Origin of the sequence: Rahnella ecdela, assembly GCF_019049625.1 — a bacterium.
GTDB lineage: Bacteria > Pseudomonadota > Gammaproteobacteria > Enterobacterales > Enterobacteriaceae > Rahnella > Rahnella ecdela.
This window is the reverse complement of sequence record NZ_JAFMOY010000133.1, coordinates 115,344-171,599: the sequence shown is the minus strand read 5'-3', so window position 1 is coordinate 171,599 and position 56,256 is coordinate 115,344. Positions and strand designations below refer to the sequence as shown.

Below are 56,256 nucleotides of genomic sequence, written 5' to 3'. Positions count from 1 at the left end.
GCTTCTCGTCCTCCACGGCTTCTTCGATGCTCTGATCTTCAATGGTTTCCGTTTTCGCCAGATACTTTTCAAGCAACGTGAACAACAACGGGTTAAACATAATCGACAGAATGGCTCCCGCCAGCACCAGATTACGGCCATGCTCCGACAATAATCCCAGCGAAATCCCGAGGCCTGCAAGGATAAAGGCGAACTCACCAATTTGCGCCAGACTGACGGAAATCGTCAGCGCGGTGCGTTTGGAATGCCCGAACATTTTCACCAGCGCGAACGCGGCAATGGATTTTCCGAATACGATAATCGCCAGCGTCGCAATCACGGTCAGCGGTTCGCGCACCAGGATCATCGGGTCGAACAACATACCGACGGAGACGAAGAACAACACCGCGAACGCATCGCGCAGCGGTAACGTATCGTGCGCCGCACGCTGGCTGAGCTCAGATTCGTTGAGCACCATCCCCGCGAAGAATGCGCCCAGCGCAAATGACACATCAAAGAATTCTACTGCGCCGTAAGCGATGCCCAGCGCTAATGCCAGAACAGACAGCGTAAACAGTTCGCGTGAACCGGTGCTTGCGGTTTTGGCAAGGATCCACGGCACCACGCGGCGACCGACCACCATCATCAGCACCATGAACGCAATCACTTTACCGATGGTCACCGCCAGTCCGGTCAGCAGTTCAACCGGGCTGGAGTGATGACTTTCCAGCATGCCGCTGAACGCGGGCAGCAGAACCAATGTCAGCACCATCACCAGATCTTCCACAATCAGCCAGCCGATGGCGATTTGCCCGCGCTGGCTTTCAATCAGCTGTCTTTCTTCCAGCGCACGCAACAGCACCACGGTACTGGCGGTGGACAGACACAGCCCGAACACCAGTCCGGTCGCCAGATCCCAGCCCATCAGACTTGATAAACCCATCCCAAGCAGCGTCGCTACCGCGATTTGCGCTACAGCGCCGGGAATGGCTATCGACTTTACGGCGAGTAAATCTTTCAGAGAAAAATGCAGACCGACACCAAACATCAGCAGAATGACGCCGATTTCAGCCAGTTCCGGTGCCAGCGACGTGTCAGCCACGAAGCCGGGTGTAAAAGGGCCGGCCAGCACGCCAGCGGCGAGATAGCCCACCAGAGGAGATATTCGCAGGCGGTTGGCAAGCATCCCTAGCAGGAAAGCCAGTACCAGACCGCCAACGATGGTAGTGATGAGAGGCGTAGAATGATGCATTCAGACTCCTTCTGGTTATGCATGAAGCAAATATGTTGCTGATTGTTTCTAAGTCTATGGTAAAAATCGTTTCGGCGTTGGGGAATTTTGGCCTTTTTTATCAAAATCATCAGCAGACGATAAAAAGAATTCCAACGCAGGATTTAAATGGGTTTTATCAGGCAGATATCAAGAGAATAAGGGTTCAGACGCTGCCGATATTTAACTATCGGCAGCGGGAAGGAAAGGTTATAGGCTATTTGCGTTCAATATTTGGCAGGAATGCGGTCAGGATCCCAAGTAACGGCAGGAAGGCACAAATCTGATACACCAGTTCGATGCTGGTTTTATCCGCCACATAGCCGAGAACCGCTGCACCGAGCCCGCCCATACCAAAGGCCAGACCGAAGAACAGGCCGGAAACCATACCGACTTTGCCCGGCATCAGTTCCTGAGCAAACACCAGAATCGCTGAAAATGCTGAGGCCAGGATCACGCCGATAATCACGCTCAGCACGCTGGTCCACATCAGATTGGCATGCGGTAAAAGTAGGGTAAACGGCGCGACGCCCAGAATTGAGGCCCAGATGACGTATTTGCGCCCAATCCTATCGCCCACCGGCCCGCCGATAATGGTGCCCGCCGCGACGGCAAACAGGAATATGAACAGATGGATTTGCGCGTTTTGTACCGACACACCAAATTTATGAATCAGGTAAAAGGTGTAATAGCTGCTCAGGCTGGTCAGGTAGAAATACTTCGAGAACACCAGCACCAGCAGAATACCCAGCGACATCGCCACCGTTTTACGCGGCAGGACAGTGATATTGCTGTTCACCGGGCCCCGCTTTTTGGCGATCTGATTTTGCTGGCGATACCATTTGCTGATTTGCAGAAGCACCACAATGCCAAGCAAGGCCGCCAGCGAGAACCATGCGACGTTACCTTTTCCGTAAGGCGCGATGATCAGGGCGGCGAGCAACGGACCGAGTGAAGAACCAAAGTTGCCACCGACCTGGAACAGTGACTGCGCCAGCCCGTGACGTCCGCCGGAAGCCATGCGCGCCACGCGCGAAGACTCGGGATGGAACACCGAAGAACCTGTCCCGACCAGCGCCGCCGCCAGTAACACTACCGGGAAACTCTGCGCCACCGCCAGCAACAGCAAGCCGGAAAGCGTAAAGCCCATGCCAATCGGCAATGAATAAGGCTGCGGATGTTTGTCGGTGTAATAGCCGATCAGCGGCTGCAACAGCGATGCGGTTATCTGATACGTCAGGGTAATCAGCCCGATCTGCGTAAAGCTCAGGGAAAACTCGCTTTGCAGCAGCGGATAAATCGCCAGGATCAGCGACTGGATCATGTCATTGAGCAGGTGAGAAACGCTGATCGCCGCCAGAATAGAAAACGCAGTCTTTTTGACTGCGTCTTTCTGCGGGCTTTCAGGTTTTGCGGTTGTGTCGGTCATCGCAGGTAAACCTTTATTATTTTAGAAGTACAGGGTTCCGGTCTGTCAGTCGATTTTAGCGATATCAGCAAACTGGCCTTTGAGTAAACGGCAAAGATCACCCGCCGCCAGTTCAATATCAAGCCCGCGTTTACCGCCTGAAACATAAATCGTGGAAAATGTCTGTGCCGTACTGTCGATCACCGTCGGCAGCAGTTTTTTCTGACCCAGCGGACTGATGCCGCCGACCAGATATCCGGTGACGCGCTGTGCAATCGTCGGGTCTGCCATATCGGCTTTTTTGGCATTCAGGGCTTTAGCGATTTTTTTCAGATCCAGCTTCGAGGCCACCGGTGTGACGGCGACGGCCAGGTTTTTGGCATCACCGTTAAGCGATACGAGCAGCGTTTTATAAACCTGGCGCGCATCCAGCCCGAGTTTTTTTACGGCTTCATCGCCAAAATTCGTTTCATCGCTGCTGTGTTCGTAAGGGTGAAGGGTAAAGCTGACTTTGTTTTTTTCCAGGAGGATGACCGCGGGTGTCATGATTACCGCCTATTTTATTTTACTTTTTTGTTGGGAAAATCGTCATCAGCTCAATCTGATGAAAACAAACAATAAAGTATGATTACTGAGCGAGGATGAAATAGTAGAGCAATGAATGGTTATTGCCAAGACCCGCCGCAGATTGATACCCTGTGCCCGCCGGTGCTGTGCCTGTAAAGGCTGGTACTGAAGCTATAACTAATAAAATGAAATTCCTCTTTGACTGGCCGGCCTTAAAAACCGGCCATTTTTTTATCCTTTCAGCAGCTCAGGCAGATTCCCTTCTCCGTACAAATGCAGCGCACCGACTGCCACGACGTAGTTTCCCGCAGGCAAATCCAGCAGCTGTTTTTTCCAGCGCACATTTCGCTGATTCATCAGCACATCGTACAAATCACTGCTGAAGGTATTCGGCAACTGCTCAACCGCCAGTCCCGGTTTGGTGTCCAGCCACCAGCTGATCATGGTTTGCAGCAGGCGTGCGTTGGTGTGCCAGTGCGTCAGGGTATCCTCCAGCAGCCCCAGTCCGTCATCGGGAAGTTGCTGCAATAACGCAAACTGCTCCTCCGGCCCTTCAAGCTCAATGACCGGTGTTGCCTGCTCTTTGGCGGTGTGCAGCAGCTGATAATCAATGCCGTAATTTCCGCGCAGTCCGAGACGCTGCGCCTGTGTGGCCTGCAACATCAGCGCGACCTGCCAGGACGGCAGGGGATTGAGCGTCCACATCGACACACCCAGTTCTTCGCATAAACGTTCGACGTGCAGATATTGCGATTCAGGAAGGCGTTCGGCCAGCGGAGGAAATTCTCCGGTCATACTGAAAGGGGAATCGGTGCCGCTGATATCCGCCTCCACAATCAGCGCATCGGCTTTTTTCAGGCGGCGCAACAATTGCGCGGGCAGCGGTTGCATATCCTGCGTGCCCATATGAATGCTGCCGACCAGATGCAGATAGCGGTTGCCGGGAAGCCGGATATCAATGGCGGGATAGGAATACTCGACGGGGAACAGCCGGTGAAGCCAGCTGAATGCCCGGTTTAAGAAAGGCGCCATAATGCAGGGTCTCCCGAAAAATGAGAGACCATGCTAACGCGCCTGCGGTTTAGCGAACAGAGGAAACGTCTTGTTTTTTCGGCGTGTTTTTCATGGCTGTCCTTTTTCAGGTGAAAAGCGCAACAGACGGTTTGCGTTGGCCACCACCGTGATGGAAGACAGTGCCATCGCCGCACCCGCCACTATCGGGCTGAGCAGGGTTCCGGTCAGCGGATAAAGCACACCGGCGGCGATCGGGATACCAATCACGTTATACACAAAGGCACCCAGCAGGTTCTGCTTCATATTACGCAGCGTCGCCTGAGACATCGCCAGCGCATCGGCGACACCGTGAAGACTCGGGCGCATCAGCGTAATGGCGGCGGTTTCAATCGCCACATCGCTGCCGCCACCCATCGCAATGCCGACATCTGCCTGAGCCAGCGCCGGAGCATCATTAATGCCGTCGCCAATCATGGCGACCTGCTGCCCTTTGGCCTGCAAAGCTTTGATGGCGTCGGCTTTACCTTCCGGACGCACACCGGCAATCACCGTATCAATCCCCGCCTGTGCCGCAATAGCCTCTGCGGTACGCGGATTGTCACCGGTCAGCATCACCAGCTGATAACCCAGCTGATGCAGACGCTGCAATGCGCTGACGCTGTCTTCACGCAGCGGGTCACGCAGGGCAAACAGCGCCGCGATTTTCCCGCTGGCAGCCAGCAATACCGGCGTTGCACCTTCTCCGGCTAGTTTGTCCAGCAGGGCATCGGCTGCCTGAGTATCGACGCCGTTTTCCTGCATCAGCGCCTGATTACCCAGCAGCAGGGAATGTTCTTCTGCATCGCCACGCAAACCCAGCCCGCCAAGAGTGCGGAAATTCACAATGTCCGGGATATCCATTCCTTCTGCTTTTTCGACAATCGCCTGAGCCAGAGGATGATGCGAACCTTTTTCCAGCGCGGCGGCAAACCGTAAAGCCTGCTGTTCACTGAAACCGCTGAAGGTGTGAATGTCTGTCACTTTCGGCAGGCCTTCGGTCAGCGTCCCGGTTTTATCAAATACCAGCGTTGAAAGCGTACTGGCTTTTTGTAACGCATCGGCATCACGGACCAGAACCCCAAACTCCGCGGCACGTCCGACGCCGGCGGTAATCGACATTGGTGTCGCCAGACCAAGCGCACATGGACAGGCGATGATAAGCACCGTGGTGACGATCACCAGCGTATACATCAGCTGCGGTTGCGGGCCGAAGAAGTACCAGATGGCTCCGCTGAACAAAGCAATCAGCACCACCACCGGTACAAAGACGGCAGAGATTTTATCCGCCAGCTTGCCTATTTCAGGTTTACTGCTTTGGGCTTCACGCACCAGATTAATAATGCGCGAAAGGGTGGTCTGGCTGCCGATGGCATCCGCGCGGAACAGCACGCTGCCGTCTTTGACCAGCGTACCGGCATGCACTTTTTCACCTTGCGATTTCTGCCGGGGGATCGGTTCGCCGGTCAGCATCGCCTCATCCATCCAGGCTTCGCCACTTTGAATTTCGCCGTCAACGGGGACGCGGTCACCGGTCGTCAGGCGCAACGTCATACCTTGCTTAACGTCAGCCAGCGGCAGGGTTTTCTCTCCCTGTTCCGTAACTACACGTGCGGTTGGTGGGGTGAGATCCAGCAGGCGTTCGAGCGCCTGAGATGAACGCTGACGTCCGCGTTGTTCCAGCGCATGACCGAGGTTAATCAGACCAATAATCATCACGCTGGCTTCATAATAAAGATGCCGCGCCTGCATCGGGAACGCTTCCGGCCACAGACTGACCGCGAAGGAAAATATCCAGGCCGCGCCGGTACCGAGCGACACCAGCGTGTCCATATTGGCGCTGCCGTGCATCAGGCTTTTCCAGGCACTGCGGTAAAAATGGCCGCCCGCCACCACCATAATCAGCAAGGTCAGCAGGCCGACAATCAGCCAGCCAGTCTGGTTGCCAGCGGTCACCATCATTTCACCGCCGAGTAATCCCCATAACATCATCGGGATACCGGCGGCTAAGCCGAGAGCTGCCTGCCAGCTGAAGCGGATCATGCTTTTACGTGAGGTTTGTTGCTGGCGCTCACGACGTTTGGTTTCGTCGATAATAATTTCGGCGCCGTAACCGGCATGTTCAACGGCGGCGATCAGCGCATTCTGGTCGGCTTTACCGCTGACCAGCGCACTGCGTTCCGCCAGATTGACCCGCGCCCGTTCTACGCCGTTCACGCCTTCCAGCGCCTTTTGCACTTTACTGACGCAACTGGCGCAGCTCATCCCGCTGAGCAACAGCTGCACGCTGTCGTCTGTGGTATGTGGTGCCTGAGTTTCTGCCGGAACAGGTGACGCCGCCGCTGACAGGGGTTCCGGCAAAACTTTCGCCTTATCGGTCAGCGGCTCAGATTTTGGGGATGCGTCTTCCACCACCTGTGCTTCATAACCAGCGTTAACAACGGCATCGACCAGGCTCTGGCTGCTGACATCGCCTTTGACGATGGCTTTATCCAGAGAAACTTCAACGGCAGTGGTGCCTTCCACAGCTTCCAGCGCTTTACGCGTTGAAGCCACGCAGTGCCCGCAGGACAAGCCTTGCAGAGATAATACGGTCGTCGTCATGATGAATTTCCTCAGGGTTAACTTCACTAAGGACAGAGGATAAACCTTCCAGCAAGGGGAAGGTCAATACAATATTATGTTGATGCAAAAGGATTTTTATCAACGCTGTCCACAACGCGACCACACTTCGACTAAGGCCCGCATTTTGCGGGCTTTTCTTTGGGCAATAAAAAACCAGCCCGGAGGCTGGTTTTTTTAGTGCTCTACTCGCTATCTAAACCTAACTTGCTAGCAAGCCGATGTAATGCAGCTGTTGTCATGAACTCCTGAGCTCCTTCTGTGAATGCTGCCCAGTGGTTGCTAAGAAACCACGCAACGGCTTCCCTTTCTTCTTGTGACAGCTCCATGAATCTCCCTTTAGTTTCTGAGAGTTATGATTATCGAGGTACTTATTTAATGCAAATAGTTTCTGCTTTTCGTTTTAGTTAGGTTGATTTACATCCCTATGGAAAAAATCGACACAAAATCCATTCCGCCGCCAACGGGCAGGGGAGTATTCAGCACGCGAGCGCGGGGATCCGTAGGGGATCCTATGCGCAACATTTTGCAAAAATAAAATCAGCGGTCATTTCCTGCAATCCCTTGCGCCGCAAGGCTTCCCGAAGTTTCCCCAGTTTGCCAGGGGGCTAACCGCTCGGCGTTTTGATCCAGACGGAAAGCAAAGAGATCCAAATAAAAACAACCAGTTAAACAAAAGGTTAGTTGCGGGCTACCCGACGTTTTTTGCAAAACTTCGCAAAAGCTTGCGCCGTGTGCAAAACCAATGAAAGCGGAAAACCTCAGACGCCGCGCGGGCTGGCGGTAGGGTTTGCACAAAATTTCTTTTGCAAAATTTTTACGATCCAAATCGTGCAGGCGGGTGCGGTGTAGCGCCGTTTCCGTCTGGTATGCGCTTCCGCGTGCGGGTTTCTGCTGCGGCTGTGGGGCGTGGCTGGACGAACGAAAAGAAGGCCGAACAGTGTCGGCCTTTTGTTGCTGCGCTCAATGGTGGGCTTTACAGATCGTTTTACACGATGAGGATGAAATCAAGCTATCAGTGGGGCGTACTTCTTGCTAAGCGTATCGGTTTTACCGGCGATCGTAGTGAACTGACCAGCCTGCTGGCTTGCGCCGGTGCTGGGGTGGGTATGGCTGGCGACAAGCGTCGCCAGTTCGTTGACGACCGTCAGGGTATCGGTTAGCAAGGTGAGGACGTTGATTTCGTCAGTACCCAGTTTCACCACGGGCGCAATCAGCTGTTGTACTTGGGCGACGCTTCGGCGTATGCCGGTGATTTTCTCGGTAAGGGTTCCGCCGACCGAGATCGAAGCATTGCCGGTGATGTTGTCGTCCAGGTTAGCCCCGACCGCGCGATTGGCATTTTTACCGCATGACAGGGTCATATTGCCCGATGTGCCGATGCTGTAATCCCCCTCGCTGACATGAACAACGGCACCGGCCAGAAGTGTGGCCGTACCCAGTACGGTGGTTTTATCCGTGGCCTGGACGATGGTTTCGCGGGCTACCAGCGTGCGGGTTTCATCGTCGGCTGTGATTAACCGACTCATGGAGTTTTCCCGGATGGTCTGGTCTGTCTGGCGTTCCCAGTCACCGGCGACGGTTACGCGCTGTGATACGCCGTCACGCTGTTGTTGCAGCTGTTCACCAGGCTTAACTGATGGCAGGTTTTGCCCCTGCGGCATACTTTGGCGCACGAACGGCTTGTCCGGGCGGCCATCGGTAAAGCCCACTTCCACCAGCGTGCCGGGCGGCGGAAACTGAAACATCCCTGATTCGCTTCCGGCCATCGGTACCGGTAATGGCACGGCGGGATAAACCGCCGTATCGGCTGCGGGATTACCGTCTGCGTCAAGCAGCTGCAAATCGACGGCGTAGCGCGGTCGGAATGGGTCGGCAATATTTCCACTGCTGACGTTTTCACTCGGCGCCTCTACCCTGGCGAATTTTGGCAGATGCAGCCCTGAGGCGAGTTCCGGGAACGCGCCTTCCATCTGGCGTTGTACCGGTGTTTTTTGCAACGCCTGGCCGGTTGCTTTGTTGCGCGGTTGCCAAAATATCGCCATATCGTCGTTATCAAGACGCACCTGATTCAGCCGCTGGCCGTTCACCTCGGCGCCGGGGCGTAAACTTTGGATCATGGGAAGGGTCATGGAGTTGCCGCCCGCCGTTGCCTGGCTAAATTCGCCGGGAATTTTTACCGGCTTACCGGCAAACATACTGTGCTGGGCTGCGCCAACAAAGACGGCGCCGTCCGGCAGCTGGTACCAGAGGTAATCCGTGACAGAGAACGCACGGCCCAGATTCGCAAAAAGCTGGTATCCGGTACCGCTGTGGGTGAAATGGGGGATCGGTTTATCGGCATAATCGGCGCCTGTCGGCGGTGCAACCGTTAACCCGCTCTGTTCGCTAATCCAATCAGTAATCTGTCGAAGAGTCGGATGCTGGAATGAGCACGGCCACGGCTTATCAAAAATACCGATGAGTTCACGAACAAAAAGTCTTTGCGTGCCGTTCTCTGCGGGCTGCGACCTGACGACATAACCGGTAAACCAGCGCAGGACAAGCCCGTCGTAGCCAATGTCTAAGCGCACCATTTTGCCGGTGTAATCAATATCAGTTTGGGCCGTGATAAATCCCCGACCGCACGCATTTATCTCGAGCATCAGAGTGATGTCGACCAGGTGCACGGAATCGCTGGAAAGGTACAGGCGTTTTATTGGTTTCATGGCTCAGTTATCCCAGGGCATCATTCACAGGTTTTAAAACTTTCTGTTCAAACCAGCTCATTTTGTCTTTGTCTTCATCGGCGGATGCCGAACCGTTCGCCCCTGCTGCGCCGGTTTGCTTTGTGCTGGCCGTGGCGTTCGCCTTTCGTGCCTGGCGTTTTTCCGGGACGCTGCCTTTTTCGCGCAGGGTGAAACTGACCTGCCAGGCGAGAATGTCTTCCTGCGGTGTGGCATCAATTTGGCCGGTGAATGTGCCTTCGCGAAAGTTGATGGCCGTCGCCGTTTCGTTGGCGATTCGGTACGTTTTGAGGGCGCCGCTGGATTCGGTCGCCGAGGCAATTTGAAAAAGCCGCTGTAACACGGTCTGGTTATCGAAGGTGATCAGACCGGAGACGCGCAGCTCTTTGGCTTTAATACCTTGTTCGGCATTGGCTGTGCTGGACGTCTGCCCCGACTGGTCTTTTTCCTGAAACTGCATCGACGGCGAAACCAGCATGTTTTGCATCGCAATGCCTTCCCCATCAAGGGCGAGTAGCGTGGTCTGGCTCATGTAACATTTTCTCCAAATCGGCCAGGGAATCCCCGGTGAACATCATGGCGGCGGTATGCACGGCGGTAGTGAGTGGAATGTTTTTTAATATCTCGACGGCGCCGGTGTTGTGATTTCCGCTATGGGTAAAGGCCCACACTTTCGCGCTGGCTCCTTTGAGTTCTTCCAGTCCCTGACTCACGGCGGATAACAATCCGGCGCGGGCCTGGACAAAACCGGCCAGCTGTTGTTTCAATCCTGCTGTACTGGTGGTAACAGCGGCGGCCAGCTGCGCGGCGGCGATGCGCTGGGCATTTACGGCGGCTCTGTTCGTCGGTACAGAAAGAGGCGCAGCGGCGGGCAGGGCGTTGACTACTTTGGCAGGCAGCTGCATCTTTACGGCGCTTAACTCGGCAGCGGCTTTCGCCATTCTGCTGACCTGGGTAAATGCGGGCGCAGGAAAAACGGTGGCGAGACTGCTTAGTCCTTGCATAAATGCGTCATGCGTATTCTCGGCAATCATCAGGACGATCACATCACCATTGCCCCCGCTGGATGCCAGTTTTTTTGCGAGATAGCCCAGCGCATTGGCTGGGCTGAGATAACCGCCTGAGTCTGCCGATTGCCCCAGTCCATAAACCCACGGGTGCGCGGGAACCACGGCGCAGGACAGCGCAGCCATATCATCGGCTATCTGGATAATCGACTCTCGCCACATTACTGAGGTGCCTCAGGCCAGGTAATATCCGGTGCGGTCGATAAATCCAGGCGATTAAGGGCGACACGGTATTTTTTCCAGGCTTTTAGCGTCGCCAGTTCTTCGTCTGTGACATCGTCAACGTCGACGGCATCTTGTAGCGGTGCAATAGCGATAGCGGCTTGTGCCAGCAATGCACTTTTATGCTGCTCCGCTACATCAGTTGCCACCGGCTCAAACTTAATAAATTTACCGTCCTGATAGCTGTAGGTCTGCTCTGCGATATCAGACGGCAATTTTTTTGCCGAAATCTCATAAATGCTGACGCCTTCGGATAACGTCATAAAGTTTGGATCCGCCGCCCAGGTGTTAATAAACCCGTCTGTACCAACGGCAATAAAGTAATTTTTCCCTTTCCACTCCTGATCGCGCACCGTGTACCAGTCCAGGCCAGTTTCATCTTCAAAATAGAGAACGGGCAAAGGAATGCCTTCTTCTAATACCTGCTTAGAAATTTTAATATTTCTGAATGTAATCATCTTAGTTTCCTACCTGACGCCAGCCGCCGCTGGCCGTTCTGACCATTAATGCGCGGTAATATTTGCCCATCGTGCGGGCATCCCCTAAATCAACCCGGTTCTTAATGCCCGTCATAAAACAGCCGGTCGGCGCTTCCCAATCGGCCTGTGCAGTAAAAGAGGCATTCTCAAGTGCCTGACTCCCGCGCTGTACGTCGTAGACATAGCGGTTATTACCGTAGGCATAAATATCATTACGTAAATCGCTATTCGCCCAATTGCGAGTCGCTGCAATTTCGTTGTTTAACTGCTCTTTGGTGGGCAGGGCAATAACGGCATTGCTGGACAGGTGACGCATATAGGGGCTAGCAGCATCGCCAGAAGCAAATCCAGCCCAGCTGGCACCATCTCGCATTAAAAATCTGTCATCGGATTCATATTTTGTATACGAGTCGCGCTGCGGTGGCGGAAATTTAGTGGTGTAAACCTCCCCCATGTCGGAGGCATCTACCTGAATTTTGACCTTCGCCCCCGTCCAGCCGATATAGACTTTATTAGTCTGCATACCTACACCGCCGCCTTGCTGAACGGCGGCAAAATTCCCAACATTCCCCAGCCCGACATTCGAGTTGGTGAGATTAATGTCTTTTGTGCCATCAAAGGCCACACCTGCAATTTTTCGCGCCGTGGCTAGTTTGGTTGCCGCCACAGCTGTGCCATTACTCGGCAATCCACCCAGATTTTTTAATGCTTCGGTTGCAGTTTTTGCACCGGTGCCACCGCTGGAAATAGGCAATGCGGTGGTTAGTGTCAGGCCATACGCCCCGGTAACTTCCAGACCGCCGTCCATCACCCAGTTATCCGCCGTGCCATTCGTCACGTTTGACGCTCTTTTTCGCAGGATCCACCTGCCGTTAGTGGTATCCCAAAAACCGAAATTGCCCGCGCCTGAATAGTTCACAGAGATCAACGGATGCGCAGCATCTGACGAGCTGAATTCACACGCACCATCATGGCGGCTGAATCTCACTAATCCTTTAAATTCGGTGTCACCAGCAAATGTCGCATTGCCGCTATCACCATCTAAGGTGATAGCGGATTTAACCACTCCAGCATCATTTCTGGCATTGAGAAATAACCTTCCGCCACCGGTGGTGTTGTACTGAAAACTCACCCCTGCGAGAATGCGACCGTATGGATCACCCGCCGCTGTTGTCAGGCGGGCGGCAATATCGCCAACTCCGATCACTGAGCCAGGTCGCACCCCCTCCACCTGATCAAGCCGGTTATAAGTGGTGTATGCTGAAAACGAATCTGCTCTGGAGATCAGTTGTCGATAACTTGCGATGTTTTCCCGTTGTGTTAGTGAGCCGGAAAATACCGCAGAGGTACCTTTGATTTCGCCAGTAAGCACGCCGCCAGTTGAAGCAAGTGCGCCCACGTCCGCCGGTGTTAGGATAAGGTCTGCTGTCAGCGGCTTTTTATTCACCGTGCGCGTTTTCGGCACGCCGTTTAAGTTATTCAGCGCTATGGCTGGATCAGCGATATCGGTGAGGTTTTTATCCCTGCGCAGATATTGGCTGCTGCCCTTTGGACGTAAGTCTGTGATAACGCCGTTCGCGTCGATACTCGCCAGGGCAAAGACATAGTGCGCAATGCCGTTGGTGGTGTAGTCGGCAAGCGTGGCCGCAACGGTGAATTTAATGTCCGTTTTAAACGCGCTGGTCAGCGTGCCCTGGTAGCTGACGTCTGCCCAGACTTTGGTCGGCTTGGTCGACACGGCAACGTTTTGATTTGCCGCCAGCGACGCACGAAGCCCGCCCACATAGCCTAAACCCTTGGTCACAAAATACTGGGTGCCGGTTTTTGCCACTAAAAAGCCGTTATCGAAAAACGCACCGGCGCCGTAAATATCCAGCGCGTTCAGGCGATCGGCTTCATCCATCCCGGCCAGGCGGGCGGTAAAATCAATCTGCCACGTCTCTGCCGGGGTGGTGATGCTCGTCGCTGTCTGTGCGCCGCTGTATTCCATCAGCATTGAGCGCACCAGGACGTTGCCCTGTTGACCGCTGGCATTTTTGACTTTGCGCTGCGTCGGGGCGTGAATGATCATGGCGAGCGTGCCGCTGGCCTTATTAACCAGCCCAATCCAATTGAAGTCAAAATCCCCCACGTCGGCGCCCAGCGTGACCGAATACACCACGGCGTTGGTATTCACTACACCGGTTTTGCCCACGGCCTGACGATACACAATCTTATCGGCGGCGGGGATGCCTTCGGTGTTGCTGATAGGTTTTGTAACGTCCAGACCCGGCACGTTCGCAAAAATAAATTCGTCGAGCGTGACGGCTTTATTATCGACCGCTTGCTGCGCTTTCCACTGGGTAAACGCTTTGGTAATGACAGCTTGTGACATGTTGTTCCCCTACAAACTCGCGCTATACGTTGCGCTTAATTCGGTGTTGATGTCGCCCAGGCTGGCCGGGTAACAAATATATTCACCCTGATACCAACCGATGTTGATATGCAGGGGCAGCGAGGTGATCACCTCAAACTGATAGCGTCGGCAGGTGCGGCCATATTTGCGGATAATCTCTAAAAGGAGATCGCTGTTATCCGCAACCTGGCTATCAGTCACCCGCACGACGATGACGTCCCAGTCAAGCCCGTCCTGACGCTCCAGCAATTCGACATAGCCAATGCCCAGGCGGCTGAATATGGCGATAAACCCGGCAACCTCCCCGGCGTCTTGAGCATTGATGAAGGCGAAATTCACACGCTTGCGGTAGAGGCTCAACGGCTCCCCGTTAAACCGGGTGATGTCGCGTTCCCAGGCAAGCAGGTTTAACAGCGGTTCGGCACAGGTGAGCGGGTCAAACTGTTTGAGCGGCCAGGTTACCCACTCGTAAACCTGTGACCAAAAGCGGACGCTTGCCCGGAGTAATTTCGCGGGTTCGCCTGCATCCATCCATGACGGCAGTTTCAGGCTTTTAAGCTGGGTCAGGAAATCAGTCATTGCGGATCTCCACGGTCAGCCCGGCCAGACGCGGGACGGAAAGTTCGCTGATAATGTCGGCCAATGAAAAACTCAGCGAGTCGATAACCGGAAACGTTTTATGTAATTCGCGGCCCAGATTGGAAAAAGAGAAGCGAGCGTAAGGCCAGGTCTTTTTGACCTCATAGTTGGCATTTTCCCGAAAGGCGCAGCGGATCAAGTTGGTCACACCGGATTGCAGTTCGGCCAGTTCTTCCGCCGTCATGTTCTCTTTACTCAGCACATACACCGTCACGGCCAGCGTGTGCGTAGTGTCAGGCATGGCGAAACACTGCAAATCATCGCCGTGGCCGTGGTGGCCCTGGCTGTTGATGTAGTCATTCACCGCGTCGATAAAGGGCTGCGACGTCTCGCCGCTGTCGAGCAGCAAATAGGCGTTGGCGGTACCGGGGCCGCGCGGGGCATCGTGCAAAAAGAAAATGCGATCCACGCTCAGGCCCACCACGCTGGCAATCATGCTGCGGTAAATGGCGTCCGTGTGGTAGTTGCCCACCAGGTTAAACTGGTTGCGGGTTCGGTCGCGCAGCTCGTCGTCGGTTTCTTCATCGGCGCCCGGCGTGGTCAGCCAGTCATCTTCATTGACCACGCTGGCGATACCGGCCACGGCGATCGGCAAAATGCGGTAATAGCCCGGTGCGAGGTTGTAACCCGTTCCGTTACCCGTGGCGGTGACGTCGATTAAGCCGCTTTCAACACCGGCTGGCAGGGTAACGTCGCGGTTCACACTCAACCCATACACCACGCCGTTGATGCGCTCCGTCTGGATAAGTGTTCCCGCGTTAATGGTCACGGCATTGGCGGCGGTGGTTTTGTAAAAACGGATGACGCCCGCCGCCGCGCTGGCCGGTTTGGCTTCGATGTTCACCGCCCAGGCGAGAAGGCGCAGCATCGGGCCGGTGGCCGTCGCGACAAACATATTGGTTAACACGACCTGGACTAACACGTCTTTCAGCCACAGCACCGGCGTGCTGACGATTTTTTGAATAAGCCGCCAGAACGGGGACATGCGCGACGTATTGGTCACATAATTTTCATCTTTTACGATGGCTTTAAATTCCGTGTCGATTTCGGCTTCGGTGGTCGGCATCCCGCTGTCGCGCAATACCTGCTCAAAATCAACGGTCGGTTTCTCAGTCATAGTTCATTCCCTGGCTAACCTGGCCGAAATCGTAGGTTTCGGCAGTGATGTAAAGGCGCGACAAGCTTTCTTCGGTGATCACAATCGTGCCGGGTATCAGGCGGGTGTCACTTTCTACCAGCAAGGTCAGCTGCGTGAGGACGTCGCCGCGCATGGTCGGGCTGCGTTCGCCTATCAGTTTGGCGGTGATGCCGCTTTCTAAGATGCTGTGAATAATGTCCTGGCCGATGCTGACGCGGTTGTTGCACAGCTGCGGCTCGTTGCCGCTGTCGAGCGTGAAATCCCGGCCAGTAATCAGCAAATCAATGTAAATCGGGGTGTCGCTCATCCTGCGTTCATCTCCTGCCATTCGGCCAGCTGGCCGGGGGTAATGCCGTTCGGCGCGTTGATGTAGGTATCACCCCACGTTTTGCGGCTGTCGACGACGGTTTTGCTGTCGGATTTAACCTGGCTCATCAGCCCTTCGCGCGGGACGACCGAACCGACTTTGTTCCCGGATAATAGGTTTTCACCCCCGGCCAGCTTGGGCGGCTTGGCTCTGTCAGCTGTGGCCGCCGCCAGCGCAGGGGCGGGCAGTTCTGTGGGAAGCGGGGCCGACATCAGCGACGGTGCACGGACTGCCGGGACATTCACCTGCGGCAGCGTTGACACTGGCGGCGGCAAATTTACTGCGGCAGACGGGACGGCCACCGGCTGCGGCGGCAGGCTGATACCCGGTGAGGGGACGGCGCCCGCTTGTGTGGGTACCTTCGCGTTCGTCGCCGGTGTCTCGACGGTTTTCAGGTCGATATTGACGCCGGGGATTTTGTTTAGCTTTTCGACTATCCAGTTATAAGTCGATGCAAAGGTATTTTTCAGCACGTCAAACAGCTTGTTGAAGACGCTGCCGATGGCCTCGGAAAACCCTTCGAACGCGGCGACCGGGGACAGGCCGGTAAAGAATTGCACTACGGCGTCCCAGCCCTGGGCGATGGCATCCCACACGACGGCAAAGACCTGGCCGACTTTTTCGGCTGTCTCCATCACCCAGGCAAATGCGGCGGTTTCCATCACGGCGGCTTTCAGCTCATCCCAGTGCGTGACCACGTACCAGATACCCACGGCCAGCGCGGCCAGTGCGGCAATGATTAAGGTGATCGGGCTGGTCAAAATCTGCATCGCCACCCCGGCGAACATCGTCGCGGCGCCGTAAATGCGCATAGCAATGGCCCCGGCTTTCAGGACGGCATTCCAGGCAAACAGGGCCATGCGGCAGACGCCCGTCCAGACCGCCAGTAATTTGGACTGGATCCACAGACCGGCCAGACCGATACGGGTAGTAATCAGGGAGGGGCGCAGTAAATTCAGCGTCCAGGTGAGCGCCTTCCAGGCGAGGCCCAGCACTTTGGCGATACCGGTCAGCCCCATCATGGTGAAGCCAAACACGCCCATCACGATGTTTGCAGCGGCGCCGACCAGGCCAAAGGACAACACGGCAAGCGTGATGTAACCCAGCCAGCGGGCGATGTTCGGGAACATATCCAGCCAGCGGGCAAACTTCGCGCCCACGTCGGCCACGCGGTTAATCAGCGGGGTGAGGATAGGGAGTAAGGTGTTACCAATGGCGACGCGAATCGCATAAAAAGACGCGGTGATCCGCTCCCAGGGTTTCGCCATTTTGGCGGCCATTTCCTCGGCCCGCTTCATGCCGTCATTGCGGCCCAGTGCGCTGATGCTCTTATTGAGAATGTTTTGCTGGCCGTACAGTTTTTTAATCACGTCGGCCCCGCCGCCGAACGCGGCGTCTAACGCCTGCTGGGCCTTGACGTTGCCTTCAATGCTCTGGCCGTATTTGTCTTGCAGCTTTTGCAGAATATCGCCCATTGGCAGCATCTTGCCGGTGGCGTCGACAAAGCTCATGCCCAGCTTTTCGGCAGCGGCGGGCGCACTGCGGAGGAACTGCTCATAAATGCCGCTGGATTCGGTGCCCAGCGTGCGCGACAAGGTGCCCAGCACGGCGAACTGTTCGTCCATGCTGACGCCAAAGTCAGCCCCGGCATTTTTGGTGCCTTCGATAAGCTCCTGCATGGTCTGCATTTTCACGCCAAAGTTTTGCACCATGTACGCCGTTTTCCCCGCCAGTTCTTCGGCAAAACGCACGTGTCCCAGGCTGGACAGGTCACTGTTAAAACGCGCGGCCATCGCGCTGATGTATTCCCCGGCTTCCTCGCCGCTGGCTTTAACCCCTGCGGCCAGCGTGTTGGCGGCCAGCGTCACGCGCGGCAAGTCCTGGTCAGCAAGCCCGGCCATTGCGCCTTTGATCGCATAGCTTGAATTGACCACGTCGACCGCGCTTTTGCCGTAGCGGATACTGAATTTAAGCGCCGAGCTTGACAGCTTATCGAGCGTGTCTTGTGCCACGCCTTTGGTACCAATCTCCGAAAGCGCCGCATTCATTTCATACGCCGGGCCGACTACGCCCTGGATAGACTGGGCGACCGCCCAGACGGCGGCGGCCCCGATACCGATTTTTTGAAATGACGCCTGCGATTTTTCGGCGAAGCCGGTCAGCGACGCCTGCGCGGTTTTTAACGGTCGCGTCAGTTTGTCGATTAGGCTCAATGTAAAATCTAAATGGCTCATCTCAATTTCCGTTTAAGGCTATCGCGATCCCCTCCGCCGTTTTATAGGCTTTGGTCTGCGCGAAATACTCGTCAAGCCACAACGCGCGGGCGAGACTTTCTTCGGTATCGTCTTCGTGGGGGAGGTAATAGCGGCGCAGCGTCAGGTACTGTTCCAGCGCATTGGCGCGGATGGCCGCTACCCGCGCCTTTAGTTTTTTATTTCAATCTCAACCTGCGGCGAGTAAATCGAATTCACCTTATCGGCGATTTGCAGCTCAACGCCCGGATAGTCGTCAAGCAGCTGCGTGAGCGCGGCCTTTGAGTCCGGCGACACTATGCGGCCCAGATAGGTGACCATGGGCGCCATTTTGTTGGTCTGGGTGACTTCATTCATCAAGCCATTAAACGCGGTCTTGTTTGGCTCAAAGGTCAGCGGGACACCGGCCACGGTCATGGTGATGGTTTTATTTTTTGGGATGCTCATTGTTCTAATTCCTTACGTTCTCGGATGATGCCCACCAGGGCGTTATGTCGTGCGGCGCAGTCGGTATACAGCTGAAAATACCGTGTCAGCGCCGCGTTAAAGTCAGTGCCGGTTTTGCCCGCCAGTCGAGGCAGGTTGACCGGGCACAGGGTCAGCTGGTTTTCCTGATAGGGTTCGCTCGGCGCGTTCAACGCCCTGGTTGAACACCCGGACAGACTCATCAGTAGCGCAGACGTTGCTAAACACCGGCTTAATAATTTCCGTGCGGATTTCCCGCTCGGTGTGAATTTCATTGGCTTTCAGCTCCGACAATTTGTTTTCTAACGCCTGGCCGGATTGCCGGGTTGTCTCGGTAACAATCAGGCGGGTTTTTTCTGCTGACTGGTTAGCGGCCAGTTCGTTTTTTGCATCGTGCCAGCCGTGCGCTATCCAACCGCAAAAGGCCCCGCCTAACATGAGATATAAATAAAACAACATATCGCGCCACATCAGCGCATGCCGTTATGTTCAAGGCTGAAATGGTTGCCATCCGGGTTGGTCTTGAAGCGACCGCCCCAGCTCCCGCCCAGGCTTTCCCAATACTCGCCCAGCGGCGTGAATGCGCGGCTGTCGGTCTGCCAGACGCCGCCGATAAACAGATTAAAATCCACGGCCAGACGCTGGGTGTGCAGGCTGTTGGCGATACCGGCGCCGCTTTTCGCGTTCAGCTTTGCCTGTTCCGGCGTGCGATAGGCTTCGCCGAACGTCAGGGCGTAGCCGTTGGCATCGGCCCAGGCGATCAACTTGCCCACCATGCGGGTGAACTGCTGTTGTTTTTGGCTCAGTGTCATGGGTTCTCGCCCCTCTTTTTAGCCAGCCGGTGGTCTAGCCAGCGTTTGAAATACTCTTCGATGATCGCGCTGCCCAAAATGCCCAGCCCGCACGCGATGCCGATCACCGCCAGTTCAGGCATGTTTTCGAATTGCAGCAGGGCAATCCCGGCGATCGGTGCGACCGCCGACCCTAAAATTATCCGGCCCAGCAAGGTGCGCACCGTAATGCGCTCGTTGCTGACCATGAGTTGCCCCAGCCCAATGACCGCGCCAATTAACAGCAGCTTGGTCAGGAGTGAGGTTTCACCGTTTGGCATTGCGTTATCCTTTCAAGTCGCGCGTGTCGCGGGCTGACAGATAAGGCACGCCGTCGATCGCGACAAAGTCCGGGCTGGTGACCATGAATTTGATTTTCTTCGTGGTCTTGCTGGCCTCAGACGGGGCGATGTTGACCAGGTCGGACAGCGTCGGGACGCAGCCAAACACCTCGATTTTTTCCTCTTCGTCGCCCACGTTGGCGTAGAACAAGAAGTCTTTTTCCGCGATGTCACGCCACGAACCCGCCGCACGTGCCACGGCGGTGAATTTCTTGAAGTTCAGGGAGTCGACTTCGATTTCGACGTCTGCCGTGACTGAACCTTTGACGTGGCCGTTGGGTACGCCGCGCGTTTGCACGGCGGTGCTGTTGTCGGTGATGGTCACCGTGGCGTTTTCGACGTGGATCATGACGCTGTCATAGTTCACGTCGAACGAACCGCCGCTAATGCGTTCTGTCATGGGTTAGCTCTCCAGTGAGGTGTCGAGTTCGATACTCACGCCGATTTCTTTCGCGCTTTCGTACGGTCGCACTACGATAAAAATTTGCACCTTGACGCTGCTCGACCAGGTGATGCTGATGTCTCCGTCTTTCGGCGGTTTGACTTCGCCCGGAAACTCCACCCCGTTGATTTGGGTGGTGATCGCCATATCGCGCAGCGGCTTGCCGAAGTACGTCACGTGGGCGGCGATGCTGCCCGGCGTGCTGTTGAGCGAACGGTCGGCGATTTTCGGGATAGCCCGCAAACGCACCTTGCGAGACGCTTTATCGACGATGCGCACGTTTTCAATGGTCTGGTAGTCACCGCCTTCCACGTCCAGCGTGCGACCGTCCGACCAGTAAATGCCGTCGAAATCGTGGTACCACATCGGCACGCTGAACCGGTTGGCTTCCAGCGCTTGCAGCACGGCCAAATCAATCTCTACGCCGGTGCCGTCTTTGGGCAGGCTGTCGCTGCCGAGCGCGGTCACCGCACCCGTCGCCACGCGGGCGGGGCTGTCGGCGATGGTCACCGAACGGTTGCACAGGCGACCAGCAAGAACGCCGGGTTCACTCCCCCACAAGCGCGGTACCAGCTGGACGCCGGGAGAGGCGATCCCTTCTTGCAGCAAGGCCATGCGGGTGAGGTAGTCGGCCCACGTTTCAGCAGACTGCGGCCCGCCCACGGACAGCGCGAACCACACGAAACGCCCGTATTTGGCTTGCAGGGTGGATCGCATTTCCGTAGCCCGGTTGATGGTGGCCGGTGTTTCGGTATCGAATGCCAGGACAACGCCTTCGACCGATGCCACGTTCTGCCCGGCCTGAATGGCGGCCATCCAGTCGGCATCCGGCGTGTAGTCTTCTGCCTCGGTATCGGGTGCCGCCAGTACGTGAACGAAGGCGAACCAGTTTTGACCGGCGTTGTTCGCAGCGGCGGCAACCAGGGATTTCAGCAGGCTGGCGTTATCGCCCAGGGCTTTATCCAGATCGCTGCCGGTGTTTAACGCCTGGGTTTTCCCGACGTTGGTTGTGCCGTAGCCGACATACAGGACGACGCGCTCGACGTCGGTCGTGGTGCCGTTGAAGCGGTTAATCTGACTGACGTTGACATTAGGCCAGGTCATGATGGTTACTCCGTGATGTCCTGCGCGTTGACGTCCCAGCCGAAGCCGATCGCCTGCAATTGCCGCGCAAGTATTTTGTTGAATTCATCGTTGCTTACGCCTAAAAACACGCGGCCAGGTAAATCAATCGTCCAGGTGCGTTTTGACGGTGTGCCCCGTAATTTTTTAATCAGCAGCCCCGCCTGGGCCATGCTCATGGTTTCCATGATTTTCTTGCTGGATGGCTTCACCCAGCGTTTTCCCTGGCGAACTTTGTAGCCCAGCGCGCGCAGCTTTTTAGCCTGTCGCGGCAGCGCGGGCCGGTTGGCCTGCGGCTTTCGCGGGGCCTTATCGGCGCTCATGGTGGTACGGGTGCCGTTTTGCTGCGCCGCACCGACCACGCCTGCCGCAATGGGCTTCGTCCCGTTGCGGTAATTCCCGCCCTTGAGGTAAATCCTGACGCCCTGAATTTCGGGCATTTCACGCACGGCCAGCAGTTTAGGCAGGCCGCGCAGCATCTTGCCCTTGCCGCGTTTTCGCGGTGACCAGGGCGTACCGTCCGGGTTCGCCTGATTCCGCTGGTTGCGTTTGGACGCCACGATGATGCCGAGTTTGGCGATACGCCATAAAAGGCGCTGGCGTTTCTTCGGCGGTAAATCAGCGGCGGCCAGTGCCGCACGCAGGTTTTGCAACTGACGTTTATTCAGTTCACCGCGGATCACGATTCACCCGCGTGCTGCGTCACTATCTCGGCCTCTGTCGCTGTCCAGACTTCGGCGCCGACCAGCTCCCAGCGCTCACCCTTGAACGGTATCGCTCCGGTGTTGCTGGGTTTGATGATGATCGGGTCAGCCAGGGCGACCACGATGTCCAAAATGCACGAACCTTCATCGTCAAACTCCGGGTCGACCGTGGGGTCGGGAAGATTTAACTGTCCGTGCAGTTCGTTGGCGTACTCATCAATCCACGCCAACACCAGGGCATACACCACGCCGGGCGAAAAACGCCGGTAAGGGAAGTTGTCCCAGGATAAATGCGCGTTGTATCGCAATATCCCGATGCGCCTTTGCCCCAGTCCCAGCGCTTTGGCGTTGCGGCTGATCTCGCAATCGTCCATCGCGCTTTCAAACATCTGCATGGCCTCCGGGGGCAGGTTCGCGGTAATGAATGCGGTCAGGCTCTCCAACTGGCTCATATCAGATGCACCCCGACGCGCGGCAGCTGCAACATGTTGCGCATGACGTAAGCCGCCTCGGCCAGCAGGTTGGCGCGGGTGTCGGTGCTTTCCTGTCCCGGATGCGATTCACGGCGTCCGATGGTGGCGAACTCCCCCAGCAAATCAGCTTTCGCCCTGGCATAGACGGCCTTTTTGTACTGCGCCGTCAGCTGATTTTCATCGCCCAGCGTTGCACCGGGCACGTCCTTAGCCTTGGCGTTTCCCTTGCCTGTCCAGTAGGTGACCACGTCGCCCAGCGTGTCGTTGACCTCAGCAATGGCGGCCAGTACCGCCACGCCTGCAATCTCTGGCGGCAGGTCGGCGGGCAGGGTGCGCGATTTCTGAAACTCGGCGAGGTTCAAATCGGGCCAGAACGCCACGCCGTTGGTGATCGTGTCGTTCTGATACGTCACCGGCGTGCCGCTGATGCTGAAACTTGGGGCGCTCATCGGGTACACCTCTAAAAATGTGAGAAGCGGGCTAACGGTTTCCACGGCCAAAAAGCTTTACGGGCTTTATGCCTCCACCGCGCCCGCCCCGGCTAGCGGTAGTCGTTACTGCGCGACCAGGCTGTTAATGCGGGCCTGAATTTTCACGCGCATGGTTTTTACACCGGCGTTTCGGTTGAACTTTTCCGCCTGGGCGAGCAGGGCGTCGGCCTGTTCCAGCGTGTCGACGTCTTCCACGGCGGTGGCTCGCGGCGTGCCGTTCTCGTCGCGCAACATGTACAGCCCGGCGAACTTGAACCATTTGGCGTTGATGTCTTCATGCAACCGCCACTTGTCGCGGATGTTGTTAAACGTCCGGGTGAAGTAGGGTTCCAGGCTGTGACCGGCCTCTGCCTCGGTGATGGCCCATTCCATAACGGTATCGGCCACGAACGCCGGTAAGGTGCTTTTGAAGTTGTCAGGCATGGCCTGACCTTCGGCGATGGCCGCGTCTGCCCAGTCCAGCGCCTTTTCCATTTCCCCGGTGTCAAACAGCCAGATCACGCAGTACACCAGGGCCGGATTTGCATAACGCTTATCACCGGCGAGGTAGGCTTCTACGGTCGGCAACCAGCGCGGCAGCAGGTGATCGCGCTTGAACTCGACGCGGTCTTCTGTGCGCGGCAGGCTGCGCAGCTGCGTGACGTCGCTTTGCAGTTCCAGCTTTTGCAGGTGGAAACTGACCGGCGAAGCGGTGAGCGCTTCGCGGTTGTCCAGCGCTTTGGCGGCCTTAACCTGCGCACGGTGGCGTTGACACGGGGACATGGCCATCGCGTTACTCTCCGTTGGTTTCTGGTGGGGTGACCGGTTCCGCCAACGTGATTTTGTCGAAGGCGGCATACAGTTCATCGTGCTCTACGGCGTAACCTTCCATGCGCAGATAGCTGTTTTCGAACTGCTTGCGGTCGTCGCTCCAGTCGGCTTTACGCTTGCGGGTACCGGCCTGCGTATAGATATGCAGGTTATCCAGCGTGGTGATGATCAAACGGCCTTCTGGCATAAACGGCGGGGTGTAAACGTCCAGCCCGGCAATCTGGCGGTTCATCAGCTGCGCGGCGACTTTCTCAGTCGGACGGTCGACCATGTTCATCATGGTGGTGGCGTCTTTACCGATAAGGTCACCGGAAATCAGCACGCACAGGCGCGGATCATTACGGAATTGTTCCAGAATGCAGGCGTGAAGCAGGTCAGTGACCGCCGCGTCTAAAGACACGAAATCGGCGCCGGTGCCGCCCAGGGTGACGGTGTCGGCAATAATCTGGGCCGGTGTGCGGTCTTTGACGATTTTGTGCCAGCCGATGTTGACGTCTTCGCCGTTCGGGTTTTTCTCCGGGTCGGTGTCTTCGGCAACGCTTACACCGTTAAAGGCGACGCGCAGCATGTCGAGGGCAAAGGATTCATTGCTGAATGCCTGGATGCGCTGGAAGAATTCGTCTTCGCTGCCGGAGTTTGCCCAGTTGGTCAGGGTGTTGTAATCCAGATACGAGCCGGAATCCGTTTCTGCGAGTTTGTATTCGTTACCGTCTACGCCCAGTGGACGGCTAAAACGGCCATTTTTCTTACGACCGGTATAAATGCCCGGCTTACCGGTGCTGATAACCTGGCCGGTGGTCTGGCTGACGTCGGTGACGTTAATCAGGCGCAGGAAATCCGAGCGCTCAAGCAGGGCATCGCGCAGGGCGGTTTCTTTTGGCGGCGTGATCGCGAAAAATTTCGCGGTGTCACGCACGCCGTATGATTTCGCCAGGGCAGCGGTAAACTTGAGAAGACGCTCCTCCGCCTGGGAAGATAATTGCTGACTGTGGTGCATGGTGTTTTCCTTAAAAACAGGGGCTAAACGGCTTAAACCAGTTCGCGGGGTTTGTTACTGCCGCCCGGCGCATTGCCCGGACGTCGCGTTCCGCCGCTTTCCTGCGCTGACAGCTTCGTCATGACGTCTGTCAACTGGGCAGAGAACTGGGTAAACACATCAGCAGGCGTGCGGGGTTTATCAGCCTTCCGGCGCTGTGCGCTGAACTGACGACGTTCACGGCGGGATGTTTTCACCGGTTTGGAACCGACGTTAAACGCCTTCATGGCTTTCACCAGATTGGCTTTCGCAACGGTAAATTCTGCCGCTTTGACTTCGTCTTCCGGGTTCTCGGCAACGTCTTGGGCCAGTTCTGCTACCTGTTCGGCGGCATCCGCGATATTTTCGGCAACGTCGGCGACTTCGTCGGCGGCCAGTTCCGGGGTATCTGCGTCGGTGTTTTCACCTTCGGCAGCTGCCTGGCCGTCTTGCATCATTTTGAGCATTTGTTCTAAGAGGGCTTTTAACTCATCCATCTTTTGTTCCTCGCCCTCGGTGGGCTTGTTGGTTTCAGTGTCGGTATTGGGTTCTGGCGTTGGCGTAAACTCTTTGCGGGAGGAAAATAACTTCGCCCATAAAGAGGATTCTTTCTTTTCAGCCTTATTATTCTTTAACGTGCCGAGGCTGAACGTTTCTAAACTTCCGCGCGCGGCATCTTTTTCTTCGCCCGCTAAAATGAACTTTAATTTTTCCGTCCCCAGACTGGCGGGAATATCCGTTACAGCAAGGCCGAATAAATATTCTTTACCACTCCCTGCGAAGTCAGAAATAAACTCAGCGGAGGTAAATAACTTTTGCCCCATCCGGTTGGCGTCGATTAAAAACTGATTCGGAATGAGCTGGGCGTAAAGCTTGGTGACGTCGCCCTCGTTTTCCACTTTCAGCGCGTCGACTTCGCCCAGGTTGCAGGTGAATTCGCGTTCGCCTAAGTCATACTGCGGGTGGTGCGGCCAAATCATGGCGGTGTAAGTGTTACGGGTGTAAGTTTCTGCCGCATCATTCAGCCATTGCGCTTCAATGACGCGACCGTCTACAGCCTGGCCCGACGTGGCAATACAAAGCCATTCAGTACGGTAATTAGGTTGCGGCATAACTGACCTTAATAATTAATAAATTTATCAGACGGTATTCTGTGGAGGGCAGTATTACGAATTGAGGAATAACGCGCACCCGCTTTATTTCGGGTGCATTCGGATATAAGGCGTTAACCTACTATTGCCGATATTTAATGATAAATTGCTTTGTTTTATCCCGTCATAATAGACGCATGGCTAAATATTCAGATGAAATAAAAGAGGCCGCCCGCGCTTTATATATTAAACGCTGGCAGCCGAAAGATATCGCGCAGGAATTAAACCTCCCGCCGCGTACCATTTACCATTGGGCGGACGTCGGCCAGTGGGCATCCCTGCTGCCGGTCGAATCCGTCGAGCATGTGATCGCCCGGCGCATTGACCAGCTGACGCGCCGGGAGAAAAAAACCTCCCTGGAACTGGAAGAACTCCGCGACCTGGTCGCCCAGCACGTCAAGCTGATGGCCCAGCACAATAAGCACGCCGAGAAGATGGCCGAGATTAAGGCCAAAAGCGCGGCGAGCTATGAGGGCGGACACGGCCCGGACGGTGAACCAGAAGAAGGGCGCAAACGCCGCTATAAGAAAAACGACGTGTCCGGCATCACGGCAGAAATGCTCGACGAGTGGGCACGTGAACATCTGTTCGACTACCAGCTGCATTGCCGTGAGCACAAGGATGAAGACTGGCGGTTTATCCTGAAAAGCCGCCAGGTAGGCATGACCTACTATTTTGCCTGGGAAGCCTTCGAAGACGCGGTCATCAGTGGCGACAATCAGGTCTTTTTCTCGGCCTCTCGCGCACAGTCCGAAATCTTCCGCGAATACATCGTCCAGATTGCACAGCAACATTTCGGCGTGACGCTGACCGGGAAAAATATCCGACTCAGCAACGGCGCCGTTCTGCGGTTTTTGTCTACCAATGCCAGTACGGCGCAGGGCTTTAACGGCCACCTGTACGGTGACGAGGTGTTTTGGATCCCGAAATTCACCCGCCTGCATGAAGTGGCGTCAGCTATGGCGACGCATAACAAATTTCGCACGACCTATTTTTCAACACCCAGCGCTAAGACTCACCAGGCCTATACCGTGTGGACGGGGGAGGCGTGGAGCGAGGACGACCCGAAACGCAAAGGTAAGGTCTTTCCCAAAGAGAAGGCATTGCGAGAAGCGGGCATCCGCTGCCCGGATGAAATCTGGCGTTACATCATCACCATGGAAGACGCTATCGAAGGCGGACTCGCCGCCCTGGTCGACATTGAGCGCCTGCGCAATAAATACAATCCGACCGCCTTCGCCATGCTTTACATGTGCCAGTTCGTCGACAGTAAGGACGCCGTGTTCAAGCTGGCCGCCCTGGTGGCGTGTGAAGTGGATGCGGGAACCTGGGGAGATTACGACACGACCGCCGCCCGGCCATTTGGAAACCGTGAGGTTTGGGCCGGTTTTGACCCGTCGCGGTCGGGGGACAATTCCACTTTTGTGATAGTGGCCCCGCCGATACACGACGGCGAGCGCTTCCGCGTTCTCGCCATTTACCAATGGCAGGGGCTTAATTTCAGCTGGCAGGCCGAGCAGATCAAACAGCTGATGCGCCGGTTTAACATCACCTATATCGGCATCGATACGACCGGCATCGGTAAAGGGGTATATGACCTGGTAACGAAGTTTGCGCCGCGTGAAGCCCACGCCATTTTGTACAGCGTCGAGAGTAAAAACCGTTTGGTGATGAAGATGATCGACGTGGTGGAACGTAAGCGCATCGAGTGGGCCAAAGATGCCCAGGACGAAACGAATAATGAACGCGCCGAAATCCCGGCCAGTTTCATGGCTATACGCCGGACGACAACGGCCAGCGGCAACGCGCTGACGTTCGTCGCCGAACGCTCGGACGCCACCGGACACGCGGACGTGTTCTTCGCCATTTCTCACGCCGTGATAAATGAACCAATCGACTACGAATTTGACCGCCCGTCTACCTGGGCCTTTGGACAAGCAGCATGACAACGAAACAGCGTAAGCAAAAAAAACAGCACGGCGCCGCAGCTGCGCGACCGAAAACATTTTCCCCGATGGCCGGTAAGGGCAGCGTTATCACCTTCGGCGAACCGGAACCCATTCTCACGACGGGCACGGATTACCTGAATATCTGGTATGACAATGCTTATGACCATTGGAGTTTACCAATTGACCGCATGGCCCTGGCACAGCTGCCGAACCTTAACGGCCAGCACGGTGGCGTACTGTATGCACGGCGTAACATGGTGGCCGGTGGCTATCTGGGCGGCGGGTTGTCCAGTGACCAGGTGGAACAAATGGCTTTCGACTACCTGACCTTCGGGGACGTGGCCGTCTTAAAAATTCGTAACGTCTTCGGGGAGGTGATCGACCTGCTGCCGCTGCCGTCGCTGTATCTGCGTTGCCGAAAAACTGGGGAGTTTGCTGTATTGCAGGAGGGGCCACCGCTGGTATACGACCCGCGCGACGTGGTGTTCTTCAAAATGTATGATCCACGCCAACAGGTTTACGGACTGCCGGACTACATCGGCGGCATCCATTCGGTGTTACTCAACAGTGAGGCGACGATTTTCAGGCGTCGTTACTATAACAACGGCGCACACATGGGCTTTATTCTCTATGCCAATGACCCGAACATCACCGGCGAAGTGGAAGCCGAAATCAAAACTAAGATTGAGCAGTCCAAAGGGCTGGGCAACTTTCGCAATATGTTTATCAACATTCCGAAAGGTGATCCGGACGGGGTGAAGCTTTTGCCGGTCGGCGAAGTTAGCGCGAAAGACGAATTTGCGAATATTAAAGGGATTACCGCACAGGACGTTTTTACTGCCCACCGGTTCCCGGCTGGTCTGGCCGGTATTATCCCGACAAACGGCGCCGTGATGGGGAACCCGGAAACGGCCCGCGAAACCTATCGCAAGGACGAGGTGATCCCGCTGCAACGTAAGTTTATGAACGGCATCAACACCGACAGGGAGATCCCTCCACATTTACACCTGAAATTTGACGTTGAAATCCCCGTAATTAGCCCTGATAAGGGCGAAAAATGAGCGCAGATAAGCTAAAATCAGCGTCATTATTGGCACTGGCGTGCGGGGGCGGAATCATGCGCATCTTTAAAATTAATTGTCCTGAGTGTGGATCACCGGCCACCATTCGAAAATCGGACTGGAAAGATAAGAAACTGGCGGATTTATACTGCGCCTGTTCAGAAGTTGAGTGCGGCCATACGTTCGTTTTTAACGCGACTTTTTCACACTCACTTAGCCCTAGTGGGCTTACCGGCAATAAATTGGTGAAATACCTGATTGACCAGCTCAAACCGGATGAACGTCAATTCGCTTTAAATCTGTTAAATGATTCCTTGCCGTAGCCAAAAATAGGATATGAGGATACGGCTGTTCTTAGATAAAAACTTAAAAAATCAATATATACAATATGATTAACAGGGGGATATGACCTGTTAATCACCAAGGTGGCATTTTAAATAACAAGCCATCATTCCCATTGTCATGAAGCTTAAGTGCTATTTCATCTTCAGTAAATTCCACCCCTTCAGGGAGATCTGAATCAATTACAGTAAGAATATATTGAATCCCATATAGTTCAGGTATTATGCGAACATATTTTAAAAACTCTATCTTCTTACGGCTATCCAGCGTCTCTAGACCGCCATCATGATAAATGAAACGGATGAAGTTTTTATTTGAATAAGCTAGGGAAATGGCAAGGTCATAGCCCATACAAAGGATTTTTTTATAACTGCAGCCATCCGATTCACTTGTAAAATTAAAATCTCCGTTAATGAAGCCAGCATGGAATACAAGGTTGCCTTCCTGATTTTGTTCTGTCGATATACGACCATCTTTATCGAGTACAAGCTTGACAAAAGTGGAAAAGTTTTCTTTGACTAACTTGTAAATTGAGGTCTCCGAGTGTGTGACAGATTCGCGGTCCAATCTTATTTTCTCAACCACTTCACTCTTTTGGTTGCTTAGTAACCTTGATTCACTCTTTCTAGCTTTTATCTGCTCGCTGATTTCAAGTTTGCTATGAATGTAATGTATTTCAGTATTGATTCTCACTAAACGATTTGAAACTTCTTTATACTTTTCAAATGTATTTGTATTTGTCAGGAAACTAACGCGTTGTGATTTTTGTGTATTGAGCTCCGTAAGTCTTGAAGTTACACTTAGCAGTTGTTGTTCCAAATCATAAATCTGTTTCTTTACGAAACCTGAACGCTCTATGGTTATTTTGTGGTTAAATTCTACAAGTTGCGAATAAGACTTTTTAATCTGCTCCCCAAATATAACTCCAGCCTCTTTGAAGAGTTGTTCTGTCTTGGAAATATTAAAATCAGTCGGTTGCTTTGATTCTGCTTTACGTAATTTTTTCAAGTTAGTGTTTATGTAGTAGCGAATTCTGTTTAGTTCATCAATTTCTGTGTCGATGTGTTCTGACAACTCTTCTACTATATTAGTGTCTGCTGCATCGAAATTAAATGAATCTAATTGCTCCTCTAATATGTGTGCTTCTTGTACCCAGACACTTAAAGTGTCTTTAAGCATCTCTTCTTCATCACCTTGATATAAACCAATTTCTTTCTGTAGTTCAATTAGTTTTTCATTGATTTTGTCAATGCTGTTTTTTAACTCGTAATTAATAGTGAGGTTTTCAGCATTAAAACCAAGTAAATGACCAATGTAAGGCTTCCAATGAATATGTTTTGAGCCAAATTTCTTTAACTGAAAAATATCATTAAAATCATCTTGTCGACGTAATGCATAGCTAATTGCCATGCGATAGTCCCAAGGTGAAATAGAAGTGAGATTCAATATGCTGTCAAGTAATAGTTTTGCATTGGCTATCGCAAGTTTTTTGTAATCCCATTCATTGTCTGGTAAATCAGTAAAGTTCTGACGGTTGTAATCATGGCGTTTTATATATATTTTACTATTGTCGGAAACTGAGCGACGTATTGTTATAAATTTGCCGTCGTTAAGTTTTACTTCAAAATAGAATGTAAAACTAGCAAATCGGTCAAGATGCTTGAACAGGAACATTTCTTTACTGCGTTTCTTTAAAAAACCAAAGTCGATAAGATCTGCAAGCTTACTTTTTCCCAAGTTGTGTGAGTCTTTTCCATGATCGCTGTGGAGCTGAATCTCCCCAATTATGACATTAAAACCATCATTGAAATTAATTGGCTCAAAAATATTGGGTAAGTTTGAGTAAATTTTTGAAATTTTCATGAGCCCGTGTACTCTACTAAGTCGTTTTTTGGATGATACTCAACTAATCCGAGAATAAATAGAAATTCAAGCGACGGTTCCAATAAAGAAACAGAGTCTTTATGGTGTTCAACCAGTGCTAATCTCAGATCGGTAAATTTCTCAAATTGGTTCTTCTGTAATTTTTTGAGTAAAAATGCTGATATTGCCATAATAGTTAGATTTGGATCGGCATTTTTGTTTGGTTTAAGCAGCATTGTTTTCACCAATATCACACTTGTAATACATATAATAAATCATAGTGCGTGTAAGCATTTTATTTCTTCTGCAGTCATTATCTCTATTTATTATAATGTTTATTGTATTTTCAATGACCTGATCAAATAAGTGATTGTCGTGTTTGTATATACAAATCTTTGCATGCAACTCTTCAGCAGTCTCAGCGTATTTTTGTTGATATTCTTCATTCTCTGGCATTGATAGGAAGTCTTCAATCTCATAAAAATCCCCTATTTTCTTTAGTATGGCTTGAGAATAGCTGTGGGTGAGGTTATTAATTTTATTTTTTGAAATAAAATCTGTCCGTTCAAGGTTCGGTTCGATCTTTTTATTTTTAATGTCAGGTAATGCATCTTTAATTGAGATGATAATTTCCGCCAAGTCATCGGGTTGAATGCTTAAAGGGACATCATAAGGATTCAAGTCAATAGCTTTTGCGATGTGAGGGAACTTCTTGAAATAAAGAGCCATACCTTCTGTTCCCATCAACCCAATATTTTCCTTGGCAAGTCCAGTTTGCTCGGAAATATAATTTTTAATCTTTTCGTTTGCGTTTGATGGTAGCTTTCTATTGGAGAAAATAATGTAGTTATTAATTCCATCATTAGCAATTAGCTTTTTTATGTTGTTTACTTCAACTGTAATCGTTGCAGTTTCAGCAGTCGGATTGAAAAAATCAGGGTCATTGAATTTACTATTATAGCTAATAGTGTGTTTTGCTTGTATAACGGTTAGTCCGTCCCATGGTCTATTAGTAGACGGGTAAATTTGCGCTAAGCCTTCAAACCGAGAATCACGGCCTCCATCAGGGCCATCCGAAAAAGTTTCAGCTCCTATGCCAAAAATCTCATAACAAAGAAGAATGACAAGATGCTCGAATTGAGTAGGAGAAAGGTCTGAATAGTTATAGTTCATTTCGAATGTCCATATCAATATAAGTCTATTATTCTATAGCCAGCACTAAGATTAATAAGTAGAAAGCTTTAACTAACTACTAGCTAAAATTGCTGACTTGGGTTTTGTGACTAGCCAACCAGGCTAGTGTGCAAAGCAAGTTAAGTCTAATCATCACAGTATAATCAAAAGTCTGCTTTTGGTACAAAACTGATTGTTAGATTGAATTTTTTTGCTCAATCGAACATTGATGAGCTTTCAGTTAAATGACTTTATGCTTCTTCGATGCTATTGATTCGTATCTCAGCCTGCGCAATAGGGCGCGTTGGTCTTTGTCGGTGAAGTGATCAAAGTCAGGGGTAATATCCTCGAAATTTCTGTCTTCAACTCTCAGAGTGATGTTTAAAATTTCCTCTCTCGTAGAGTTATTGACAGAACTCCAAGGGACGGCGGGGCCGTCCGGTAAGGTCAAAACCTCCGGGGTTTCGCGTGCGTCTTCGGCCTGTGGTGTTTTGAGTTTGGCGACAATCGTCCATGTTTTAAGACGGGTACAAACGCGGGAGTCCTCGCCCAGACGCGGCGAGAAAATACCGAAAATCTTTTCTACGATTTCGCCGTAAGCATTCGGCTTGTCAGCGTCATGGTAAGCCAGGCGCACGACGTAACTTTCGCGGGGAATGAGCACGCCGCCCTGTTTCATGATGTAAGTAGCAAAACAACCGGCATCCGCCGCCGCCATTACCGCGTCCATTTCTGGGTCAGATAACAGGCGCTGGCCGCGCTTATAACCGCGCGACTTAATCAGTTCAGCTTGCAGCGCGTTATTGAGTTTGCGCAGTTCCCGCCAGACCGTGACCGGTGGTGTGCCGATTGGCTGGTACTGGCGGATGCGGTGACGGGATGCCCAGGCCATTGCCAGGCGTGCGGTTTCTTTCAACGGCTTGCCGGTTTCGTGGTCTTTCTCGCCGTCCAGGGCGTAACCGTCGATATTCTTCGAAATGTATTTCGCTATGTAGGCGGTCGCGCTGCCTTTCTTCGGGTCTAAGCGTTTAGCCGTAAAGCGGGCGCCGGTGCGTTTACCCAGCTCGGCGCGGTCTTCTTTGACGGCATAGCTGCGCATAATGCTGGTGATCGCGTTGCGTTCTTCCGGGTGCATAAACAGCAAAAGATGCCAATGCGGTGTTTCGTCGTGGTGTGGCTCGGCCACACGGAAACCGTAAATCCGCAAGCCTTCCCGCCCCAGCTTCGAACCGATGCGGCTCCAAAGATTGGTAAGGTATTTTTGCGCCTGCTTAACGTCGCTGTGGTTCCATTTCGGGTTAGCGTGGCCGCTGGCATTCGTGGCGTGGTATTTCGACGGGCAGGTGATGGTATAAAAAACGCCGACGTCGCCACGTGACTGGGCGACAAATTCTATGCCTTTCATGCGGGCCATAAGTTCGTGACGACGGATTGCAGGATTACTGATACTGGCATCGACCATTGATTCCAGAGATACGCGGTTCCCTTCGTCGTCCTCCAGTTCGTGTGATTTAAAAAACTCACGGTTTTTCCTGCGTTGCTCCAGCCAGTCGGCCAGCGCGTCGCGGCTGATGTAAGGCGTGGCCCTTTTGTGAACATTGCCCATCGCGCGGAGTTGGTTTTCCCTCCAGTCGCCACGCAGCCGCCACAATTGGTGCTCCCACCAGTCTGGGTTAATCATGCGAGCCATAGCAGACACGAAAACAGCACGGTTGAGCGGTTCAGGCGGCAGTTCAGGCGGATTGAATAACGGGCTGATTACCTTCCAAAACGGTGGCCGCACGCGCAACGCATGAACCTCCACGGCCATATGACGATAAATAAATAACAGTTCAGCGTCAGGTAGGGCGGCGGCGTTACCACCGCGTTCGTCTATGGCCGTCGTGAACATTTCATTCAGACGCCCGGCGATTTCGTTACCCAGCGTTTTGACTCTGGATTTAGAGAACTCAGCCAGGTGGCAATATGACGGGCGGTAATACGCGATGAATTCGGAGTCGTGGCCGGTGCTGACGCCGTGGTATTTACGGACGGCGTCCAGGCGCAACAATGAATTCTTAATGGTGCCCATCAAAAACGCATTGGTGTGCTTAGTCCCGCGATTATCGCGAAGCCAGGCTATTTTTTTCTCAAAGGGGGCGCGTATAAAAAACGGTTGGTCATGGAACCGCGCTTCGACACCTTCCGGTGATTGTGACCACGTCGTCAGGGCACGTTCGAAAGCGCTGCGTTCGGCAGCTGCGCGGGCTTTTAGCAGGTCACGCAATACCGTGCTGATCTCGTCAGATTCATGAGCGCCCTTTTTTTCTAGGCGGTTGAGGTGAGCAACAACGGCGGGATGCTGTTCCACCGGCGAGACGGCAACAACCGGTGCAGGTGTTTTGTCGACACCGATCGCTTTTAAAGGGGCATTCCACGGATAAACCCCAGCGAACGCGTCAGCGTTGTCGGGGTATGAAGGAGGTGGAGTGTGGGCCATGCGGCCCTTGGTGTTAGTTTTATTGTTAATAGTGTTTCCTCAGATTCGCTGATTTTGGGATGCAGAAAGCCCGACGTGTGAGCGCCTATATAAAAATTCGGTTGGTTTAAATATCTAGAATTCGGTCAGACGCCGAAATGTAGTTAGGTAGTGCGTGCCCCCATTTGGACAGGCTATTCATTGAGTCGATTATCATTTCCCGCTGATACTCACTGAAATCTTCGAAAGGTTTTCCGATGTCAGACGGGGTAAATAGTTTGGGTGTGCGTCGGTTCGATAGCGTCAACACTACGAACTTGAAATCATCACTGGCCATATTGAACCGGCGCAACGCAGTATTTTCATGACGTTTAAAAAGCTTGCGGGCCGTTATCTGGAATTCTTTAAACGGTAACGGTGCAACATGCTGATTATTTGAAGCCTGCATATATCCCCCCAACTAATTAACTACGCGAAAATACCCATCAGTCTGGCGAACCAGCGGCGTTTATTTCGTGGGCGGGACATGAACGGCAGACGGCGACCATTAACGAATTGCACATCTGTCACTTTAGGCTGGAAGAAACGACCGTCCGGGGCTTCAATCCATCCACGCTGGTGAGCGCGGTGGGTAACCTGCTGGCCGTGGGTCAGCATATTAGCCAGAGATGGACACTCGATTATTGTCATGATTAAGCCTCGTCGAAAATAACGGTGAAAGGTTCGGGCACTCTGTGTGACTTGCTCCAAAGTTCCGCAGTTGCACTCAGTTTTACGGCCTCTGGGCTTCCTGCGTAAGCTGCGGCTGCGGCAATGTCGCGCAGCTTTTCACAGGCCCAATAGATCTCGCTTTCTGAGTGTGCCGGTGCTTTTACGGTCGCAACTAACTGGCGACGTTCGTACATGCTTAGAACTTTGTTACCCGCTGCCAAAAATGGTGTCTTCATGCCGCTTTCCCCTTCTGATTATGAAGTTCGTCTATGTACCCAATCGTCTGGGCCTGCGCGTCGAATAACCCGAAAGATTGCTCGCCAAGTGTGATCTCATAGCGGGTAATCTTGCTGATAACCGTTTTAGGGCGGCGGGTAATGATGAAGCCGCGATAAATTGAAGAATGGCGGCTGATTTCCCGGATTGAATGACTCATACGGACGCCCGTCCATTTAATGGCCGTGAACCCTTACCGGTGGAACGACGGTAAGTGGCTTTATCGCGCATGAGGCGATCAATGTGATAACGCTCGTCGGAGGTGATGATTGCGCGGCAATGGCGTAATGCATCCAAATATTCCTGCATCATGATGAAGCGTTTTGGTCGCTTTGAACCTGGCATTCCTTCCCGATGGACGGGAATCTGATTCCTGTCCATCAGATGCTGCACTGATTTCAGAGTGCGGCCAGTCAGGTAAGCAAATTCCTCTGCGTTAACGAAAATCTGATTCGCCAACTCGTCACGAGACATATCGCGTAATTTTTGAGTTTGTTTCTCTGTCATACGACATACGCGTAGCGCACGTCCCGTATCAACAGGGAATTGCCTTGCGTATTGTGTGTCAATTTCGCTGATGTTTTTCATTGTGCTAAGATCCCAGATTGAACCCCGTAGGGGTTTATTCGGTTCAGGTGTTGATGTGTCAACACCTGATGTCAATACAATCATATAATTAGAGATCTGACATACCATGTCAATTGACCAAAGCGAAAAGTTGAAGCTGATACGCGATTCTGAACGCCTAAAATCTAAGGAAGTGGCTGATTTAATTGGAGTAAATTACGGTACTTACAACGGTTATGAATTAGGTAAAGCCCGTATGTCTCTAGATGCGGCAATAAAAATGTTCGGACATTCTCGTTTTCACAAATACCAGGATTGGTTTTTGTATGATCGCACGGATCCAGCGAAGGGGCAGATTGCACCAGCGCTCGCACACTATATGCCCGACGAATCAACGTCATCCCGCTAAGGGATGAGAACTGGTTAGATATTTATTACCTTTGGGCTGAAGAACTAAGGGTAAGAGTTGCGCAGTACATCCGAGGGTTATCTTATGTCGATTAAGAAACTCGAAGATGGTCGCTTTGAAGTAGATGTAAGACCACGGGGACGCAACGGAAAGCGTATCCGTAAAAAGTTTGACCGCAAAGCTGATGCCCACGCTTATGAGCGATGCATCATCGCTAAATATCAGAACAATGATTATCTCAATAGGCCAGCTGATAAACGTCGCTTGAGTGAATTTATTGAAATCTGGTGGACGCTGTTAGGCCGTAACCTGCCGTATGCTCGGCGTAGGTTAAGTACAGTGAACGGAATTTGCCGTGATATGAACGACCCTATGCTCTACCAAATAGACTCAAGGTGTTTAATCGATTACCGGGCCGAACGTCTGGAGAATGGGATTAAAGCATCTACTATCAATCACGACCTTTTTGCTTTGAGCGGTATTTTTAAGGCAATGGGGGCAATTGATGAGTTCCACGGAGAAAATCTGATCGCGACACTTGCCCCACTGCGGGAGGTTCGTTCGGAAATGTCGTACCTTACGGAAAGCGAGATTGATATTTTGCTTAGTTCGATAAAGGGGGATTATTACCGGATAGCCGTTCTTTGCCTAGCAACAGGTGCGCGATGGGGGGAGGCTTACGGTCTTAAAGCTGAAAATATCATCCACAATAACGTAATGTTTTCTCACACTAAAAATGGAGAGAAGCGTGTCGTCCCCATCTCTCAGGAAGTTGCCGAGATTGTAAAAGTTCGTGAAACAGGCCGTTTATTTAAAGTTAGCTATAGCCGGTTCCGAAAGATGATGAAAGCGGCAAAACCTAATCTACCGGATGGTCAGGCAGCTCACGCATTGCGTCATACCTTCTCCACTCATTTTATGATGAAGGGCGGCAATATTATCACTCTGCAAAGAATACTTGGTCATGCGGATGTCTCGCAGACTATGACTTACGCACACTTCTCCCCGGACTATTTAGCTGATGTGGTAAGCTTTAATCCGCTTTCTAAAGTGTCCACATTGCGACCACAGTTAATAGGTCAAACGGGGGTAAATGGGGTGTAAAGGGGGTTTGAAATACTGATTCCCCGTAGTCACTTAGGTGACTTCGGGGTTCATGTTCCCCCCAGCAAGGGGAAGGTCAAGCGCAGTATTCGTTATTTTCATTTATCGTCCATTTACAATTTATTTAGAAACTTCTCTGCGGATTGGCTTATCGTTATCTCCCAAATTATATAACGATGAAGGATAAGGGGATTTCGATGGCAAAGATGCAGACAACGCTTGTGCTGATGGCGGGATTAATGGCGGCGCAGGCTTCACAAGCCGCTGACGATTTTCGCGTGACCTACGCCGGTTCGATGGGTGTGGTGATGGACAAATATCTGGGTCCGGACTTCGCGAAAGAGAAGAAGGTGAATTATCAGGGACAGGGGCAGGGCGCATATGGCATGGCGAACTTGCTGGCGTCGAAAAAAGTCGTGGCGGATGTGTTTGTTTCAATCACGCCGGGACCGGTGGAGATCTTGCAAAAAGCCGGAATGGCGGGGCAGGCAATCCCGGTTGCCAGTACCAGCATGGTGATTGCCTATAACCCGAAAGGCAAATACGCCGAAAAATTTGCCGCGATTAAAGACGGTAAAGCAGGCGCAGAACCGTGGTGGAAAGTGCTGCAAACGCCGGGGCTGCAATTTGGCCGTACTGATCCGGTGAGCGATCCGCAAGGTCAGAACATCATTTTCACCATGATGCTGGCGGAAAACTATTACAAACAGCCGGGTCTGGAAAAAGCGGTATTGGGCGATGTGCAGAACCCTAAACAGATTTCCGGCGAAGGCGGATTGCTGACGCGTCTGGAAGCCGGTCAGGTTGATGCCGCATCGGGCTACGAAAGCGCCACCATTTCCGCCCATCTGCCGTACATCAAATTGCCGGATGAAATTAACCTGAGCAATCCGCAGATGAGCAAAGACTGGTACAGCAAAGTGACTTTCAATGTGAAAGATGCGACCGGCAAAGAAAAAACGCTGAGCACTCAGCCGCTGGTGTTCTACGCGGTGGTGCTGAACAACGCGCCGCATCCGGAACTGGCGAAAGAGTTTATCCGCTATATGCAAAGCGCAAAGGGTCAGAAGCTGTTTGAACAAAATGGTTATGACAAACCGAAAGGCGGAAACCTTTAAGTTGCGCGCGTCAGGACTGGCGGTTCCCGCGCTGGCGCTGCTGATGGTGCCGTTTGTTACGCTGCTGTTCCTGACGCCGTGGTCAGATTTTCATCTGGCTTACGGCGACAGCCACTCGGTGGCGGTTTCGCTGGGGCTCAGTCTGGTATCTGTGGGGCTGATTGTTCTGCTCGGCTTGCCGGTGGCCTTCTGGCTGGCAAAAACGTCATCGCGCTGGCGCACGATTGTGGAAGTGCTGGTGCTGATCCCGTTGCTAACCCCGCCGCTGGCGATGGGGATTTTGCTGGTGTCGGTTTACGGGCCTTACGGCTCGGTCGGGGAAATTCTTTCTGCTATCGGCATGACGCTTAATAACAATGCGCCCGCGTTTGTGCTGGCGCAGATTTATGGTGCGTTACCGTATTTTATACTCTCCGCCAGAGGCGCGCTGGAAGCGGTGCCGAAGGATGTCGAGGAGGCCGGAAAAACGCTCGGCGCTTCGCCGTTTCAGGTGTTTATCCGCCTCACATTACCGCTGGCCTCACGCGGGATGGCTGCCGGTGTGGCGATCGCCTGGGTGCGCGCCATCGGGGAGTTCGGCATCGTGATGGTGTTCTGCTATTTCCCGCAGGGTATTCCGGTCAAAATGTTTATCAATTTGCAAAACGATGGCGTGACGTCAGTATATTCGCTGCTGTGGATCCTGCTGATCGTGACGTTGCCTTTGCCGATGTGGCTGCTTCTGCGCACTAAAAAACACACCGTTGATTACAGCTGATCGTCTCTGATGGCGTATGATGTTCGTATTATGAGCAAAATTCAGCTTGTCGCGGAGGCGAAATGAACATTAGTGATGTGGCGAAAAAAACCGGTCTCACCAGTAAAGCGATTCGTTTTTATGAAGAGAAAGGGCTGGTCACGGCACCGGCTCGCAGCGAAAACGGCTACCGCAGTTATGCACAAAAACATATCGAAGAACTGACGTTATTACGTCAGGCGCGGCAGGTCGGATTTACGCTGGAAGAATGTCAGGAACTGGTGGCATTATTCCACAATCCGGATCGCCACAGCGCGGACGTGAAAGCGCGGACATTAGAAAAGGCCGCCGAAATTGAGCGGCACATTGAAGAACTGAAAGCGATGCGTGAGCGCTTACTGACGCTGGCAGATGCCTGTCCGGGCGACGAAGGGGCGGACTGCCCGATCATTGATAATCTGTCCGGATGCTGCCACCAAAAGCAGCATTAACTGATATCGGGTTCCACGCGCAGCGTCGCGCCTTCCACGCCGGTGATAATCACTTTGTCACCGACGTTCAGCGGCGACGTGCAGATTGCCCGCCAGCTGCTGTCACCGATTTGCACCCGCGTGAACTGATTGATTACCGGTTCCAGCACGGTGGCGTGAGTGCCCACTAACTGCTGGCCGCGCTGATTCAGCGATGAATTTCCCGCAGATTTATCTACCCGCTGATTCAGCCACTTCCACCATAGCCACGCCGCCAGAATAGTCAGCAGCGCAAACGCGGTACCCTGCCATTCCCACGGTAGCGGAATTATCCACGTGACAGCGCCCACAACCGCCGCTGCCACGCCACTCCACAGCAAGTAACCACTCGCACCCACCAGCTCAGCCGCCAGTAACAGGCCACCCAGAGACAGCCAGAATACGTGCGGATTTGCCATGAAATCATGCAGCATTATTTGCCGCCTTTGGTTTCTTTCAGCAGCTCAGCAATCCCGCCAATGGAGCCCATCAGACTGGTGGCATCCAGCGGCATCATGATGATTTTGCTGTTATTAGCAGAGCCGATTTTGGTCAGTGCATCGGTATATTTTTGTGCCACGAAGTAGTTAATCGCCTGCACGCTGCCGGCTTCAATCGCTTCGGACACCATTTTGGTCGCCTGGGCTTCTGCTTCAGCCGCACGCTCACGCGCTTCAGCCTGCAGGAACGCCGACTGACGTTCACCTTCTGCTTTCAGAATTTGCGACTGCTTTTCACCTTCAGCACGTAAAATGGCAGACTGACGCACGCCTTCCGCTTCCAGAATATCGGCACGCTTTGTACGCTCGGCTTTCATCTGCGCGTTCATTGCGGAGATAAGTTCAGCAGGCGGACGCACATCACGGATTTCGATACGGGTAATTTTAACGCCCCACGGATTGGTGGCTTCATCGACAATATGCAGCAAACGTGCGTTGATGTTGTCGCGTTGTGACAGCATTTCGTCGAGTTCCATTGAGCCCAGAACTGTACGGAAGTTAGTCATGGTCAGGTTGACGATTGCCTGCTCCAGATTGCTCACTTCATACGCAGCGCGAGCCGGATCAATGACCTGAATAAAGCAGACTGCGTCGATGGCAACATTGGCGTTATCGCGGGAAATCACTTCCTGAGAAGGAATATCCAGCACCTGTTCCATCATATTGATTTTACGGCCAATGCGGTCCACAAATGGCACCACCAGATTCAGCCCCGGCATCAGGGTTTTGGTGTAACGCCCGAAGCGTTCGACGGTCCACTGATAGCCTTGCGGCACGATCTTGATCCCGGCGTAAACCACCAGCAGCGCCAGCACGATCAGAATGAGGATAGGAATGGGAATCAGATCAAACATAGTATGAAACTCCTGTAAAACTGTGTCCTGACTATTCCGGATGAAATAGTCGAGTAAAAACATGTCCCTGGCACATCTGCCAGCCGGCAAAGTGTGTGCTCAATTGTCGCACAAATAACGGTCACATCGTATTAATAAAGGATAGTTCAGGGGATAAAAGGCGGGGAACGGTCCAAAAAAAACGCACGTCCTGTTCAGTGACGTGCGTCTGGCGTTTTGCGCTCGTGCCTTATGAGTTAGTACAGCAGGGAATATAACTGGCGGCGATATTTGGCAGCCAGCGCATCGCCGGTACCGAGGGCGGCCATAATATCCATCAGTGTTTTACGCGCAGCACCGTTCGCCGCACCTAAATCTTTTTTCAGCGGCGCCATCAGCAGTTCCAGGGCTTCTTCGTTACGCCCGACCTGATGTAATTGCAGGCTGAGTTTAACGATGAGTTCTGCGTTCTCAGGATCTTGTTGTAATTCCTGTTGCAGCAGCTGAATTTCCGGCGTATCTGCCGCCTGTTTCAGCAGTTCGATTTGCGCAATCAGCCCCTGATAACGGGAGTCTTTATCCTGCAACGGGATGGTCGCCAGCACGGCTTCGGCATCTTCGGTGCGGTTTAAGTGAATCTGCGTTTCAGCCAGCAACAGACCGATATCACTGCGCTGATTGCTCAACTGCCAGGCGTCTTTCAGTAACGGCAGGGCTTCCGCCGCATTGCCCGCCTGCAACAGTTCCTGCGCCTGAGCCAGTTTCAGCTCTTCTTCTTTCGGCAGCACTTTTTGCAGCAATTCGCGGATCACTTCTTCCGGCTGCGGGCCCTGGAAACCATCGACCGGCTGACCGTCTTTAAACAGGTAAACCGCAGGGATCGAACGCAGACCAAATTGCTGGGCAATCATCTGCTCGGTATCGCAGTCCACTTTCGCCAGAATCAGCTGACCGGCATATTCCACCGCCAGTTTGTCGAGGACAGGCCCCAGTTGCAGGCAGTGCTGGCTGCGTTCAGACCAGAAATAGAACATCACCGGCACAGACATGGATTGTTCCAGCGTCTGGTGCAGGTTGGTTTCGTTGATATCGATTACTGTAGGTTGTGCAAGCATGAATTCGTTCCCTCTAACTAAGGCGTTTAAAGCATTAAAAATAAGATGGGGGCGACTCGTGCCGCTTCAACCCCTTATCGCTTTTACTTAGCTGTTTCCGCGTAATATTTTGTCCAGCATACGGGCTGGTAACAGGCGCTTAAGCACTGCCAGTGCATGGGCGACCAGGGTGACCGGATAACGAAAACGTGCGCGCGGGTTTTCTAAAGCATGGTGCAGTTTGGGTAAAACTGCCTCCGGCTTGAGTGTAAAACGTCGTGCAATGCCCGGATTTACTACCGGCTGGCCGGCCTGAGACTGACTGACGTTGGCGGTGAAGTTGCTGCTCAGCGGGCCGGGTTCAATCAGGCTGACCTGAATCCCCGTGCCATGCAGCTCCATACGCAGCGTGTCGGACCAGGCTTCCAGCGCAAATTTACTGGCGGCATAAACGCCACGACGCGGCGTGGTAATCAGCCCCATCACCGAACTGGTCTGGATAATGCGGCCTTCGCCGTGCGGCAACATGGCGGGCAGCAGGAGCTGGGTCAACTGATGCGTACCGAAAAGATTCGTGGAGAATTGCTGCTCGAACTGAGCGCGGCTGATGGTACTGAGCGGACCGTAAACGCCATAACCGGCATTGTTAAACAGGCCGTACAGGCGGTTTCCCGTCAGCGCAATCACTTCGGCGGCGGCGAGTTCGACACTCTGTTTGTCATCAAGATCGAGCTGAACAGTTTCAAAACCCATTTGTTGCAGCGTGTCGATATCCTGGGTTTTACGACATGCCGCCAGTACCCGGTAGCCGCGGGCGCGTAAATCTTGTGCGGCGACTAACCCGATACCACTGGAACAACCGGTGATTAATACAGCTTTTTGCATAACTTTACCTGTGGGATGTCCCTATTTTTTATGACTGTGATTTACTAGGGAGTCGGATGAAAAGGTAACGTCTTGGTTTTACTCACGTCCCGGTATTATTTTATTCGTCGTATTTTAAACTTAATGCGTCAGTAACGGCGTGAGTTTTTCTGACATCCAGTCGGCAATAAACGACTGTGCTGCCAGCGCCGGATGTAATCCGTCGTCCTGCATCCATTCAGGTTTTACGGCGACCTGTTCCATAAAGAACGGCACCAGCGGGATGTTTTCCTGCTTCGCCAGCGCCGGATAAATGGCGTAGAACGCATCACCGTAGCGGCGGCCATAATTAGGCGGCAGGCGGATTTGCATCAGCAGCGGCTCGGCATTGGTCTTTTTGACCTGGCTGATAATCTGCGTCAGCGTTTGCGAAATAGTTTGCGGCGGGAAACCGCGTAATCCGTCGTTGGCGCCCAGTTCAATCAGCACCCAGCGCGGATGATGCTGTTGCAGCAAAGTTTGTAAACGCGCCAGCCCTTGTTCAGCGGTATCGCCACTGATGCTGGCGTTAATAATGGTGGGCTTTCCACCTTCCTTTTGCCATTTGTTATTCAGTAATGTCGGCCAGGATTCGGCTACCGGAAGGCGATAGACAGCACTCAAACTGTCGCCAATAATCAGCAAGTTATCAGCAGCAACGGCGCGAAAACTCAATAATCCTAACAACATAAGGAAGGGGAGATGCCAGCGGAAAATATTCTTGAAGTTCATCATCTAAGTAAGCACGTCGGTCAGGGTGAAGGTCAGCTCACCATCCTGTCCGGTGTGGAGCTGGTTGTCAAACCCGCCCAGACAATTGCTCTGATTGGCGAATCCGGTTCCGGTAAATCTACCCTGCTTGGCATTCTTGCCGGGCTGGACGATGGCTCCAGCGGCGACGTGAAATTACTCGGTAAATCTCTCGGAGAACTCAACGAAGAAGGGCGTGCAGCGCTTCGGGCAAAAAATGTCGGCTTCGTGTTCCAGTCGTTCATGCTGGTGCCGACGCTTAACGCGCTGGAAAACGTGCAGCTTCCTGCGCTTCTACGCGGAGAAAGCGACAGCAGCAGCCGTCGGCAGGCGGTGCAGTTGCTGGAAAGCCTCGGACTGGGCGGGCGTCTGCATCATCTTCCGGCGCAGCTTTCCGGCGGCGAACAGCAGCGCGTGGCACTGGCGCGGGCATTTATCGGCAAACCCAAATTGCTCTTTGCCGATGAGCCGACCGGTAATCTGGATCGCGCGACCGGCGAACGTATTGTTGACCTGCTTTTTTCACTGAACCGCGATGCGGCGACCACGCTGATCCTGGTCACGCACGACGAACAGCTGGCGGCACGTTGTCAGCGGCGGTTGCGTCTGCGCGACGGGAAATTGTGGGAGGAAGCATGATCTGGCGCTGGTTCTGGCGGGAATGGCGTTCGCCATCGCTGCTTATCGTCTGGCTGGCGCTGACGCTGGCGGTCGCCTGTGTGCTGGCGCTCGGCAGCATCAGCGACCGCATGGACAAAGGGCTGAGCCAGCAAAGCCGCGAATTTATCGCCGGCGATCGCGTGCTGCGTTCTGCCCATCCGATTACTGAAGCCTGGTTGCAGGATGCGCAGTCGCAGGGGCTGAAAGTCAGCCGCCAGCTCTCTTTCATGACCATGACGTTTGCCGGTGAAACACCGCAGCTGGCAGCGGTAAAAGCCACCGATCTGGCGTATCCGCTGTATGGCGCGTTACAAACTGAACCGGCAGGGCAGAAACCTGAGCCGGGCACCGTGCTGGTCGCGCCGCGTTTACTGGCGCTGCTGAATGTGAAAGTCGGCGACAATCTCGATGTCGGCGACACCACACTGAAAATTGCCGGTGTGATTGTTCAGGAGCCGGATTCGGGCTTTAACCCGTTCCAGACTGCGCCCCGAGTGATCATGAGTCTGGATGATGTGCCAAAAACCGGTGCCATTCAGCCAGGCAGTCGTCTGACCTATCGTTATATGTTTGCCGGTTCGCCGCAGGCCATTCAGACCTATGGCGAGGCAATCAAAGGTTTGCTCAAGCCCGATCAGCGCTGGAGCGGAATGGAAGATTCCGAAGGCGCGCTGGGTAAATCGTTGCAGCGCTCCCAGCAGTTCCTCACGCTGTCAGCACTGCTGACACTGATGTTGTCGATTGCTGCCATTGCTGTGTCGATGGGGCATTACTGCCGCAGCCGTTACGATTTGGTCGCAGTGCTGAAAACGCTGGGTGCCGGGAAAAAGGCGCTGCAAAAACTGATTATCGGTCAGTGGCTGGCAGTGCTGGTGCTGGCGGGAATTTGCGGCAGCGTGGTCGGCCTGGTATTTGAGGCAGTACTGATGAAAGTGCTGGCGCCGGTTCTGCCTGCGGCCTTGCCGCCTGCCGGTGGCTGGCCGTGGGTATGGTCGATGGGCGCGATGGTGGTGATTTCCCTGCTGATCGGCATACGTCCTTACCGCCAGTTACTGGCCACCCAGCCGCTGCGGGTGCTGCGTCAGGATGTGGTGGCCAATGTTTGGCCGCTGCGTTATTTCCTGCCGGTGATGGTGCTGGTCGTCGTTGGTCTGCTGGCCGCGCTGATGGGCGGCAGTTCGCTGCTCTGGTCACTGCTGGCCGGCGTGCTGGTGCTTTCGCTGTTGCTCGGTGTGATTGGCTGGGGCGCGCTGCTGTTATTACGCAAACTCACCTTCCGTCAGTTGCCGCTGCGCCTTGCGGTTAACCGTCTGCTGCGCCAGCCATGGGTGACGCTAAGCCAGCTGGCCGCGTTCTCGATGTCGTTTATGTTGCTGGCATTGCTGCTGGTGATGCGCGGAGATTTGCTGGATCGCTGGGAGCAACAGCTGCCGCCGGACAGCCCGAATTACTTCCTGCTCAACATCACCAAAGAGCAAATTCCGCAGGTCACGGATTTCCTGCATCAGCATAAAGCGGAGCCGGAAACCTTCTATCCGATTGTGCGGGTTCGCCTGACGAAGATTAACGATAAGGTCGCTACGGATATCATCAAGCCGGACGACGCGGGCGGGGAAGCAGTGAACCGTGAGCTGAATCTGACCTGGATGGAAGGACTGCCGGATCATAATCCGCTGGTCGCAGGTAACGGGCCGCCGAAAGCCGGTGAAGTGTCGATTGACGAAGGGCTGGCGGGGCGTCTTGGGCTGAAACTTGGCGATACTGTAACATTCAGCGGCGATACGCAGGAATTCAGCGCGAAAATTACCAGCCTGCGTAAAGTGGACTGGGACAGCCTGAAGCCGAATTTCTACTTCATCTTCCCGCCGGGCGCGCTGGATGCACAGCCGCAAAGCTGGCTGACCAGTTTCCGTTATCACGGGGATGTCAGCACCATTACACAGCTTAACCGCCAGTTCCCGACGCTGAGTTTGCTGGATATAGGTTCGATTCTGCGTCAGGTCGGACAGGTATTGCAGCAGGTGAGCAGGGCGCTGGAAGTGATGGTGCTGCTGGTGATGCTGTGCGGCGGCTTGCTGTTGCTGGCGCAGATTCAGGTCGGCATGCGACAGCGCCGTCAGGAACTGATCGTGTACCGCACTCTGGGTGCCAGCAAAAAAATGCTTCACCGGACACTGTGGTGCGAATTTGCCGTGCTCGGACTGGTCGCAGGTATCGCCGCAGCAATTGGCGCGGAAGCCGCATTATGGCTGCTGCAACGCAAAGTGTTCGATTTCCCGTGGGAACCGAATTACCTGATGTGGATTGCGGTACCGGTAGTCAGCGCGGTGCTGTTGTCCGTCTGTGGCGGCTGGCTGGGTGTGCGGTTGCTGCGGGGACGGGCCTTGTTCCGCCAGTACGACAGTTGATGGTTTTGCTCCTCCCCTGCGAAGGGGGAGGAACAGATCGCCTTAAAGCTTCTCAATCGCCCATTCAATACCGCTGGCGTATTCTGCTGGCAGCATCGGGATCAGTGCAGTCAGGTTTTCTTTCAGCAGGCTGGCGCTGGCATCGTTGAGATTCAGGTGTCCGACTTTACGACCCGGACGCACGTCTTTCTCGTACCAGTGTAGATTCACCAACGGCAGGTTCAGCCACTCTTGTGACACATCCGTACCAATGAGATTCACCATCACCGACGGGGTACTGACTACCGGTTTCGGCAGTGGCAGACCGAGAATGGCGCGAAGGTGCATTTCAAACTGGCTGTAGGATGCACCGTTTTGCGTCCAGTGCCCGCTGTTATGCACGCGCGGAGCCAGTTCGTTGATCAGCAAACCTTCGCTGACCACGAAACATTCCATCGCCATCACGCCGACATAATTCAGTTCGTTGAGGATGGCCGACAACATGCTTTCCGCCTGCTGTTGCAGGGCGGCGTCCGGCTTCGGCAGTGCCACGCTGGTGCGCAGAATGCCGTCCTGATGCAGGTTGTGCGTCAGCGGATAAAACACGGTTTTGCCGTCGTGTCCGCGCGCACCCACCAGCGAAACTTCGCCGGAGAAATTGATACCCTGCTCAACGATACATGCGCCGTAGCAATCCTGCGGCAATGTATTTTCTTCGCCGCAACGCAGACGCCACTGACCACGGCCGTCGTAGCCGCCGACGCGGCGTTTAACAATCGCCAGTTCGCCAATCTCTGAAAAGACCTGCGGCCATTGTGCGGCATCAGCCAGTAACTGCCACGGCGCGGTCGCCAGACCAAGCTGATCAAGCAGCTGTTTTTGCGTCAGGCGGTCGGCCAGACGCGGGAAAATTTCGCGGTTAACAAACGCTTTGTGTGTCGCCAGTTCGCGGGTCAGCGCGGTCTCCGGCCAGCGTTCGATTTCTGCGGTGATGACGCTTTGCTGATAAGGCACGGCTTCCGGTTCGGCATCGAGCCCGACGGGATAAACGGCGATCCCCAGCGGTTCACCGGCCTGACGCAGCATTCTGCCTAACTGGCCGTTTCCGAGTACGCAAACCGGCTTCATGCTTCCTCCCGCGGATCGGGATTGTTCAGCACTTCGTCAGTTTGCGCAGTGCGCCATGCGGCCAGATTTTTGGCAATTTCAGCATCGTGCAGTGCCAGAATTTGTGCAGCCAGCAACGCGGCGTTAGCGGCACCGGCTTTACCAATCGCCAGCGTACCGACCGGAATACCACGCGGCATTTGTACGATGGAATACAGACTGTCGATGCCACTCAGGGCCGCACTTTGCACCGGAACACCGAGTACCGGCACCAGCGTTTTTGCCGCCAGCATACCCGGCAGATGCGCCGCGCCGCCTGCGCCTGCGATGATCACATCAAAACCATTGGCAGAAGCCTGCTCAGCGAAAGTGAACAATTTGTCCGGTGTGCGGTGAGCGGAGACGATATCGACATGGAAAGGAATATTCAGCGTTGTGAGGACTTCGGCGGCGAACTGCATGGTCGCCCAGTCACTTTTAGACCCCATAACGATGGCGATTTTTGCCGGGGTAACGTTGGATGACATGTCTGTAAAGCTCCTGTGGTTCGGAAATAGAAACTGCGAGGGCGCAAATCATAGCACGCTCCGCGAGGGAGGAAAACGGTTGCGTCGCCGGAATACGGCGCATTTTTGATGAGAAGTTTGCCGCAGATTTGTATAATCCGAGCCAATATATTAATGACTAATTTGACTGGAATCTGATTTATGACGCAGGCTTTACTGGCACCGATTTATGATTTTCTTCACTGTGAAACGCCCGCATTGTGGGTGGATGTGGCGCTGGAAAATCAGACGGTCATGCTGATTGACCACGCGAACTGTGAAAAGAAAGCGGCGGCGACGGCGATGAGCCTGATGACTAAATATCTGGATCGCACCGAATTGCTGTTTTGTGCGGCGCGTCTGGCGCGTGAGGAGCTTCATCACTTTGAGCAGGTGGTGGAAATCATGCAGAAACGCAATATCACGTATACCCAGCTTTCACCGTCGCGCTACGCCAGTGGCATGATTAAACATACCCGCCATCACGATGACCTGAATATTCTGGTCGACCGTCTGATTATCGGGGCGTACATCGAAGCGCGTTCGTGTGAGCGATTTGCCAAGATTGCACCGTATCTCGATGAAACTCTGTCGCGCTTTTATACGTCGCTGTTGCGCTCAGAATCACGTCATTTTGCCGATTATCTGGCGCTGGCCGACCAATATGCGGTAACGGATATCAGTGAGCGTGTGGAAGAGTTTGGCAGGATTGAAGCGGAACTGATCCTCACACCGGATGAACAGTTCCGCTTCCATTCAGGCGTACCCGTTACCCTTCATACTTAGAGCTGCTGATGCGTTGACTGCGCTCATTCACCCCGGTCACTTAGTCAGCTAAATTCCCAGGGGTTCATGAGCTTGTCGCCTTCCAGCAACTCGAATTCTTTCGGGTAATTTTGAGATGACTTAAAACGGGAAGCTGATCAGCTCGACGTTATCGGCGGTGACTTTCACCATCGAGCCTTGTTCGTGCCATGCGCCGAGAACTACACGGTGGCCGGTTTTATTGTCCAGAGGTACATCGTGGATCGCCGGGCGATGGGTATGGCCGTGGATCATCCACTCGACGCCTGCCGCCTGCATTTCGCTGACCACAGCCTGCGGGTTCACATCCATAATTTCCAGTGATTTTCCCTGATTAGATGCTTTGCTGTTGGCGCGCATTCTGGCGGCAATACCCAGTCGCCATTTCAATGGCAGCATCAGGAACAGTTTCTGAATTAACGGATTGTGGACTTTTTTGCGGAAGTTTTGATAAGCGATGTCGTCGGTACACAGCGTGTCGCCGTGCAGTATCAGAACGCGGCGACCATACAGCTCGAGCACTTTTTTCTCCGGCAGCAGCGTCATCAGGCTGTCGCGCGCGAAGCGTCTGCCGAGCAGAAAATCGCGGTTGCCGTGAATGAAGAAGCAGGGCACACCTTGCTGGTGTAACTTATTGAGTGCGGCAGAGATTTCGGCATGAAGCGGCTGCGGATCGTCGTCACCAATCCAGGCTTCGAACAGATCGCCGAGAATGTACAGGGCGTCGGCCTGCGGCGCATCTTCACGCAGAAAACGCAGAAAACCGGCAGTGATTGCCGGTTCCTGTGCGCAAAGATGGATATCTGCGATAAAAAACGTGGTCATCCCGACGTTAATTATTCGATGACTGTGACGCTTTTGATCACAACATCTTCTTTTGGAACGTCCTGGTGCATACCGCTGCGACCAGTTTTGACGGCTTTGATTGCGTCAACAACGTCCTGGCCTTCAACCACTTCTGCGAATACGCAGTAACCCCAACCTTGCGCGTTTTTGCCGCTGTGGTTCAGGAAATCGTTGTCAGTGACGTTGATGAAGAACTGTGCAGTAGCAGAATGCGGATCGTTAGTACGAGCCATCGCCAGCGTGCCTTTGGTGTTTTTCAGGCCGTTGTCTGCTTCGTTATCGATAGGCGTATCGGTGTTTTTCTGGTTCATGCCGGGCTCAAAACCGCCGCCCTGGATCATGAAACCGTTAATCACACGATGGAAAATTGTGTTGTCGTAGAAGCCTTTACGGCAATAGTTCAGGAAGTTTTCAACCGTGGCTGGCGCTTTGTCAGCGAAAGTTTTAATGACGATGTCGCCGTGGTTGGTGTGGAAAGTGACCATAATTATCATCCTGCTAATGTTGATGTGTGCTCTGTGTTAGAGCGGCTACTATAGCCTTTTCTTATACCATAACTCAAAAGTTGCCGTCAGCAGCGCCTTTGTGACCACTAAAGCCCGTCTGGCGGCCTTATGCCGTTTCGGTGAAATCATTTTCGTTATATTATGGCCGTTAATGTCGCTTAAATGCGCCAACGTCATTTTCTACGCCCAACACACGGAATAGCCTGATGCTGAAGATTTTTAATACCCTGAGTCGCCAAAAAGAGGAATTCAAGCCAATTCATGCCGGTAAAGTCGGGATGTACGTGTGTGGGATCACTGTTTACGACCTGTGTCATATCGGCCACGGTCGCACCTTTGTGTCTTTCGACGTAGTATCGCGTTACCTGCGTTACGTCGGTTATGACCTGAAGTATGTGCGTAACATCACCGATATCGACGATAAAATCATTAAACGTGCCGCTGAAAATGGCGAAACCTTCATGGCATTGACCGATCGCATGATCGCAGAAATGCACGCTGATTTTGCTGCACTGAACATTTTGCCACCGGATTCCGAGCCGCGCGCGACCGGTCACATTCATGAAATCATTGATATCGTGCAGAAACTGATCGACCGTGATCACGCGTATGTGGCGTCGAACGGCGATGTGATGTTCTGGGTGGAAAGCGATCCGGATTACGGTGTGTTGTCCCGTCAGGATTTGGATCAGTTGCAGGCTGGCGCACGTGTCGAAGTTGAAGCCAACGTGAAGCGCAATCCGATGGACTTCGTGCTGTGGAAAATGTCCAAGCCGGGCGAACCAAGCTGGACCTCACCGTGGGGCGAAGGCCGTCCGGGCTGGCATATCGAATGTTCGGCGATGAATTGCAAACAACTCGGCGCGCATTTCGACATTCACGGCGGCGGATCTGACCTGATGTTCCCGCACCACGAAAACGAAATTGCTCAGTCCAGCTGCGCGCACGACGGCCCGTATGTGAACACCTGGATGCACTCCGGGATGGTGATGATCGACCGCGAAAAGATGTCCAAATCACTGGATAATTTCTTTACCGTGCGCGATGTCCTGAAATATTACGATGCTGAAAGCGTGCGTTACTTCCTGATGTCAGGCCATTACCGCAGCCAGCTGAACTACAGCGAAGAGAACCTGAAGCTGGCGCGTACGTCGATGGAGCGTCTGTACACCGCGCTGCGCGGTACTAACGCCAGTGCAACGCCAGCCGGTGGCGAAGCGTTCGTGGCGCGTTTCCGTGCTGCGATGGACGACGACTTCAACACGCCGGAAGCCTATTCCGTACTGTTCGATATGGCGCGCGACATCAACCGCCTGAAAACGGAAGATATGGCGGCGGCCGACGGTCTGGCAGCAGAACTGCGTCAGCTGGCCGGTGTGCTGGGCTTGCTGGCGCAGGATCCGGAGCAGTTCCTGAAATCCGGTGCTCAGGCGGATAACGACGATGAAGTCGCAGAAATCGAAGCGTTGATCAAACAGCGTAACGATGCCCGCGCCAGCAAAGACTGGGGCATGGCGGACAAGGCGCGCGATCGCCTGAATGAAATGGGGATCGTCTTAGAAGATGGAGCCAACGGCACCACCTGGCGCCGTAAATAATCTCCTTCAGACTCCGGTTATTTTGGAGATGCGAGATCTCAACAGCCTCCTTTTTGGAGGCTTTTTTATAAGGACTGTCCTGTGACTCAAATGCTTCTGACGTATCAGCCTCCGTATGACTGGCAGTGGATGACGGCGTTTCTCGGCGCTCGTGCGTTGCAGGGCGTGGAGCAGCAGGATGGCGATTATTATCAGCGGACGCTGGCGATAATGTACCGCGGCGTGCGGCTGACCGGCTGGTTGCGGCTGCGGCCTCTGGCGGACGTTAACAGCGTCGAACTTGAGGTTTCTCCGTCGCTGGTACCGGTTGCGGAAATTGTGGCCAGTCAGGTGCGGCGTTTGTTAGATCTGGATGCGCAGCCATTACTGATCGCTAAGGGATTAGGGGCGCTGGCGGAAAACGCCGTGGGATTACGTCTGCCGGGCTGTATAAACCGTTTTGAACTGGCGGTCAGAGCCATTCTTGGGCAGCTGGTGAGCGTGAAAATGGCGGCGACTCTGGCGACACGGCTGACCGAAAAATGGGGCGAACCGTTGAACACGCCGTTTACAGCACTGACGCATTTGTTCCCGTCTCCGGCAGCGGTCGGAAAATTAACAGTGGATGATTTGCGCGGTATCGGCGTGCAGGCCAAACGCGCGGCGTGTCTGATCAATATTGCGCAGGCAGTGGAAGAAGGGCGGTTACCGCTGGATGAAATCACCGATGTGCAGGAAGGTGTCAGACAATTGCTGGCGATGCCGGGGATTGGTAGCTGGACCGCCAGTTATGTGGCGATGCGGGCGTGGTCTGCGCCGGATGTTTTTCTCGGTGGCGATTATCTGATTAAGCAGCGTTTTCCGGGCATGACGCCGGGAAAAATCGCCCGTTATGCACAAGTCTGGAAACCGTGGCGCACTTACGCCACGCTGCATTTATGGTTCAATAATGACTGGCAGCCGGATAGCCCTTAATCCGCAACAGCTAGTGTTTTTCCGGCGGGATCACGCTGTTGTCAGTGTGAACGGTGGCGATTTTCTGTTCCGGTTCGTAGCGAAAAACCCGTCCCCGTCCGTTATTTTTGGCGGTATAACAGGCCTTATCCGCCTGCGCCATATATTCGCTGCCGCTGACATCGGGGTCATTCATGTTGGTTAATCCGGCGCTGGCGCCGATGCGGTAGATTTTACCTTCCCAGACAAACTCGAACTGATTGATTTCACTGACCAGTTTCGCAAGCGTGCTCAATCCCTGTTCCGCCGGACAATCAAATAAGATCAGCGCAAATTCATCGCCGCCCAGCCGCGCGAGACGGTCGCTGTTGCGGATGTGTTCCTGCATCAGCGTACTTATCTGGCGCAACAGTTCGTCACCGGCGGCGTGCCCGGCAGTGTCATTAATTGCTTTAAAACGATCCAGATCGATGAATGCCAGGCAGTGCGACTGATGCGCAGCGGTTATCAGATTCAGGGCTTTTTTCAGACTGGACTCGAAACTGCCACGGTTCGACAATCCGGTCAGTAAATCGTGAGACGCGCTGTAGCTGAGCTTGCGCATCAGCTCGCGGGATTTACTGACGTCCTGCAATACCAGCACGATACCGATCGGTTCGTCTTTCAGAGTACGCAGCGGGGAAACCGCCAGCTGGACATCAAACAGGCCGGTGTGATGACCGTGCAGCACCAGGGATCGCTCAACAGAAGAGTGAAGATTTTCGTTAATATCAAATTGCAGCAAGTTGTCGATAAGCGGGCCGTCTTGCCCTTTGCTGATCAGCACAATGCGGTTCACCGGCTGGCCCTGCGCCTGTTGTTCCGTCCATCCGGTCATTTTCTCCGCTACCGGATTCATGAACGTGATGTTCATATTCCGGTCGGTAGAAATCACCGCTTCGTTAATGGAGTTGAGTGTGATGTGCAGCAGCTCTTTTTCTTCATGCAGCGCTTCCGACAGACGCTTATTGGTCACCTCGGTGTGCTTGAGATCGTTGATATCTTCAATCTGAGAAATGAAATACAGCGGGTTATGCTCTTCATCGCGTACCAGCGACACCGCCAGTAACGCCCAAATCACTTCACCACTGCGACATAAGTAGCGTTTTTCCATGGTGTAGTTCTGAATTTCATCGTTAAGCAGCTGCTCCAGCAATGACAGATCCTTACCCAAATCTTCCTGGTACGTGATTTCCTGGAAGGTCAGCGTGGTGAGATATCCAGCCTCATAACCCAGCAAATTACACAGCGATTTATTCACCTGTAACAGTCTGCCTTGCGGGGACACCAGCGCCATGCCAATCGCCGAATATTCCATCGCGTTGCGAAACCGGTTTTCACTCTGCGTGATATGCGACTTCTCTGCCCGCAGGGTTTGCATCGCCATCGCCATTGCGTTTGCCGGGGTCAGGATCAGCAGCAATGGCAGGAAAATAAGTCCCTGTGGAATTTGCACGACGGCATGCGGCTGCACGGAAACAATGCCGCTGGTGTGCAATAAAGCAATCATCAGCGTCATCGACAAAAAAATGATAAACGCTTCGACGCGAGGTAAACGGATGGCACACCATAACAACGGAATGGTGATAAAGGCGAAGGTATATGGCAACCATTTGAGCGCCAGAAAACCTGCGGCCAGCGTGATGATGAGCGTCAGCAGCAGCCCGAAAAATCGTTCTGAGGTCAGGGTTTTCCTGAAATAACCGCGCTGATAAATCAGTCCGAGCGGGGTGAGTGCCAGGATGGCAACGGCCTCTGACATGAACCAGGTGGCAAACCGGCTTTGCAATTCCACTGGTGAATGAACATGCAGGATAAACAGCATCATAATAAAGGAGCTGACCAGCGGGCAGAAAATCACCGCAATCAGCAGGAATCTGACCCAGTGACCGAGGCCGGAAAGGGGATCCTGCGCCGGTAACATCCGGCGCAAAAGTGCCGCGCAAAGCGAGGCTTCAAAAAGATTGTTGAGCAGATAGGGCAGGTAGCGCAGGAAAGGGGTGCCCAGAACGGTGTGCGCTGCGGCAATACCCAGAGCGCTGGCGCACAGCAAAGGTAGCCAGTCACGGTAACGGTGATGGAACAGCGCCGGGATCATCAGTGCTGTCGGCAACCACAAACCCGCCAGACTGGACGATTTCTGAATCACACTCATACAGGCGAGCGCCATCAGGCAAACTGAAATGCCTAACAGTACGTGTGATGTCCAGTTCGCCCGATTGAGTAAAATCGAGGGTGGTTTGTTTTTTTCCACGGTGAAAACCTTTTTCTGGCTGGTGTTTGGATCCAGAACAGTTGCAGTGATGGTCGTTTTTCTGTTTTTTTATCACTTACGCGTCACCATGAGCACTTTCGATGACAGTTACTCTCAGTATCGGAAAAGCATGACTAATTATTAATATAAATTTTACATTACGTTGTAATAGTTCATGAATATTCCGGCCTGTGGC

60 protein-coding genes (1 of these 60 cut by a window edge) are annotated in these 56,256 nt (G+C 53.5%); 13 read left to right on the top strand and 47 right to left on the bottom strand.

Annotated elements, in window-relative coordinates:
• The 28 genes from ybaL to J1784_RS24000 all read right to left on the bottom strand — a co-directional run.
• Nucleotides 1–1,231, bottom strand: the 5' portion of a protein-coding gene (ybaL, locus tag J1784_RS24135; protein WP_217151296.1) for a YbaL family putative K(+) efflux transporter. It extends 461 nt beyond the left edge of the window; 1,231 of the gene's 1,692 nt are visible here — the first part of the coding sequence; its start codon is at nt 1,229–1,231; its stop codon lies off the left edge, out of view.
• Nucleotides 1,232–1,466: 235 nt separating this feature from the next.
• On the bottom strand, nt 1,467–2,678 hold the full coding sequence (locus tag J1784_RS24130; protein ID WP_217151295.1) for an MFS transporter: 1,212 nt from the start codon (nt 2,676–2,678) through the stop codon (nt 1,467–1,469).
• 45 nt (nt 2,679–2,723) lie between these two features.
• Nucleotides 2,724–3,203: a Cys-tRNA(Pro)/Cys-tRNA(Cys) deacylase YbaK gene (gene ybaK / locus J1784_RS24125; protein ID WP_217151294.1), complete on the bottom strand. Its 480-nt coding sequence runs from the start codon at nt 3,201–3,203 to the stop codon at nt 2,724–2,726.
• Between the two features lie 252 nt (nt 3,204–3,455).
• Entirely contained in the window at nt 3,456–4,256 is an 801-nt protein-coding gene (locus J1784_RS24120) for a TraB/GumN family protein (RefSeq protein ID WP_217151293.1), read from the bottom strand.
• A gap of 90 nt (nt 4,257–4,346) precedes the next feature.
• Nucleotides 4,347–6,878, bottom strand: coding sequence for a copper-exporting P-type ATPase CopA (gene copA, locus J1784_RS24115; protein WP_217151292.1), 2,532 nt, complete (start codon nt 6,876–6,878; stop codon nt 4,347–4,349).
• Between the two features lie 558 nt (nt 6,879–7,436).
• A complete protein-coding gene (locus J1784_RS24110) occupies nt 7,437–7,724 on the bottom strand; it encodes a hypothetical protein (RefSeq protein ID WP_217151291.1) in 288 nt (95 codons plus the stop codon).
• A gap of 179 nt (nt 7,725–7,903) precedes the next feature.
• Nucleotides 7,904–9,604: a hypothetical protein gene (locus J1784_RS24105; protein WP_217151290.1), complete on the bottom strand. Its 1,701-nt coding sequence runs from the start codon at nt 9,602–9,604 to the stop codon at nt 7,904–7,906.
• Between the two features lie 7 nt (nt 9,605–9,611).
• A complete protein-coding gene (locus tag J1784_RS24100; RefSeq protein ID WP_217151289.1) occupies nt 9,612–10,154 on the bottom strand; it encodes a baseplate complex protein in 543 nt (180 codons plus the stop codon).
• Entirely contained in the window at nt 10,126–10,851 is a 726-nt protein-coding gene (locus tag J1784_RS24095) for a hypothetical protein (protein ID WP_217151288.1), read from the bottom strand. Before J1784_RS24095 ends, J1784_RS24100 begins: the two co-directional genes overlap by 29 nt.
• Entirely contained in the window at nt 10,851–11,369 is a 519-nt protein-coding gene (locus J1784_RS26675; RefSeq protein ID WP_217151287.1) for a tail fiber assembly protein, read from the bottom strand. Before J1784_RS26675 ends, J1784_RS24095 begins: the two co-directional genes overlap by 1 nt.
• A gap of 1 nt (nt 11,370) precedes the next feature.
• Nucleotides 11,371–13,764: a phage tail-collar fiber domain-containing protein gene (locus J1784_RS26585; protein WP_238485695.1), complete on the bottom strand. Its 2,394-nt coding sequence runs from the start codon at nt 13,762–13,764 to the stop codon at nt 11,371–11,373.
• Between the two features lie 9 nt (nt 13,765–13,773).
• The gene (locus tag J1784_RS24075; protein ID WP_217151286.1) at nt 13,774–14,364 is read right to left on the bottom strand and encodes a hypothetical protein; all 591 of its coding nucleotides are present in this window, start codon (nt 14,362–14,364) and stop codon (nt 13,774–13,776) included.
• Complete coding sequence (locus J1784_RS24070; RefSeq protein WP_217151285.1) at nt 14,357–15,541, bottom strand: baseplate J/gp47 family protein; 1,185 nt, start codon at nt 15,539–15,541, stop codon at nt 14,357–14,359. The genes J1784_RS24075 and J1784_RS24070 overlap by 8 nt, the downstream gene beginning before the upstream one ends.
• Entirely contained in the window at nt 15,534–15,869 is a 336-nt protein-coding gene (locus J1784_RS24065; protein WP_217151284.1) for a DUF2590 family protein, read from the bottom strand. The genes J1784_RS24070 and J1784_RS24065 overlap by 8 nt, the downstream gene beginning before the upstream one ends.
• On the bottom strand, nt 15,866–18,163 hold the full coding sequence (locus J1784_RS24060; RefSeq protein WP_238485694.1) for a phage tail tape measure protein: 2,298 nt from the start codon (nt 18,161–18,163) through the stop codon (nt 15,866–15,868). Before J1784_RS24060 ends, J1784_RS24065 begins: the two co-directional genes overlap by 4 nt.
• 1 nt (nt 18,164) lies before the next feature.
• Nucleotides 18,165–18,302, bottom strand: coding sequence for a DUF6890 family protein (locus J1784_RS26955; protein ID WP_420804000.1), 138 nt, complete (start codon nt 18,300–18,302; stop codon nt 18,165–18,167).
• 50 nt (nt 18,303–18,352) lie between these two features.
• Nucleotides 18,353–18,628, bottom strand: a complete 276-nt coding sequence (locus J1784_RS24055) for a putative phage tail assembly chaperone (protein ID WP_217151283.1) — start codon at nt 18,626–18,628, stop codon at nt 18,353–18,355.
• Between the two features lie 102 nt (nt 18,629–18,730).
• Nucleotides 18,731–19,117, bottom strand: coding sequence for a hypothetical protein (locus tag J1784_RS24050; RefSeq protein WP_217151282.1), 387 nt, complete (start codon nt 19,115–19,117; stop codon nt 18,731–18,733).
• Entirely contained in the window at nt 19,117–19,458 is a 342-nt protein-coding gene (locus tag J1784_RS24045) for a M15 family metallopeptidase (protein ID WP_217151281.1), read from the bottom strand. The genes J1784_RS24050 and J1784_RS24045 overlap by 1 nt, the downstream gene beginning before the upstream one ends.
• A complete protein-coding gene (locus J1784_RS24040) occupies nt 19,455–19,757 on the bottom strand; it encodes a phage holin family protein (protein ID WP_217151280.1) in 303 nt (100 codons plus the stop codon). The genes J1784_RS24045 and J1784_RS24040 overlap by 4 nt, the downstream gene beginning before the upstream one ends.
• Nucleotides 19,758–19,761: 4 nt before the next feature.
• Nucleotides 19,762–20,217 (bottom strand): phage protein, encoded by a 456-nt coding sequence (locus J1784_RS24035; protein WP_217151279.1) that lies wholly within the window; start codon nt 20,215–20,217, stop codon nt 19,762–19,764.
• Between the two features lie 3 nt (nt 20,218–20,220).
• Nucleotides 20,221–21,363, bottom strand: a complete 1,143-nt coding sequence (locus tag J1784_RS24030; RefSeq protein ID WP_217151278.1) for a DUF2586 domain-containing protein — start codon at nt 21,361–21,363, stop codon at nt 20,221–20,223.
• Nucleotides 21,364–21,368: 5 nt separating this feature from the next.
• Nucleotides 21,369–22,067 carry a hypothetical protein gene (locus tag J1784_RS24025; protein WP_217151628.1) on the bottom strand — a complete coding sequence of 233 codons (699 nt, stop codon included), beginning with the start codon at nt 22,065–22,067 and terminating at the stop codon, nt 21,369–21,371.
• A complete protein-coding gene (locus tag J1784_RS24020; RefSeq protein WP_217151277.1) occupies nt 22,061–22,537 on the bottom strand; it encodes a phage tail protein in 477 nt (158 codons plus the stop codon). The genes J1784_RS24025 and J1784_RS24020 overlap by 7 nt, the downstream gene beginning before the upstream one ends.
• A complete protein-coding gene (locus J1784_RS24015; RefSeq protein WP_217151276.1) occupies nt 22,534–23,007 on the bottom strand; it encodes a head completion/stabilization protein in 474 nt (157 codons plus the stop codon). The genes J1784_RS24020 and J1784_RS24015 overlap by 4 nt, the downstream gene beginning before the upstream one ends.
• A gap of 105 nt (nt 23,008–23,112) precedes the next feature.
• The gene (gene gpM, locus J1784_RS24010; protein WP_217151275.1) at nt 23,113–23,817 is read right to left on the bottom strand and encodes a phage terminase small subunit; all 705 of its coding nucleotides are present in this window, start codon (nt 23,815–23,817) and stop codon (nt 23,113–23,115) included.
• Between the two features lie 4 nt (nt 23,818–23,821).
• Nucleotides 23,822–24,856 (bottom strand): phage major capsid protein, P2 family, encoded by a 1,035-nt coding sequence (locus tag J1784_RS24005; protein WP_217151274.1) that lies wholly within the window; start codon nt 24,854–24,856, stop codon nt 23,822–23,824.
• 32 nt (nt 24,857–24,888) lie between these two features.
• Nucleotides 24,889–25,986: a GPO family capsid scaffolding protein gene (locus J1784_RS24000; RefSeq protein ID WP_217151273.1), complete on the bottom strand. Its 1,098-nt coding sequence runs from the start codon at nt 25,984–25,986 to the stop codon at nt 24,889–24,891.
• A gap of 176 nt (nt 25,987–26,162) precedes the next feature.
• Here J1784_RS24000 and J1784_RS23995 point away from each other — a divergent pair, with 176 nt between their 5' ends.
• Genes J1784_RS23995 through J1784_RS23985 form a run of 3 tightly spaced genes read left to right on the top strand, consistent with a single transcriptional unit; the run spans nt 26,163 to nt 29,358 of the window.
• Nucleotides 26,163–27,971, top strand: a complete 1,809-nt coding sequence (locus J1784_RS23995; RefSeq protein ID WP_217151272.1) for a terminase large subunit domain-containing protein — start codon at nt 26,163–26,165, stop codon at nt 27,969–27,971.
• Complete coding sequence (locus J1784_RS23990) at nt 27,968–29,035, top strand: phage portal protein (RefSeq protein ID WP_217151271.1); 1,068 nt, start codon at nt 27,968–27,970, stop codon at nt 29,033–29,035. Before J1784_RS23995 ends, J1784_RS23990 begins: the two co-directional genes overlap by 4 nt.
• Entirely contained in the window at nt 29,032–29,358 is a 327-nt protein-coding gene (locus J1784_RS23985; RefSeq protein ID WP_420803993.1) for an Ogr/Delta-like zinc finger protein, read from the top strand. The genes J1784_RS23990 and J1784_RS23985 overlap by 4 nt, the downstream gene beginning before the upstream one ends.
• A 94-nt stretch (nt 29,359–29,452) precedes the next feature.
• On the opposite strand, the gene J1784_RS23980 is transcribed toward J1784_RS23985, so the two are convergent.
• The 9 genes from J1784_RS23980 to J1784_RS23945 form a co-directional block, all read right to left on the bottom strand.
• A complete protein-coding gene (locus J1784_RS23980) occupies nt 29,453–31,240 on the bottom strand; it encodes a DUF2326 domain-containing protein (RefSeq protein WP_217151270.1) in 1,788 nt (595 codons plus the stop codon).
• Nucleotides 31,237–31,431, bottom strand: a complete 195-nt coding sequence (locus J1784_RS26760; RefSeq protein WP_338019945.1) for an ABC-three component system middle component 8 — start codon at nt 31,429–31,431, stop codon at nt 31,237–31,239. The genes J1784_RS23980 and J1784_RS26760 overlap by 4 nt, the downstream gene beginning before the upstream one ends.
• Nucleotides 31,432–31,465: 34 nt before the next feature.
• Nucleotides 31,466–32,413: an ABC-three component system protein gene (locus tag J1784_RS23975; protein ID WP_217151269.1), complete on the bottom strand. Its 948-nt coding sequence runs from the start codon at nt 32,411–32,413 to the stop codon at nt 31,466–31,468.
• Nucleotides 32,414–32,654: 241 nt separating this feature from the next.
• On the bottom strand, nt 32,655–34,892 hold the full coding sequence (locus J1784_RS23970; protein WP_217151268.1) for a replication endonuclease: 2,238 nt from the start codon (nt 34,890–34,892) through the stop codon (nt 32,655–32,657).
• Nucleotides 34,893–34,998: 106 nt separating this feature from the next.
• Nucleotides 34,999–35,319 carry a hypothetical protein gene (locus tag J1784_RS23965; RefSeq protein ID WP_238485692.1) on the bottom strand — a complete coding sequence of 107 codons (321 nt, stop codon included), beginning with the start codon at nt 35,317–35,319 and terminating at the stop codon, nt 34,999–35,001.
• A 20-nt stretch (nt 35,320–35,339) separates the two neighbouring features.
• Complete coding sequence (locus tag J1784_RS23960) at nt 35,340–35,561, bottom strand: phage filamentation protein Fil family protein (RefSeq protein ID WP_217151267.1); 222 nt, start codon at nt 35,559–35,561, stop codon at nt 35,340–35,342.
• 2 nt (nt 35,562–35,563) lie between these two features.
• Nucleotides 35,564–35,818: a hypothetical protein gene (locus tag J1784_RS23955; protein WP_217151266.1), complete on the bottom strand. Its 255-nt coding sequence runs from the start codon at nt 35,816–35,818 to the stop codon at nt 35,564–35,566.
• On the bottom strand, nt 35,815–36,018 hold the full coding sequence (locus J1784_RS23950) for a hypothetical protein (RefSeq protein ID WP_217151265.1): 204 nt from the start codon (nt 36,016–36,018) through the stop codon (nt 35,815–35,817). Before J1784_RS23950 ends, J1784_RS23955 begins: the two co-directional genes overlap by 4 nt.
• Nucleotides 36,015–36,446 (bottom strand): hypothetical protein, encoded by a 432-nt coding sequence (locus tag J1784_RS23945; RefSeq protein WP_238485691.1) that lies wholly within the window; start codon nt 36,444–36,446, stop codon nt 36,015–36,017. The genes J1784_RS23950 and J1784_RS23945 overlap by 4 nt, the downstream gene beginning before the upstream one ends.
• Nucleotides 36,447–36,552: 106 nt before the next feature.
• Here J1784_RS23945 and J1784_RS23940 point away from each other — a divergent pair, with 106 nt between their 5' ends.
• The 5 genes from J1784_RS23940 (at nt 36,553) to cueR (ending at nt 40,283) form a co-directional block, all read left to right on the top strand.
• On the top strand, nt 36,553–36,834 hold the full coding sequence (locus J1784_RS23940) for a helix-turn-helix transcriptional regulator (RefSeq protein ID WP_217151264.1): 282 nt from the start codon (nt 36,553–36,555) through the stop codon (nt 36,832–36,834).
• Nucleotides 36,835–36,918: 84 nt separating this feature from the next.
• The gene (locus tag J1784_RS23935) at nt 36,919–37,938 is read left to right on the top strand and encodes a phage integrase (protein ID WP_217151263.1); all 1,020 of its coding nucleotides are present in this window, start codon (nt 36,919–36,921) and stop codon (nt 37,936–37,938) included.
• Nucleotides 37,939–38,144: 206 nt separating this feature from the next.
• The gene (locus J1784_RS23930; RefSeq protein WP_420803999.1) at nt 38,145–39,056 is read left to right on the top strand and encodes an extracellular solute-binding protein; all 912 of its coding nucleotides are present in this window, start codon (nt 38,145–38,147) and stop codon (nt 39,054–39,056) included.
• Entirely contained in the window at nt 39,028–39,813 is a 786-nt protein-coding gene (locus J1784_RS23925; protein WP_217151261.1) for a molybdate ABC transporter permease subunit, read from the top strand. The genes J1784_RS23930 and J1784_RS23925 overlap by 29 nt, the downstream gene beginning before the upstream one ends.
• A gap of 62 nt (nt 39,814–39,875) precedes the next feature.
• Complete coding sequence (gene cueR / locus J1784_RS23920; protein WP_217151260.1) at nt 39,876–40,283, top strand: Cu(I)-responsive transcriptional regulator; 408 nt, start codon at nt 39,876–39,878, stop codon at nt 40,281–40,283.
• Here cueR and J1784_RS23915 read toward each other — a convergent pair.
• From J1784_RS23915 to tesA, 5 genes are all read right to left on the bottom strand, one after another.
• Nucleotides 40,280–40,735: an NfeD family protein gene (locus tag J1784_RS23915; protein ID WP_217151259.1), complete on the bottom strand. Its 456-nt coding sequence runs from the start codon at nt 40,733–40,735 to the stop codon at nt 40,280–40,282. The genes cueR and J1784_RS23915 overlap by 4 nt on opposite strands.
• A complete protein-coding gene (locus J1784_RS23910) occupies nt 40,735–41,655 on the bottom strand; it encodes an SPFH domain-containing protein (protein ID WP_095925004.1) in 921 nt (306 codons plus the stop codon). The genes J1784_RS23915 and J1784_RS23910 overlap by 1 nt, the downstream gene beginning before the upstream one ends.
• A 236-nt stretch (nt 41,656–41,891) precedes the next feature.
• Nucleotides 41,892–42,749 carry a co-chaperone YbbN gene (locus tag J1784_RS23905; protein WP_217151258.1) on the bottom strand — a complete coding sequence of 286 codons (858 nt, stop codon included), beginning with the start codon at nt 42,747–42,749 and terminating at the stop codon, nt 41,892–41,894.
• A gap of 87 nt (nt 42,750–42,836) precedes the next feature.
• The gene (locus J1784_RS23900) at nt 42,837–43,613 is read right to left on the bottom strand and encodes an SDR family oxidoreductase (protein ID WP_217151257.1); all 777 of its coding nucleotides are present in this window, start codon (nt 43,611–43,613) and stop codon (nt 42,837–42,839) included.
• A 120-nt stretch (nt 43,614–43,733) separates the two neighbouring features.
• On the bottom strand, nt 43,734–44,363 hold the full coding sequence (tesA, locus tag J1784_RS23895) for a multifunctional acyl-CoA thioesterase I/protease I/lysophospholipase L1 (protein WP_238485713.1): 630 nt from the start codon (nt 44,361–44,363) through the stop codon (nt 43,734–43,736).
• Between tesA and ybbA the strand changes: the two genes are divergently transcribed.
• Nucleotides 44,334–45,020: a putative ABC transporter ATP-binding protein YbbA gene (gene ybbA / locus J1784_RS23890; protein ID WP_217151255.1), complete on the top strand. Its 687-nt coding sequence runs from the start codon at nt 44,334–44,336 to the stop codon at nt 45,018–45,020. The two genes, tesA and ybbA, sit on opposite strands and share 30 nt — an antisense overlap.
• Nucleotides 45,017–47,449 carry a putative ABC transporter permease subunit YbbP gene (ybbP, locus tag J1784_RS23885; protein WP_217151254.1) on the top strand — a complete coding sequence of 811 codons (2,433 nt, stop codon included), beginning with the start codon at nt 45,017–45,019 and terminating at the stop codon, nt 47,447–47,449. The genes ybbA and ybbP overlap by 4 nt, the downstream gene beginning before the upstream one ends.
• A 42-nt stretch (nt 47,450–47,491) precedes the next feature.
• Here the strand turns inward: ybbP and purK are convergent, their stop codons facing one another.
• A complete protein-coding gene (purK, locus tag J1784_RS23880; RefSeq protein WP_217151253.1) occupies nt 47,492–48,556 on the bottom strand; it encodes a 5-(carboxyamino)imidazole ribonucleotide synthase in 1,065 nt (354 codons plus the stop codon).
• Nucleotides 48,553–49,062: a 5-(carboxyamino)imidazole ribonucleotide mutase gene (gene purE, locus J1784_RS23875; RefSeq protein WP_112287560.1), complete on the bottom strand. Its 510-nt coding sequence runs from the start codon at nt 49,060–49,062 to the stop codon at nt 48,553–48,555. The genes purK and purE overlap by 4 nt, the downstream gene beginning before the upstream one ends.
• Before the next feature lie 180 nt (nt 49,063–49,242).
• Here purE and J1784_RS23870 point away from each other — a divergent pair, with 180 nt between their 5' ends.
• Nucleotides 49,243–49,866, top strand: coding sequence for a MiaE family protein (locus tag J1784_RS23870; RefSeq protein ID WP_217151252.1), 624 nt, complete (start codon nt 49,243–49,245; stop codon nt 49,864–49,866).
• A 120-nt stretch (nt 49,867–49,986) separates the two neighbouring features.
• Here J1784_RS23870 and lpxH read toward each other — a convergent pair whose 3' ends face one another.
• Together lpxH and ppiB are read right to left on the bottom strand one after the other, a co-directional pair.
• Nucleotides 49,987–50,709, bottom strand: a complete 723-nt coding sequence (lpxH, locus tag J1784_RS23865) for a UDP-2,3-diacylglucosamine diphosphatase (RefSeq protein WP_217151251.1) — start codon at nt 50,707–50,709, stop codon at nt 49,987–49,989.
• An 11-nt stretch (nt 50,710–50,720) separates the two neighbouring features.
• Nucleotides 50,721–51,215: a peptidylprolyl isomerase B gene (gene ppiB / locus J1784_RS23860; protein WP_217151250.1), complete on the bottom strand. Its 495-nt coding sequence runs from the start codon at nt 51,213–51,215 to the stop codon at nt 50,721–50,723.
• Between the two features lie 227 nt (nt 51,216–51,442).
• Here ppiB and cysS point away from each other — a divergent pair, with 227 nt between their 5' ends.
• Both cysS and alkA read left to right on the top strand, forming a co-directional pair.
• On the top strand, nt 51,443–52,834 hold the full coding sequence (gene cysS, locus J1784_RS23855; RefSeq protein WP_217151249.1) for a cysteine--tRNA ligase: 1,392 nt from the start codon (nt 51,443–51,445) through the stop codon (nt 52,832–52,834).
• Between the two features lie 90 nt (nt 52,835–52,924).
• The gene (alkA, locus tag J1784_RS23850) at nt 52,925–53,788 is read left to right on the top strand and encodes a DNA-3-methyladenine glycosylase 2 (protein WP_238485712.1); all 864 of its coding nucleotides are present in this window, start codon (nt 52,925–52,927) and stop codon (nt 53,786–53,788) included.
• A gap of 10 nt (nt 53,789–53,798) precedes the next feature.
• On the opposite strand, the gene J1784_RS23845 is transcribed toward alkA, so the two are convergent.
• Complete coding sequence (locus tag J1784_RS23845; protein ID WP_217151247.1) at nt 53,799–56,060, bottom strand: diguanylate cyclase; 2,262 nt, start codon at nt 56,058–56,060, stop codon at nt 53,799–53,801.
• Nucleotides 56,061–56,256 lie beyond the last annotated feature (196 nt).

Coding starts and splice junctions, on each gene's coding strand:
- J1784_RS24105 (WP_217151290.1), bottom strand. CDS start 9,604: ATGAAACCAATAAAACGCCTGTACCTTTCCAGCGATTCCGTGCACCTG.
- ybbP (WP_217151254.1), top strand. CDS start 45,017: ATGATCTGGCGCTGGTTCTGGCGGGAATGGCGTTCGCCATCGCTGCTT.
- ybaK (WP_217151294.1), bottom strand. CDS start 3,203: ATGACACCCGCGGTCATCCTCCTGGAAAAAAACAAAGTCAGCTTTACC.
- J1784_RS24000 (WP_217151273.1), bottom strand. CDS start 25,986: ATGCCGCAACCTAATTACCGTACTGAATGGCTTTGTATTGCCACGTCG.
- J1784_RS24065 (WP_217151284.1), bottom strand. CDS start 15,869: ATGAGCGACACCCCGATTTACATTGATTTGCTGATTACTGGCCGGGAT.
- J1784_RS24120 (WP_217151293.1), bottom strand. CDS start 4,256: ATGGCGCCTTTCTTAAACCGGGCATTCAGCTGGCTTCACCGGCTGTTC.
- J1784_RS24035 (WP_217151279.1), bottom strand. CDS start 20,217: ATGACAGAACGCATTAGCGGCGGTTCGTTCGACGTGAACTATGACAGC.
- lpxH (WP_217151251.1), bottom strand. CDS start 50,709: ATGACCACGTTTTTTATCGCAGATATCCATCTTTGCGCACAGGAACCG.
- gpM (WP_217151275.1), bottom strand. CDS start 23,817: ATGGCCATGTCCCCGTGTCAACGCCACCGTGCGCAGGTTAAGGCCGCC.
- J1784_RS26760 (WP_338019945.1), bottom strand. CDS start 31,431: ATGGCAATATCAGCATTTTTACTCAAAAAATTACAGAAGAACCAATTT.
- J1784_RS24020 (WP_217151277.1), bottom strand. CDS start 22,537: ATGAGCCAGTTGGAGAGCCTGACCGCATTCATTACCGCGAACCTGCCC.
- J1784_RS23980 (WP_217151270.1), bottom strand. CDS start 31,240: ATGAAAATTTCAAAAATTTACTCAAACTTACCCAATATTTTTGAGCCA.
- J1784_RS24005 (WP_217151274.1), bottom strand. CDS start 24,856: ATGCACCACAGTCAGCAATTATCTTCCCAGGCGGAGGAGCGTCTTCTC.
- purE (WP_112287560.1), bottom strand. CDS start 49,062: ATGTCATCCAACGTTACCCCGGCAAAAATCGCCATCGTTATGGGGTCT.
- J1784_RS23995 (WP_217151272.1), top strand. CDS start 26,163: ATGGCTAAATATTCAGATGAAATAAAAGAGGCCGCCCGCGCTTTATAT.
- J1784_RS26585 (WP_238485695.1), bottom strand. CDS start 13,764: ATGTCACAAGCTGTCATTACCAAAGCGTTTACCCAGTGGAAAGCGCAG.
- ybbA (WP_217151255.1), top strand. CDS start 44,334: ATGCCAGCGGAAAATATTCTTGAAGTTCATCATCTAAGTAAGCACGTC.
- J1784_RS23935 (WP_217151263.1), top strand. CDS start 36,919: ATGTCGATTAAGAAACTCGAAGATGGTCGCTTTGAAGTAGATGTAAGA.
- J1784_RS24075 (WP_217151286.1), bottom strand. CDS start 14,364: ATGACTGATTTCCTGACCCAGCTTAAAAGCCTGAAACTGCCGTCATGG.
- J1784_RS23870 (WP_217151252.1), top strand. CDS start 49,243: ATGACGCAGGCTTTACTGGCACCGATTTATGATTTTCTTCACTGTGAA.
- J1784_RS24060 (WP_238485694.1), bottom strand. CDS start 18,163: ATGAGCCATTTAGATTTTACATTGAGCCTAATCGACAAACTGACGCGA.
- J1784_RS23985 (WP_420803993.1), top strand. CDS start 29,032: ATGAGCGCAGATAAGCTAAAATCAGCGTCATTATTGGCACTGGCGTGC.
- J1784_RS23905 (WP_217151258.1), bottom strand. CDS start 42,749: ATGCTTGCACAACCTACAGTAATCGATATCAACGAAACCAACCTGCAC.
- alkA (WP_238485712.1), top strand. CDS start 52,925: ATGCTTCTGACGTATCAGCCTCCGTATGACTGGCAGTGGATGACGGCG.
- J1784_RS23915 (WP_217151259.1), bottom strand. CDS start 40,735: ATGCTGCATGATTTCATGGCAAATCCGCACGTATTCTGGCTGTCTCTG.
- J1784_RS23910 (WP_095925004.1), bottom strand. CDS start 41,655: ATGTTTGATCTGATTCCCATTCCTATCCTCATTCTGATCGTGCTGGCG.
- purK (WP_217151253.1), bottom strand. CDS start 48,556: ATGAAGCCGGTTTGCGTACTCGGAAACGGCCAGTTAGGCAGAATGCTG.
- J1784_RS23965 (WP_238485692.1), bottom strand. CDS start 35,319: ATGCAGGCTTCAAATAATCAGCATGTTGCACCGTTACCGTTTAAAGAA.
- J1784_RS24095 (WP_217151288.1), bottom strand. CDS start 10,851: ATGTGGCGAGAGTCGATTATCCAGATAGCCGATGATATGGCTGCGCTG.
- copA (WP_217151292.1), bottom strand. CDS start 6,878: ATGACGACGACCGTATTATCTCTGCAAGGCTTGTCCTGCGGGCACTGC.
- J1784_RS23975 (WP_217151269.1), bottom strand. CDS start 32,413: ATGAACTATAACTATTCAGACCTTTCTCCTACTCAATTCGAGCATCTT.
- ppiB (WP_217151250.1), bottom strand. CDS start 51,215: ATGGTCACTTTCCACACCAACCACGGCGACATCGTCATTAAAACTTTC.
- cueR (WP_217151260.1), top strand. CDS start 39,876: ATGAACATTAGTGATGTGGCGAAAAAAACCGGTCTCACCAGTAAAGCG.
- J1784_RS23940 (WP_217151264.1), top strand. CDS start 36,553: ATGTCAATTGACCAAAGCGAAAAGTTGAAGCTGATACGCGATTCTGAA.
- J1784_RS24130 (WP_217151295.1), bottom strand. CDS start 2,678: ATGACCGACACAACCGCAAAACCTGAAAGCCCGCAGAAAGACGCAGTC.
- J1784_RS23950 (WP_217151265.1), bottom strand. CDS start 36,018: ATGAGTCATTCAATCCGGGAAATCAGCCGCCATTCTTCAATTTATCGC.
- J1784_RS23960 (WP_217151267.1), bottom strand. CDS start 35,561: ATGACAATAATCGAGTGTCCATCTCTGGCTAATATGCTGACCCACGGC.
- J1784_RS24100 (WP_217151289.1), bottom strand. CDS start 10,154: ATGAGCCAGACCACGCTACTCGCCCTTGATGGGGAAGGCATTGCGATG.
- J1784_RS23930 (WP_420803999.1), top strand. CDS start 38,145: ATGCAGACAACGCTTGTGCTGATGGCGGGATTAATGGCGGCGCAGGCT.
- J1784_RS24015 (WP_217151276.1), bottom strand. CDS start 23,007: ATGAGCGCCCCAAGTTTCAGCATCAGCGGCACGCCGGTGACGTATCAG.
- J1784_RS26675 (WP_217151287.1), bottom strand. CDS start 11,369: ATGATTACATTCAGAAATATTAAAATTTCTAAGCAGGTATTAGAAGAA.
- J1784_RS24055 (WP_217151283.1), bottom strand. CDS start 18,628: ATGAGCATCCCAAAAAATAAAACCATCACCATGACCGTGGCCGGTGTC.
- J1784_RS24040 (WP_217151280.1), bottom strand. CDS start 19,757: ATGCCAAACGGTGAAACCTCACTCCTGACCAAGCTGCTGTTAATTGGC.
- J1784_RS23900 (WP_217151257.1), bottom strand. CDS start 43,613: ATGCAAAAAGCTGTATTAATCACCGGTTGTTCCAGTGGTATCGGGTTA.
- J1784_RS24070 (WP_217151285.1), bottom strand. CDS start 15,541: ATGACTGAGAAACCGACCGTTGATTTTGAGCAGGTATTGCGCGACAGC.
- J1784_RS24050 (WP_217151282.1), bottom strand. CDS start 19,117: ATGTGGCGCGATATGTTGTTTTATTTATATCTCATGTTAGGCGGGGCC.
- J1784_RS24030 (WP_217151278.1), bottom strand. CDS start 21,363: ATGACCTGGCCTAATGTCAACGTCAGTCAGATTAACCGCTTCAACGGC.
- J1784_RS23925 (WP_217151261.1), top strand. CDS start 39,028: ATGACAAACCGAAAGGCGGAAACCTTTAAGTTGCGCGCGTCAGGACTG.
- J1784_RS24045 (WP_217151281.1), bottom strand. CDS start 19,458: ATGACACTGAGCCAAAAACAACAGCAGTTCACCCGCATGGTGGGCAAG.
- J1784_RS23945 (WP_238485691.1), bottom strand. CDS start 36,446: ATGAAAAACATCAGCGAAATTGACACACAATACGCAAGGCAATTCCCT.
- tesA (WP_238485713.1), bottom strand. CDS start 44,363: ATGAACTTCAAGAATATTTTCCGCTGGCATCTCCCCTTCCTTATGTTG.
- cysS (WP_217151249.1), top strand. CDS start 51,443: ATGCTGAAGATTTTTAATACCCTGAGTCGCCAAAAAGAGGAATTCAAG.
- J1784_RS23990 (WP_217151271.1), top strand. CDS start 27,968: ATGACAACGAAACAGCGTAAGCAAAAAAAACAGCACGGCGCCGCAGCT.
- J1784_RS23970 (WP_217151268.1), bottom strand. CDS start 34,892: ATGGCCCACACTCCACCTCCTTCATACCCCGACAACGCTGACGCGTTC.
- J1784_RS23955 (WP_217151266.1), bottom strand. CDS start 35,818: ATGAAGACACCATTTTTGGCAGCGGGTAACAAAGTTCTAAGCATGTAC.